Origin of the sequence: Mycobacterium sp. 663a-19 (genome assembly GCF_035616495.1) — a bacterium.
Classification (GTDB): Bacteria; Actinomycetota; Actinomycetes; order Mycobacteriales; family Mycobacteriaceae; genus Mycobacterium.
Window position 1 is genome coordinate 114,461 of the sequence record NZ_JAPJAV010000005.1, and the last position, 57,671, is coordinate 172,131.

Genomic DNA, 57,671 nt, shown 5'->3' on the forward strand with positions numbered 1-57,671 from the left:
TGACCGACGCGGCCGACGCGCGAGCGGTCGTATCCGGCCAGCACGTCGGGGGAATCTTCGTCGCCAGCTGGACCAACATGTCGATGCTGAGCGACGGGTCACTCGCCGAGATCGCTTCCTCGGCAGGTCCGTTGCACCTCGGGGTCAGCGTCGACGAGGAGGGCGGGCGGGTCGAGCGGTTGTCCGCACCGGCGCTGCTCGGGACGGCCCCGTCGGCTCGCTTCCTGGCGCAGAACGAGTCGCCAGAGCAGGTCTACCGGCTGGCGCTGGATCGCGGACGCAAGATGCGCCGGCTCGGCATCACCATCGACTTCGCGCCCGTCGTCGACGTCACCGACGCACCCGACGACACCGTGATCGGTGACCGGTCTTTCAGCGACAAGCCCGCGGTGGTGACGCAGTACGCCGGCGCCTACGCGCGCGGCCTGCGCGACGCCGGAATCCTGCCGGTGCTCAAGCACTTTCCCGGGCACGGCCACGCCTCCGGCGACTCGCACGCCACCGGTGTGGTCACCCCGCCGCTGGCCGAGATGCAAGGCGTCGACCTGGTCCCCTACCGGACGCTGGTGGACCAGGCGCCGGTGGGGGTGATGATCGGCCACATGCAGGTTCCCGACCTGACCGGTGACGATCCCGCAAGCCTCAGCAAGGCCGCGGTCACGTTGTTGCGCAACGGAAAAGACTACGGCGCACCGCGATTCGAGGGCCCGGTGTTCACCGACGACCTGTCGAGCATGCGAGCGATCACCGATCGCTACGGAATTTCCGACGCGGTGCTCAAGGCCCTGCAGGCCGGCGCCGACACCGCGCTGTGGGTGAGCACCACCGCCGTTCCGGCGGTGCTCGACCGGTTGGTGTCGGCGCTGGCCTCCGGCGAGCTGAGCATGCCCGCCGTAGAAGCCTCGGTGCGGCGGATGGCGGCGGCCAAGGCCTTCGATTCGCCCTGCGGGCGTTGACATGTCACGCCTGGCAACGAAACAGCCCGGTTCTCAATGGATTTGAAGGCCGCGCTTGCGCACCCACAGCACGGCGGCCACGCTGCCGGCCAGCCAGACGCCCAGCGCGATGGCCAGGTGCACCAGGCTCTTCGTGTCGCGCCCGAACACCGGCCAGATCAATCTGGGTACCTGGTTCCACAACACGCGGTGCTCCACGCCGCCCATCGGGTCGGCGACGTAGTACAGCGCGTACGGCAGCGCCAGGCCCACCAGCCAGTTGCCGGTGCGGCGACGATCACCGCGCTGCCGCCACCGGCGGAGCAGGGGCTCGACGCCCACCGGGTGCAACACCGACATGGCGTTTCCCACGCCCAGCCAGGACACGATGGGAACCGCGACGGTCGGCACCGTGATCGCCAGCCGCCCAGGCGTTTCCAGCCACAGCGTCAACAACATCGCCGCCGCCAGGGTGGGCAACCCGACGATCATCAGCAGCGCCAGGTTCTTGATCAGCAGGATCCGCCCGACCGGCACGCCGCAGCCCAACGCCGCACGAACGCGATAGTGGTCGGCGCCCAGCATGTTGGTGGTGGTGACATCCGCGAGGACCCACGAGGAGAAGTAGGTTCCGACCAGGATGACCCAGTCGCGGTGGTGATGGTGGTGGCCGACGGTCAGCGGCTGCACGAGCAACCACGCCGCGGCCAGGAACATGTTGGCCACCACGCCCATGAGCCAGGTTCGCGGCGGGGTGAACGCCCAGCGGACCTCCGCACCGACCGCGGGCCACAGAGCCTTTTCGAAGTCCCTCGCGGCCCGCTGCGCGGCGGCGGGCCGGGGAGCCGACGCGCGCGCCGCGGCGCGCAGGACGGCACGCACCCGTGCGGGCATCGTCGTGTGAACCTCCAACACGTCCTCCACCGCAGCCGTCGTGAAGCCATCGTGACCGGCTGGCTAATGCTACTGATCCGGGCGTGTTACGGTTTGCCCACCGTGGCCGGGCATCCGGGCAACCGGCATCGCGCATAAGGAGGGCCGCATCGGCTCCGCCGTCGCATGCGTATCCAGACGCCGGAAAGTCCAGCAGTGCAAGCGAACTGGGCACGATGTGGCGCGCGGGGTGAGGGCGTGACCCGCAAGCGCGTCGTCGTGGCGGGACTGGGAGACGTGGGCCTGCTGACGGCGATCCGCCTCGCCGGCCACGCCGACGTCGTCGGAATCTCGGTCAAACCCGCGCTGGTGAGCGGCCAGGAGCTCGGTGTGCGCCTCGCCCGCCCACACGACTGGGCCCGCGACTACTGGATCCCGTTCGACCGATTCCGCCGCCTGGACCGGGTGCGGACCGTGCACGCGACGCTGACGGGCCTGGACCTGGCGGCCCGGGTGGTGCACGGGCGGCGCGACGACGGCACGGCGGTCACCGAGGGGTACGACGCGCTGGTCATCTCGACCGGGGTGGCCAACGGCTTCTGGCGGCAGCCGACGCTGCAGTCGGCCGCCGAGATCGGCGCGGGCCTGCGCGCCGCACACGACCGATTGGCGGCCGCCGGCTCAGTGATCATCGTGGGCGGCGGCGCCGCCGCGGTGAGCAGCGCCGCCAACATGGCAACGACGTGGCCGGACAAGCGGATCGACCTCTACTTTCCCGGCGAGCGCGCGCTGGGCGCGTACCACCCCGCCATCTGGGCGCGCATCCGCGACAGGCTGACCGGCCTCGGCGTCGGCCTTCACCCGGGGCACCGCGCCGTGCTGTCGAACGGCTTTGCGGGCGACGAGATCACCGACGTACCGGTCAGCTGGAGCACCGGACAGCCCCCGGCTCGCGCCGACGCGGTGCTGTGGGCGATAGGCCGGGTCCAACCCAACACGGACTGGCTGCCGCCGGAACTGCTGGACGAAAACGGGTTCATGCGAGTGACGCCCGAGCTGCGGGTGCCGGGCCATCCGGGCGTCTTCGCGGTCGGCGACGTCGCGGCCACCGACCCCCTCCGCAGCTCCGCCCGCAATCGTGGGGATGCGCTGGTGGCCCACAACATTCGCGCCGAGTTCGCCGGCCGAAAGTTGCGCACCTTCCGCACGCCCGGGCGGCGGTGGGGCTCGCTGCTGGGCATCCAGCCCAACGGCCTGGAGGTGTTCTTCCCCACCGGCCACGCGTTCCGCTTCCCGTCCTGGTCTGTCGAGCGGGTGGTGATGCCGTGGATCGTGCGCTGGGGCATGTATCGCGGAGTGCGCGAAAACAACCCCCTGCGCTGAGTGCGACACTGGGCCCGTGGCCGAGCCCGGGGTGGACGCATTCGAGAAGCTGGTCGCGCTGTTGAACTACCCGATGTTCGTCGTCACCACGCGCGCCGACGGCGTCGCGGCCGGGTGCCTGGTGGGGTTCGCCTGCCAGGCCAGCATCCACCCGCCCCGCTTCCTGGTCGGCCTGTCCGAGCAGAACCACACGTTCCGGGTGGCCACCGGCGCCACCCACCTGGCGGTGCACGTGTTCGACCGCCAGCACCTCGACGTCGTGGAACTGTTCGGCACCCAGACCGGCGACACCGTCGACAAGTTCGAGCGCTGCTCCTGGCATCACGGCCCGGCGCGGATGCCGATCCTTGACGACGCGGCGGCCTGGTTCGTCGGGAAGATCCTCGACCGTTTCTCCCTGGGCGACCACGTCGGGCACCTGCTGGAACCGGTGGGCGGCAGCCCGCCGCACGGGCTCGAGCGTTGGGTGTCCTTCGGCGACGTCCATCACCTGCGGCCCGGCCACGAGGCCTGAGCGCCGGCTTATCGCCCGCCGGCTTATCGCCCGCCGGCTTATGGCCGTGGATAACCGCGGCGCACGGTGCGGTCCAGGATGCCCAGGGTCGCCCGCAGCGCGCCCTCGGAAAGCACCGGGAAGATCCCGGCCTCGCGCCACTTCGGATCGATGTTGGACCAGTCGTAGAACGAGGTGACCGCGGTGCCCGTCGCATCGTCGGCCGGCCGGAGCCGGTAACCGTAGACATGGCCGATGGGCGGCTTGATCTGGCCCAGCACCGTCCACGCGATCAGCCGGTCCCGCTCGAACTCGGTGATGCTGACCGTGACGTCGTACTTGCCCAGCTGCGGAAAGTCGTTCAGCGCCGCGCGGTCCATGTGGACCACGAAACCGTCGCCGGCGGCTCGCACCGGATCGCCTTCGGCGTCCTGAAGCATCCCCGACGAGTCGATCGCGACGTGGCCCTGCGGGTCGCACAGCACGGCGAAGATATCGGCCGCCGGCGCCGGGATGGTGCGTTCGACCTCGAAGCGTTCCGTCATGATTCCTCGCAACCGCCGAAGGTGAGATCGTCAATCTACTCGCCGATGCTCGGATCGCCCGACGGTGTTACCAAAAACCGCAGGTCACAAGGATCGCGGCGGGGTTCGGCGACACACCCGGGCCGCGGCGATTCGCGACTGGTTCGCAGGCAGTTCGGTATACCCTCTAGCCATCCGTCCCACGTGCCGCCGGCACGGGATTTGCTCGGCGGCGGTTGCCGCATACGAAGTCACATTAACTGGCGATTAACGTAGCGAGAACGGAGCAAACCACGGCGGCGCACGGGCCGTGACCGTCACTATGGCCAGTACCGGTTCGTTTGGGGCCACCCCGCTCATGGGGGCCGCTTCGAACCCGACCTGCGGGAGGGTGTGCAGCGATGGATTTCGCGGCGTTACCGCCGGAAATCAACTCCGGCCGGATGTATGCCGGCGCCGGGTCGGGACCCATGCTGGCCGCCGCGGCGGCCTGGGACACGTTGGCCGCCGAACTGCATGCCGCGGCAAGTTCGTATCAGTCGGTGCTGTCGGGGCTGATCGCCGGCCCGTGGCTGGGCCCCTCGTCGGCGTCGATGGCGGCCGCCGCCGCCACCACCGCGGCGTGGATGAACGCGACCGCCGCGCAGGCCGAGCAGACGGGCGCCCAGGCCAAGATGGCCGCCGCCGCCTATGAGAGCGCGTTCGCGGACACGGTGCCCCCGCCGGTGATCGCGGCCAACCGCGCCCAGCTCGCAACGCTGGTGGCCACCAACCTCTTAGGACAGAACACTCCGGCCATCGCCGCCACCGAGGCCGAGTACGCCGAGATGTGGGCGCGGGACGCCGCGGCGATGTACGGCTACGCGCTTTCGTCGGCGGCCGCGACCACGTTGTCGCCGTTCACCGAACCGCCGCGGACCACCAGCCCGGCGGCCGGGGCCGACCAAGCCACCGCCGTCGGCCAAAGCACCGGCACCGCAGCGGGAAACGCGCAAAGCATCGTCTCGTCGGTCACCGCGGTACCCAACGCGCTCATCGGCCTCGGCGCGCCGGCCGCGGCCGACCCGCCGTCGGCGCTGACTCTGATCAACCTGCTGGGCAGCCTGAGCGGAATCTTTGTCGACCCGGAAATCGGGGCGGCCGGGCTCACCGTCGGCAGCGTGGCGCTGCCCTTCGACGTCGCCAGTGCCCTGACCGGTCTGCACACCGATGAGATCGTCAGCGGTTGGGCCGGCATCCAGGCCTGGCCGGGCTCGGCGCCGGTACCGCCGACACCGTTTCCGGTGATCACCAACCTCGCCGGGGGAACGACGCTTTCGGCTGGCCTGGGCGGGGCGAACAAGGTGGGCGCGCTGTCGGTGCCGGCGGGCTGGACCGCGCAGGCCCCGGCGATACGTCCGGCCGCGCTCGGGTTGCCGGCCGCCAGCACCGCCGCCGCGCCCGAGGCGGCGCTGACCATCGGCACCGGAAGCCCGCTCGGCGACATGGCGGTCGGGGCGACGGCCAGCCGGGCCCTCAGCGGCGCCCTCGGCGGCGGCGGGCGCCGGGAGCGCGCCAAGGCGACAACCGGTGACACCGAGTCGCTCGAACGGGGCGGCGTCGTGAAGGGAATCGCGGCCGAGCTACGGGAGCTCGCCGAACTCCGCGACTCCGGAGTGCTGACCAACGAGGAATTCCTCGAGCTGAAGCGGCGCCTGCTCGGCCGCTGAACTTCCTTCGACTTCTCGACAGGCGGCGAACCGCCGGCCTTCCTATGATGATGGGTGTCCGCGGTGACGTATTCATCGAATCGCCTGCGCGACACCACCTTCAATCCATGTCGTCGAAAATTGTCGCGGCACCCTTCAGGAGGATCATCGGGCAGGTGAGCAGCGCGAACGACGATCGCGATTACCGCAACCTGGCGGTGAATCGACTGCGGCCCAGCGAACTTCGCTGGGCGCTCAACCACGACTCCGTGCACGGGATCGCGTACGCGTTCCGACACCCGGTCGCGGTCGCGGAAGCCACCGACGACCCGAACGACGACCGGAAGACCTACCTCGTCCGCGTCAGGCGCGACGACCTGGCCAGGGCGCTGGGAAGGATCAACGACTGGATCGTCCAAAATCCCGGCCCGGCCGGGATGCACGCGTACGGCTTCGTCAGGGCGTTGTCCCGGGAGGGCCTCAGCGAACGCAGGAACGGCGGCGAAGAGCGGCCCTGACCGCTTGCTGGCATTCTCCGCGTTCACCGTGCCCGGTGGTTGCCCGAACCATTAGCCTTATGCCTGGCATGCCACCGCGTACGGCGGGTGAGGAGTCGGCGATGAGTGACACGACCGCGGATTCGCGTGAGGGTTCGGAGTTCGGGCCGTACCGGCTGCGGCGGCTGGTCGGTCGCGGCGGCATGGGCGACGTCTACGAGGCCGAGGACACGGTGCGGGAACGGGTCGTAGCGCTGAAGCTGATGTCGCCGGCGCTTTCCAACGACCCGGTGTTCCGCTCCCGGATGCAGCGCGAGGCCCGCACCGCGGGGCGGCTGCAGGAGCCGCACGTCGTGCCGATCCACGACTTCGGCGAGATCGACGGGCAACTCTATGTGGACATGCGGCTGATCGACGGCGTGGACGTGGCGACCATGCTGAGCCGCTACGGGCCGCTGGCGCCGCCGCGGGCGGTGGCGATCGTGCGGCAGATCGGCTCGGCGCTCGACGCCGCGCACGCCGCGGGGGTGCTGCACCGCGACGTGAAGCCGGAGAACATTCTGGTCAGTTCGGACGACTTCGCCTACCTCGTCGACTTCGGGATCGCCAGCGCCAGCTCCGACGAAAAGCTGACGCAGTTCGGCACCACGGTGGGCACCTTCAAATACATGGCCCCCGAGCGGTTCTCCGACGCCGAGGTGACCTATCGGGCCGACATCTACGCCCTGGCGTGTGTGCTGTACGAGTGCTTGACCGGCTCGCCGCCGTTTCAGGGGGACCAGATCAGCGTGATGAGCGCGCACCTGAACCAGGCGATCCCGCGGCCCAGCGCGGCGCGCCCGGGCATTCCGGTCGCCTTCGACCGCGTGATCGCCCGCGGCATGGCGAAAAAGCCCGAGGACCGCTACGCCACCTGCGGTGACCTGTCGGCGGCCGCCTACGCGGCGCTGGCCACACCCGATCAGGATCGCGCCACCGACATCCTGCAGCGCAGCCAGCTCGCGGGGCTGCCGGCCGCGTTCGCCGGCCCGCCGCCCGGCGGTTTCGCGCCGCCGCCGCGCGCGGCGGTAACCCACGGGCCACCGCCGGGACCGGGCTGGGCTTCGCCCACCGGGATGCCGACCGGGATGTCCACCGGTGTGCCGACCGGGGTGCCGACCGGGATGCCGACCGGGATGCCGCCGTGGGGCCAGCCACCGCGGCGCCGCGGTAAACCCTGGCTTTGGGCCGGCGTCGCCGCCACCGCCGCGGTGGTCGTCGTGGCCGTGGTCCTGGTGGTCGCCCGCCCGTGGCAGTCGCCGTCCCCGGCCCCGCCGACTCCCCCACCGCCGCCGGCCGACGCGGTCGCGCTGCGGGTCCTCGACGACGGCGTGTTCGTCGGCAGCCCGGCGGCAGCGACCACGATCGACATCTTCAACGAACCCATCTGCCCACCGTGCGGCAGCTTCATCCGGTCGAATGCCGGCGATATCGACACCGCGGTGAACAACAAGAAGCTCGCGGTGCGCTATCACCTGCTCAACTTCCTCGACGACAAGTCGCGCAGCAAGGACTACTCGACCCGCGCGGTTGCTGCGACGTATTGTGTTGCGGCGCAAAATGATCCGAAGCTCTACAGCGGCTTCTACACCGGCCTGTTCGCCAGCAACTTCCAGCCCGCGGAGGACGCCCTGGAAGACCGCACCGACGGCGAACTGGCCCAGCTGGCCAAGACCGTCGGCGTGGACGCGAGCGTGATCAACTGCATCAAGGCGGGCGACGACGTCGCCACCGCGAAGGCGAAGGCGGCGGCCGGCGACGCGACGCTGTCCGGGTTCAATGCCTCCGGGACGCCGTTCGTGTGGGACGGCACCAAGGCCGTGAACTATCAGGATGCGACCTGGCTCACCAAGCTCATCGGGTGATCCGCTCAGTCCCCGACACTTAAATGACGCACACGACACGCCGACGGGTGTCGCAGCGATTTAAGTCTCGGAGACAAGCGGGCCGCGCGGCCGGCAAGGGGGTGCCCAATCCGTCGTAATCGGACAAAGTTTCCGCGCGTCGGTGCAAGATCTTGACCAGGTTCGGATCGATGATCCGGGTAGGGCGACCCGTGAGCCTTTTCTCCATACTCCCGACGCGCCGCCGCGGGGCGGCCCGAGAAGAGGACACGCATGACTAAGATCCCGAGGACCACGGTCGCGGCGGCGGCGCGAATCGCCGGGCTGGTGCTCCTCGCGTGCGCGGCGGCATCGGGGGGCGGTTCCGCGGCGGCCCACGCCGAAACGGGCACGTCCGTCCCCGACGCCAACTACGAGCTGGGCATGCACGGCGACCCCGCGGCCGCCGCGCGCTTTTGGCAGCGGCAGCACTCCTCGGACTGCGGGGAGCTGGCGGTGGCCGACGTGGTCGGCCAGATCACCGGCCGCGAGCCCAGCGAGCAGCAGATCACCGCGGTCGCCGAAGCCACCCCGGGCGCGGTGGGCCGCGGCCCGATCTGGAAACCCGCCGGCAACACCGACATCAGAAATCTACCGGTGCTGTTGTGGCACTACTGGATCCGGTCGGAAAACATTCAGACCACGACCAAAGCGCTGGAGCAGGATCTGACCGCAGGGCGCAAGGTCGTCGTGATCCTCAACGCCGAAACCATCTGGAACCGGCCGGGCAGGCGAGACTCCGCGAACCATTTCGTGGTCGTCACCGGCATCGACACCAAGGCCGGCGTCGTGCACCTCAACGACAGCGGCATCGACACCGGGCGCGACGAGCGGGTCCCCGTCGCGACCTTCGAACGCGCGTGGGCGCCCAACCGCAACTCGGCCGTCGTGACACTAGGCTGAACGCGTGTCGGTTGCCCAACGCGAACGTGCCGCCCTCGTCGAAACCATGCGCAGCGTCGGACCCGAGGCGCCCACCCTGTGCGAAGGCTGGAAAACCCGGGACCTGGCAGCCCACCTGGTGATCCGCGAGTACCGCCCCGACGCCGCGCCCGGCATCGTGATCCCGTTCTTCGCCGGCCACACCGACAGGGTGCAAAAGGAGGCGGCCGAGCGCGACTGGGATGAGCTGCTGGACAAGATCGCGTCCGGCCCGCCGGCCTACTCGCCGCTCAAACTGCTCGACCCGGTGGCCAACGTCGGTGAGATGTTCATCCACCACGAGGACGTGCGACGTGCGCGGCCGGGCTGGGAGCCCCGGGCACTCGAGCCGGCGCTGGCCTCCAGGCTGCGCCGGACCCTGCCGCTGATGGGCCGGCTGACGCTGGCGAAGGTTCCGGGCCGGGTCGCGTTGCGCACCCCGGAGGGCACGACGCTGCTGACCGCCGGGCGGGGCCCGGCCGTCACCGTGACCGGCGCGCCCGAGGAGCTGCTGCTGTTCTCCGTCGGGCGGGCGGCCTGCGTCGAATTCGCGGGCGACGAGGCGGCCGTCCAAGCGGTGCGCGACGCACCGAAGGGGTTATAGCCCGTCATGCGCAGAGACCCGGAGCTTGCCCGACGCCTGTACGACCGGTTCACGCCGGTGCATTCGGTGACGTACTTCGCTCCCGAGGCGCGCGCGGCGCTGGATGGGCTGGGTTACCGCGGCTTCTGGATGGGCTACTTCGCCGCCCGGTCGGCGCCGCTGGGCAGGGTGCCGACGGAGGTGGTGACGGCCATCTTCTACAACTTCGCCCCCGAGCGCGTCGCCAAGGCCCTGCCCGCGGCATGGCAGATCGCCGGCCCGGAGGCCGCGTTGCACGCCCGGCTCGAATCCGCGGTCGCGGCGCTGCGTCGCTACGGCATCGCCGCGGATGAAAACGTCTGCGCCGCAGCGGATTTGGCGACGAAAGCGGCGAGGCAGGCGCCCTTGGACGGGCGTCCGCTGTTCGCCGCGAACCTGGCGCTGCCGTGGCCGGACGAACCGCTGGCCGCGCTGTGGCACGCGACGACGCTGCTGCGCGAGCAGCGCGGCGATACCCACGTCGCGGTGCTGGCCGCCGCGGGTATCACGGGCCGGGAATGCAACGTGCTGCACGCCGCCGCGGGTGAGGTCCCGCGCGATTACATGGCGCGCGCTCGCGACTACGACGACGCCGAGTGGCGCCACCACGAGCAACGGCTGGCCGAGCGCGGCCTGCTCGACGGCGACGGGTCGCTGACCGCGGCCGGCCGGCGGCTCAAGGACGACATCGAATCGCGCACCGACGCGCTGTCGCTGTCGGCGCTCGACGCGCTGAGCGACGACGAGGTGGAGTCCCTGCTCCGGGCGCTCACCCCGGTCACGCGGGCGGTGATCGCCGGCGGCGACATCCCCGCCGTCACCCCGATGAGCCTGCGACGCGACTTCTAGCTCGTTCGGCGGACGCGGTACGTTTCGACGATGCAGGTCGACGCGATGACCGTTCCTCAGCCGTTAGGGCAGATCGCCGACATCGCCCGGCGCACGCAGGCCGCGGGCTTCGCCGGCCTCCTGTTCACCGAAACCGGGCGCACCGCGTACCTCGACGCCGCCGTGGCGTCGCAGGCCGCGCCCGGTCTCGAACTGTCCACCGGCGTGGCGGTGGCCTTTCCGCGCAGCCCGTTCGTCACGGCGGCGGCCGCGTGGGAACTCCAGGAGGCCACCGGCGGGAGGTTCCGGCTCGGTCTGGGCACCCAGGTCCGCACGCACGTGGTGCGGCGCTATGGCATGCCGTTCGATCGCCCCGGCCCGCGGCTGCGCGACTACGTGCTCGCGGTGAAGGCGTGCTTCGCCGCGTTCCGGTCGGGGAAGCTCGACCACCACGGCGAGTTCTACGACCTCGACTTCATCACCCCGCAGTGGAGCCCGGGGCCCATCGACGCACCCGATCCCAAGGTCGACGTCGCCGCGGTGAATCCGTGGATGCTGCGCATGGCGGGCGAGGTGGCCGACGGTGTTCACATCCACCCGCTCGGTGAGCCCGGATACCTGGCGCGCCACGCGATGCCGAATCTTGTTAAGGGAGCGGCTAATTCGAACCGCGCACCTTCGGACCTCGCGGTCGTCGTGCCGGTCATGACGATCGTCGGCGACACCGAGGAAGAGCGCCGCGCCGAGCGCGAACTCGTGCGGGGCAGCCTCAGCTTCTACGCGAGCACACCCAACTACGCCTTCATCCTGGACGAGGCCGGATTCGAGGGGACGACCGCGCGCATCCGGGAGAGGCAGAAGGCCGGCGACTTCCAGGGCATGGCGGCCCAGATCACCGACGACCACATCGCGACCTTCGCCACCGAGTCGACGTGGGACGGCCTGGCCGACGCCCTCGTCGACAAGTACGACGGCATCGCGACCCGCATCGTGTTGTACAACGCGCTGGCCGATCCCGAGCGCTTCGAGCGCTACGGCGAGGTCGCGCGGCGCATTTCGGCGCGGTCCTGACCGGCCTACACCGAGGTTTTGGTTCGTAGCCGCCGGCTCAGGCTCGTCACGGTGGGCGAATCGAACACGCTGCGCACCGTGAGGCCGGCGTCCGTGCTGTTGTTGATGGCCGCGATGAGGCGCATGGCCGAAATGCTGTCGCCGCCAAGGTCGAAGAACGATTCGTCGGCCCCGACCCGCTCGACGCCGAGCACGTGCGCGTAGATGTCGGCCAGCAGCTGCTCGGTGGCGTTGGCCGGGGCGCGGTATTCGCCGCCGCTGTATTCGGGTGCCGGGAGGGCGCGCGTGTCGAGCTTGCCGTTCGGTGTCAGCGGCAGCGCGTCGAGTTCCACCACGGCCGCCGGAACCATGTAGTCCGGCAGACGCTGCGCCAGCGCGGTGCGCGCCTCGGCCGGGTCGGCGGTCCCGGTCACATAGCCGACGAGGCGTTTGTCGCCGGGGCGATCCTCGCGCGCGATCACCACCGCCTGCTCCACGTCGTCCAGCCTCGCCAGTGCGGCCCGGACCTCACCGAGCTCGATGCGGTAGCCGCGGATCTTGACCTGCTCGTCGGCGCGACCCACGTAGCTCAGCTGCCCGTCGTCGCCCCAGCAGACCAGGTCCCCGGTGCGATACATCCGTGTTCCGGGCGCACCGGAGAACGGGCAGGCCACGAACCGCGACGCGGTCAGCCCGGCCCGCCCGACGTACCCGGCCGCCACGCCGGAGCCGGCCACGTACAGCTCGCCGACCACGCCGGGCGGCACCGGACGCAACCAGCCGTCGAGCACGAACAGCGCGGCCCCGGGCACCGGGGAGCCGATGGGGGGCGTCCCCGATATCAGCGGCGCGCTGATCGACACGCACATCGTCGTCTCCGTCGGGCCGTAGGCGTTGACCATCGTCCGCCCGGGCGCCCACCGGTCCACCACCTCGGCCGGACAGGCCTCGCCGGCCATCACCAACGCCACCGACTCCAGCCCCTCCGGCGACAACATCGCCACCGCCGACGGGGTCTGCGTGAGCACGCTGACCTCCTCGCCGATCAGCAAGGCGCGCAGGCCTTCCGGCGAGCGCGCCACCGACTCGGGCACCACGACCAGCCGGCCGCCGCGCAGCAGCGCGCCGAAGATCTCCCACACCGACACGTCGAAGGCGTACGAATGACTTTGCGTCCATACCCCCGGGCGCGGCAGGCCGGCATCCAGTGATGCCAGCAGCCGGGTCACGCTGCCGTGGGTGACGGCAACACCCTTGGGGGTGCCGGTGGTGCCCGACGTGTAGATCAGGTAGGCGATGTCGTCCGCGCCGTCCGCCGCGGGTGCCGGCAACGGCGTGGGCGGGCGGGTGGTGATCTCGGGGTCCTCGATGTCGATGACGCTCAGGTCTCGTGCGTCCAGCCGGGACCGCAAACCCGCGGTGGTGACCGCGGCGACCGGCGCGGCATCGGAGAGCATGAACCTGATCCGGGTCGCCGGCGCAGCCGGATCGATCGGCAGGTAGGCCGCCCCCGTCTTGAGCACCGCCAGGATCGCGGTGATGGCCTCCGCGGACCGCGAAAACAGCAGCGCCACAGACTCTCCCGGGCCCGCGCCGTGGCCGGCCAGCAGGTGCGCCAACCGGTTGGCGGCCTCGTCGAGCTCGCTGTAGCTCATGGACAGGTCTCCCCAGCTGATGGCCACCGCGTCCGGCCGGCGCGCCACCTGTTCGGCGAACAACGCCGGGATCGACGGCGGCGCGGGCATCGGTCGGGTCAGCGCCGCGCGGTTGCCGATCTCGTCGAGGTGGGCGTGCTCCCGCGCGTCGAGCAGATCCACCGATGACAGCGGCCGGCTCTGGTCGGCGGTCATCGCGATCAGGACCCGCCGCATCCGCTCGCTCAGCGCGTCGATGGTCTGCGCGTCGAAGACGTCGGTGTCGTACTCGACGCGGAAGCCCAGCTCGTCGCCCGACGGGGCGGCCTGCATCGTCAGCGGGTAGTGGTTGTATTCGCGGACGCTGGCGTCGGTCAGGGCGAGCTCGTCGCCCCCCGACAATGCGCCGGTGTCGATCGGGTAGTTCTCGTAGGCGAACAGCGTGTCGAACAGCTTGTCCTGACCGGTGATTCGGTGCATCTCGCTCAGCGCGAGGTGCTGGTGCTCCAGCGTGTGGTTGTGGGCGCCCTGCAGCTGGTCGATCAGGTCCGCGGCGGTGGTCGCCGCCGCGATGTTCGCCCGCACCGGGATCGTGTTGATCAGCAGGCCTACCATCGATTCGGCGCCGGCCAGCTCGGCCGGCCTGCCCGACACCGTCGTGCCGAACGCGACATCGTGGTGGCCGGTCACCCAGCGCAACAGTTGCGCCCAGGCCGCCTGCAGCACGCTGCTGACGGTCGCGTGGCGCGAGCGCGCCAACTCGGTGAGCGCGCGCGTCGTCTCGGCGGACACCCCGAACGACCTGACGCCGCGGGCGCCCAGGCCCGGCCGCTCCGGCGGCCCGACCAGCGTTGGGACGTCGAAACCGGCCAGCACGTCGCTCCAGGCCGCGCGGGCGGCGTCGAGGTCGCGATCGGCCAGCCAGGTGATGAAGCTGCGGTAGGGCGCGGCGGCCGGCAGTCGCCGGCCGAAGTAGCTGCCGAAGATCTCCCCCAGCATGATCGGCAGGGACCAGCCGTCGAGCACGATGTGGTGGATGGTCAGCACCAGCCGGTGCCGGTCCGGCGCGGTGCGGATCAGGGCCACGCGGAGGGGCGGCTGGTCGGCCAGCTCGTAGACCGCGCAGCGCTCGTCGGCGCACAGCCGTCGCATGTCCGCGTCGTCGATGTTCTGGCCGCCGCTGAGATCCAGGTGGCGCCAAGCGATTTCGGGATCGGCCGGGATGATCTGCACCGGTTCGTCGAACTGTTGACTGAAGCGCGCCACCAGGTTCGGATGCCGGGTGACCAGCGTGCGCATCGCGTCGCGCAGGCGCCGGGCGTCAAGCGAACCCGTCACCGTGAAATCGAGCTGCACCGCATACGGATGGTCGTCGTTGCCGTGCGCGATGCCGGCGTGGAACAGCAGCCCCTGCTGCAGCGGACTCAGCGGCAGCACGTCGGCGATCCGGTACTGGCGCTGCAGCTCGTCGAGCTGCGCTTGGGTCAGGGGCGCCGGCGCGACGTCCGACGGGGTCAACCCGCCGCCACCGGAGCGGACATGGGCGCAGATGCCGGCCAGGGCGTCGAACCACAGCCGGCTCAGCCGGGTGACCTGCTCCCGATCGAGCGCGGATGGCGCCCAGGTCCAGTCGGCGTGCAGGCGCGGCCCCGCGTCGGTGTCGACGGTGACGGCGTTGACGGCCACCGTGTGCATCAGCGGCATCGGAATCGCCGATGCCACGGAGCTGACCGACGAGCCGTCCGGGCTGATGCGCCAACCATCGCCGGCCTGCGCCGCTACTGCGGTGGCCATCCGCCCGAAGTAGTTGAACCCGATCGGCGGGTCGGAGCCGTCGAGGGCGGTGTCGTCGTTGAGGTAGCGCAGCAGCCCGTAGGTCAGGGCGTCGGGCGTTGCCCTGAGCTGCTCCTTGGCGTCCTTGATCACCGGGCCCAGCGCCGCGCCGCCGACGACCACCTGAGCCAACGACGGTCCGCCGACCGCCAGCGCCACCGGGTATTTGGTGGTGAACCAGCCGACGGTGCGGGACAGGTCGATGTCGCGGCCCAGCTCCTCGTGCCGCCCGTGGCCCTCGACGTCGATGCCGACGGGTTTCTTGTCGGTGCCCAGGAACTCGGCTAGGGCCAGGGCGTAGGCGATCAACAGGATGTCGTGGATTCCGGCGTGGAACGCCGCGGGCACCTCGCCGAGCAGCATCCGGGTGGTCTCGGCGTCCAGCTCCGCGCTCAGGTGCCCGGCGCTGGCGTAGGTATCGATGTCGGGTCGCACCGGGGGCAGCGCGGCAGGGGTGGCCGCCACCCGGCGCCAGGCCTCGGCCTGGGCGACCACTTTCGGGTGGTGGGCGTGCTCGGCCAGCAGCTGGGCCCACCGCGCGAACGACGTCCCGCCGGCCGGCAGGGCCACGGGTTGCCCGCCGCGATGCTGGGCCCAGGCGATGTTCAAGTCCTCCAACAGGATTCGCCAGGACACCCCGTCGACGGCCAGGTGGTGAACGATGACCACCAGTTGGCGGGTGGGGGCGGCCCACAGCGCGCTGAGCATGATCCCGGCGGCCGGGTTCAACCGCATCCGCGCGCCCGCCACCGCCGCCTCGGACAACTCGTCGACCGAGCGCACCAGCTCGCGGGCGTCCACCGACCCCGGCTCGGGAACCGTCAACGACCAACCCCCGGCCTCGTCGTCGTCCACGCGAAGCCGCAGCGCCCCATGCCGATCCAGCAGCGCCCACAGCAACGTCACGACGTCGGCCTCGGTGACCCCGTCGGGGGCCTGCACCAGCATCGCCTGGTTGAACTGCCCCACCGGGCCGTCCACGTCCTGCAGCCACCGCATGATCGGGGTCGCCGGCAGCCGTCCGACGCCCTCGTCGACGTCGCCGCCGCCATCGCCGGCCTCCGCGACCACCATGGCCAGCCGAGCCACGGTCTGCTCGACGAAAACGTCGCGCGGCCGACACGTCAGGCCAGCGGCGCGGGCCCGCGCCACCACCTGCATCGACAGGATGCTGTCGCCGCCCAGCTCGAAGAAGGAGTCGTCGACGCCGACGCGGTCCACGCCCAGGACCTCGGCGTAGATGCCGGCCAGGATTTCCTCGATCGCGTTGTCCGGGGCGCGATATCGATCGGCGTCGCGATACTCCGGCGCGGGCAGCGCCCGCTTGTCGAGTTTGCCGTTGGGCGTCAGCGGCAGCTTCTCCACCACGACGACGGCGGCCGGCACCATGTACGCCGGGAGGCGTTGCGTCAGCGCGTTGCGCGCCCCGGCCGGATCGGCGGTGCCGACGATGTAGCCGATGAGGCGCAAGGCAGCGGGGCGGTCCTCGCGGGCGACGACGACAGCCTGCTCCACCCCGTCGAGCCCGGCCAAAGCCGTTTGGATTTCGCCCAATTCGATGCGATAGCCGCGGACCTTGACCTGCTCGTCGGCGCGGCCCAGGTACTGCAGCTGCCCGTCGGCGCCCCAGCGCACCAGGTCGCCGGTGCGATACATGCGTTGTCCCGCCGTTCCGAAGGGGCAGGCCACGAACCGCGCAGCGGTCAACCCGCCGCGACGCATGTATCCGACGCCCACGCCGCGACCGGCGACGTACAGCTCGCCGACCACGCCGATGGGAACCGGGTGCAACCACTCGTCGAGAGCGAACAGCGCCGCCCCCGGCACCGGCGAACCGATCGGCACCACGCCGGTGCCGGTCTTCAGCGGCGCGCTGACCGCCGCATAGATCGTGGCTTCCGTCGGGCCGTAGGCATTCAGCATCACCCGTCCGGGTGCCCACCGGTCGACCAGCTCGGCCGGGCAGGCCTCGCCGGCCACCATCAAGGTCGCGTCGCCCAACCCGTCGGGTGACAACATGCCCGCGGCGGAGGGGGTTTGGGTGATCATGCCGACCCGCTCGGCGGCCAGCAGGGCGCGAAGGTCTTCCGGTGAGTGCGCCACGTCTTCGGGGACCACGACCAGGCGCCCACCGTGCAGCAGCGGGGCGAAGATCTCCCAGGCCGAGACGTCGAAGACCAGCGAATGGGTTTGCGACCACACCCCGCTCGACGGCAGGCCCGCGCCCAGTGTTTTCAGTAGCTCGGTCGCGTTCTGGTGGGTGATGGCCACCCCCTTGGGCGTCCCCGTGGTGCCCGAGGTGTAGATCAGGTAGGCGAGATCATCCGGGGCCGGTACCGGTAGCGCCGTGTCGGGTTGGGTGTCGAGGCCGGGATCACCGACGTCGACGACCGCAACGCCGCACCCGTCGAGCTTTTCGGTCAGCGAGGCGGTGGTGACCGCGGCGGCCGGTTCGGCGTCGGCCAGCATGAACTCGATTCGCACCGCCGGCAGCGCGGGATCGATCGGCAGGTAGGCCGCCCCGGTCTTCAGGACGGCAAAAATCGCGGCGATGGCCTCGGCTGAGCGCGAAAACAGCAGCGCCACAACCTGTCCCGGGCCCGCGCCGCGGCCGGCCAATTCGTGCGCCAACCGGTTCGACGCCTCGTCCAGCTCCCGGTACGTCAGCGACCGGCCGTCGCACACCAGCGCAACCGCATCCGGGGTGCGGGCGACCTGCTCGGCGAATAGCGCCGGGATGGACGCCTGCGCGCCCGCCGGCCGGGTCAGCACGGCCCGGTTGCCGAACTCGTCCAGCCGCGCGCGCTCGGGCTCGTCGAGCAGGTCCACCGCCGACACCGACTGCGCGGGATCGGCCGTCATCGCCGTCAGCACCCGCCGCAATCGCTCCGCCAACGTTTCGATGCTGCTTGCTTCGAACACATCGGTGCGGAACTCCACCCTGCCGCCGATCCCGGCCGGCTCGCCGGCATCGTTCCAGCGCTCGGCCAGGGAGAACGTCAAATCCATGCGGGCGGACTGCGTTTCGAGCGGCAGCGGCACGGCCCGCAGATCGCCCAGGCCCAGGCCGGCGGCGGGGCCGCTGGTGTGCCCCGGCAGGTTCTGCCAGGCCAGCATGACCTGCACCAGCGGGTGATGGGTCAGGCTGCGGGCGGGGTTGAGCCGCTCCACCAGCACCTCGAAGGGCACGTCCTGGTGCTCGTAGGCGGCCAGGCTGCGCTGGCGCACCTGGCCCAGCAGGTCGGTGAAGCTGGGATCGCCGCCCACGTCGACGCGCAGCACCAGGGTGTTGACGAAGAATCCCACCAGCTCGTCCAGCGCGGGGTCGCGGCGACCGGCGATCGGAAAGCCAACGGCGACATCGGAGTTGGCGCCGATCTTCGACAGCAGCACCGCCAGCGCGGCCTGCACCACCATAAAGCTGGTGGCGTTGTGCTCGCGGGCCACCCGGGCCACCTGCCGCTGCAACTGCGCCGGCCAGTCCACCGCGATGGTGGCGCCGCGCTGGTCGGCGACCAGCGGGTAGGGCCGATCGGTGGGCAGCTGCACCCGCTCGGGCATCCCGGCCAGCGCGTCCTCCCAGTAGGCCAGCTGCGCGGCCAGGGGGCTCTCGCTGTCGTCGAGGTCGCCGAATTGGGCGCGCTGCCAAAGGGTGTAGTCGACGTACTGCACCGGCAGGTCGGGCCACTGCGGGGCTTGCCCGGCGCAGCGGCTGGCATAGGCCACGCCGAGGTCGCGCACCAGCGGGGTGATCGACCAACCGTCGGCGGCGATGTGATGCACCACCGCCGCCAGCACATGCTCGTCGTCGCGGATGCGGAAAAGCCGTGCCCGCAACGGGATTTCGGTGGCCAGATCGAAGGTGTGGGCGGCCGCCGCGGCGATGGCTTCGTGCAGCCGGCTTTGCGGCCACCCGGTGGCGTCGACGACGTCCCACCCGAAGTCGGCCCGCTCGACGGGAAGCACGACCTGTTGCGGTATCCCGTCGGGCGCCTCGAACAGCGTGCGCAGGGTTTCGTGACGGCCCACCACGTCCGCCAGCGCCGCTCCCAGCGCGTCGGGATCGAGTCGCCCGTCCAGCCGCAACGCGACCGCAATGTTGTAAACGGGTGAGGGCCCCTGCAATTGGTCGATGAACCAGAGCCGGTTTTGGGCGAACGACAGCGGAATCACCGCCGGCCGCTCGCCGGCCACCAGCGGCGCGAGCCCGCCCGCGCCCTCGCCGAGGCGGGGCGCCAGCTGTGCGACCGTGGGCGCCTCGAAGACGGTGCGCACCGCGAGGTCGGCGTCCATGCCGTTGTTGATGGCTCCGATCAGGCGCATGGCCGAAATGCTGTCGCCGCCAAGGTCGAAGAACGAATCGTCGACGCCGACCCTTTCGACGCCGAGCACCTCGGCGAAGATGCCGGCCAGAATCTCCTCGACGGCGTTGGTCGGGGCGCGGTATCCCGCCGCGGTGTATTCGGGCGACGGGAGCGCGCGGGTGTCGAGCTTCCCGTTGACCGTCAGCGGCAGCGCGTCGAGTCCCACCACGGCCGCCGGAACCATGTACGGGGGCAGCCGGTCGGCCAACGCGCTACGCGCCCCGGCCGGGTCGGCGCTGCCGGTGATGTAGCCGACGAGGCGTTTGTCGCCGGGCCGGTCCTCGCGGGCGATCACGACCGCCTGCTCGACGCCCTGCAGCGCGGCCAAAGCCGCTTGGATTTCGCCCAATTCGATGCGGTACCCGCGGATCTTGACCTGCTCGTCGGCGCGACCGACGTAGCGCAGCTGCCCGTCGGCGCCCCAGCGCACCAGGTCGCCGGTGCGATACATGCGCTCGCCCGGCTCTCCGAACGGGCATGCCACGAACCGCGACGCGGTCAGCCCGGCCCGGCGCACATAGCCGGACCCGACCCCGCGGCCGGCCACGTACAGTTCGCCGACCAAACCGGCCGGCACCGGGCGCAGCCACCCGTCGAGCACGAACAGCGCGGCCCCGGGCACGGGCGAGCCGATCGGCGGCGACCCGGATCCCGGCGCCAGGGGCGCGCTGATCGACGCGAAGATCGTGGTTTCGGTCGGGCCGTAGACGTTGATCATCGTCCGGCCCGGCGCCCACCGGTCCACCAGCTCGGCCGGGCAGGGCTCCGCGCCGATCGCCAGCGCCGTCGAATCGAGGCCCTGCGGCGACAACATCCGCGCCGCCGACGGCGTCTGGCTCAGGACGGTGACCCGTTCGTCGACCAGCAGCGCGTGGAAGTCCTTCGGGGAGCTGGCCACCGACTCGGGCACCACGACCAGCCGCCCGCCGTGCAGCAGCGCGCCCCAGATCTCCCACACCGAGAAGTCGAAGGCGTAGGAGTGGAACTGCGTCCACACCTGCCCCGGCGCCAACGTCAGGCCGACGTCCAGCGAGTCGAACAACCGGGTCACGTTGTGGTGGGTGACCACCACACCCTTCGGGGTGCCGGTGGTGCCCGACGTGTAGATGATGTGGGCGATGTCATCGGGCGCCGGCGCGGGAAGTTCGATGCCGGGGTCGACCTCCGGGGCGTCACCGGCATCGATGACCGGAACACCGTAACCGTCGAGCTTGTCGGCCAGATCGGCGGTGGTGATCGCGACGATCGGGTCGGCGTCGCCGAGCATGAACTCGATCCGGGCCGCCGGGTGCGCCGGGTCGATCGGCAGGTAGGCCGCCCCCGTCCTCAGCACCGCCAGGATCGCGGTGATGGCCTCGGCCGAGCGCGAAAACAGCAGTGCCACCGAGCTTCCCGGGCCCGCGCCGCGGGCGGCCAGCAGGTGCGCCAACCGGTTGGCGGCCTCGTCAAGTTCGCGGTAGGTCATCGACGTGCCGGCGCAGCCGATGGACACCGCGTCCGGCGTGCGTGCCGCCTGTTGGGCGAACAGCGCCGGAATCGATGCCGGCTTCACCGGCCGGGTCAGCGCCGCGCGGCCGGCCCACTCGTCCAGGCGGGCGCGCTCGGGTTCGTCGAGCATGTCCATCGACGACAGCCGCCGGGCCGGGTCGGCGGTCATGAATGCCAGTACCCGCCGCAACCGCTCGATCAGGGCGCCGATGGTTTCCGCGTCGAAGATGTCGCCGTCGTATTCGACGCGAAGGCGCAGCTCGTGGCCGGGCTGGGCCTGCACGGTCAGCGGGTAGTGGGTGGATTCCCGGGTGGTGATATCGGTGACGGCCAGGTCGTGGTCGCCCGACAGCGCGCCGGCGTCGATCGGATAGTTCTCGTAGGCGAACAGGGTGTCGAAAAGCCTGTCCTGACCGGTGATTCGGTGAATCTCGCTGAGGGCCAGGTGCTGGTGCTCCAGCGTGTGGTTGTGGGCGCCCTGCAGCTGGTCGAGCAGATCGGCGGTGCTGGTCGCGGCCGCGATGGTCGCCCGCACCGGCACCGTGTTGATCATCAGGCCCACCATCGTTTCCGCGCCGGCGACCTCGGCGGGCCGACCCGAGACCGTGGTGCCGAACACGACGTCGCGCTGCCCGGTCAACCCGCACAGCAGCTGCGCGAAGGCGGCCTGCAGCACGGTGTTGACGGTGGTGTGACACGAGCGCGCCAGGTCGCCGACGGCCCGGGTGAGCTCGGCCGGCAGCGCGGACGTCTCGACGCGTTGCCGCCCCGGCTCCAGCCGGTCCCGGGGGCCGACGAGCGTGGGGGCGTCGAACCCGGCGAGCACCTCGTCCCAGGCGGCGCGGGCGGCGTCGAGGTCGCGGTCGGCCAGCCAGGTTATGAAGCTGCGGTAGGGCGCCGCCGCCGGTAACCGCTGCCCGTAGTAGGCGGCGAACATCTCACCCAGCAGGATCGGCATCGACCAGCCGTCGAGCACGATGTGGTGGTTGGTCAGCACCAGCCGGTGCCGGTCGGCCGCGGTGCGGATCAGCGCCACCCGAAAGCCCGGCTGGTCGGTGAGGTCGCAGACCGCGGCGCGCTCGTCGGCGCAGAGGCGGTTCATGCGGTTGTCGGCGTCGTCGCTGATATCCAGGCAGTGCCAAGGGATCTCGGGATCGGCGGGAATGACCTGCACGGGCTCGTCGAACTGCCGGCAGAATCGGGCCACCAGGTTCGGATGCCGGGTGACCACCGCGTGCACGGCGTCGCGCAGGCGGTCGGCGTCGAGCGGGCCGGTCACGCTGATGTCCAGCTGCCCGGCGTACAGGTCGTCGCTGTCGTGCGCGGTGTTTGCGTGGAAGAGCAGCCCCTGCTGCACCGAGGTCAGGGGCAGCACGTCGGCGACGCGGCATTGCCGCTGCAGCTCGTCGAGTTGCGGCTGGGTCAGGCGCGCGGGTGCGACGTCGGACGGCGTCAGCCCGCCGCCGCCGGATCGCACGTGGGCGCAGATGCCGGCCAGGGCGTCGAACCACAACCGGCTCAGCCGGGTTACCCGCTCCTCGTCCAGCGCCGAGGGCGCCCACGTCCAACTGGCGTGCAGCTGGGGGCCGTTGTCGGTGTCGGCGGTGACGGCGTTGAGCTCCACGGTGTGCATCAGCGGCATGGGGATTGCCGCGGCCGCGGCGGTGACCGACCCGCCGCCCCGGCCGATCCGCCACAGGTCGGCGGAGAGCTCGGTCGCGCCGCCGGGACGGCCCAGGTAGTTGAACCCGATCGGCGGGTCGGTCCCGTCCAGGTCGACGTCGGGGTTCAGGTAGCGCAGCAGCCCATAGGTCAGGGCACCCGGCAGGGCGCGAAGCTGCTCCTTGGCGTCCTTGACGACGGCGCCCAGTGCGGCCTCGCCGGCCACCACCCGCGACCAGTCCAGCCCGGCCACCGCCAGCGACACGGGGAATTTGGTGGTGAACCATCCGACGGTGCGGGACAGGTCGACGTCGCGACCCAGTTCCTCGTGCCGCCCGTGTCCCTCGACGTCGATGCCGACGGGTTTCTTGTCGGTGCCCAGGAACTCCGCTAGGGCCAGGGCGTAGGCGATCAGCAGGATGTCGTGGACGCCTGCATGGAACGCCGCGGGCACCTCCCCGAGCAGCATCCGGGTCGTGTCGGCGTCCAGCTGCGCCGACAGATGCCCGGCGGTGGCGTAGGTGTCGGTTTGCGGCCGCACCGCTGGCAGCGCTGCGGGCGTGGCCGCGACCTGCCGCCACGCGTCGGCCTGCTCGACCACCACGCGGTCGTGCGCGTGCTCGCCCAGCAGCTGGGCCCACCGCGCAAACGACGTTCCGCCGGCCGGCAGCGCCACCGGTTGCCCGCCGCGATGCTGGGCCCAGGCAATATTCAAGTCCTCCAACAGGATTCGCCACGACACCCCGTCCACAGCCAGGTGGTGAATGATCACCAACAGTTGCCTTGTGGCGCCGACCCACAACGCGCTCACCATGATCCCCGCGGCCGGGTCCAACCGCATCGGCGCGCCCGCCACCGCCGCCTCGGACAGCTCGTCGACCGGGCGCACGAGATCGCGGGCGTCCACCGAGCCCGGCTCGGGCACCGTCAACAACCACCCCCCGGCGCCGTCGTCGTGCACGCGAAGCCGCAGTGCCCCATGCCGATCCAGCAAGGCCTGCAGCACCGTCATGACGTCGGCGTCGGTGACGCCCTCGGGGGCCTGCACCAGCATCGCCTGGTTGAACTGCTCAACCGGGCCGTCCACGTCCTGCAGCCACCGCATGATCGGGGTCGCCGGCAGCCGGCCGACGCCCTCGTCGATCACGTCGGATTCGCCGTCGGCCACGCCGGCCACCCGGGCCAGCCGGGCCACGGTCTGCTCGACGAAGATGTCGCGCGTCCTGCAGGTCAGGCCGGCGGCACGCGCGCGCGTGACCACCTGCATGGACGAAATGCTGTCGCCACCGAGGTCGAAGAAGGAGTCGTCGACGCCGACGCGCTCGAGCCCGAGCACCTGGGCGTAGATGCCGGCCAGGATTTCCTCGATCGCGTTGTCCGGGGCGCGATATCGATCGCCATCGCGGTACTCCGGCGCGGGCAGCGCCCGCTTGTCGAGTTTGCCGTTGGGCGTCAGCGGCAGCTCCTGCAACACCACCACCGCGGCCGGCACCATGTACGCCGGCAGCCGCTCGGCCAGCGCGGCGCGCACGCTCGCCGGGTCGGCGGTGCCGACGATGTAGCCGACGAGGCGCTTGTCCCCGGGCCGGTCCTCGCGGGCGACGACCGCCGACTGCTCCACCCCGTCGAGCCCGGCCAAAGCCGTTTGGATTTCGCCCAATTCGATGCGATAGCCGCGGATCTTGACCTGTTCGTCGGCGCGGCCCAGGTACTGCAGCTGCCCGTCGGCACCCCAGCGCACCAGGTCGCCGGTGCGATACATCCGTGTCCCGGAACCGCCGAACGGGCATGCCACGAACCGCGATGCGGTCAGGCCCGCACGCCGCCAATACCCGGCGCTCACCCCGGCGCCGGCCACGTACAGCTCGCCGACCACGCCGGTGGGCACCGGCCGCAACCAGCCGTCGAGCACGAACAGCGCCGCCCCCGGCACCGGCGAACCGATCGGCACGTCAACCGAATCGGTTGTCAGCGGCGCGCTCATCGCGGCGTACACGGTGGCCTCGGTGGGGCCGTAGGCGTTGATCATCACCCGCCCGGTCGCCCACCGGTCCACCAGCTCGGCCGGGCAGGCCTCGCCGGCCACCACCAACGCCGTCGACTCCAAACCCTCCGGCGGCAACATCCCCGCGGCGGAAGGGGTTTGGCTCAACACGCCGACGTCCTCGACGGCGAGCAGGGCGTGGAGGTCTTCCGGTGAGCGGGCCACGTGTTCGGGCACCACGACCAGCCGGCCGCCGTGCAGCAGCGCGCCGAAGATCTCCCACACCGAGACGTCGAAGGCCAACGAATGCCATTGCGACCACACCCCCGTTGACGGGAGGCCCGGATCCATCGACGCCAGCAGCTGGGTCACGTTGCGATGCGTGACTGCCACACCCTTCGGCGTGCCGGTGGTGCCCGACGTGTAGATCAGATAGGCGAGATCGTCCGGGCTCGGCGGGGGCAGCGCAGTGGCGGGCTGGGTGTACACCGCGGGGTCGTCGACGTCGATGACCGTGACGCCGTGCCCGTCGAGCTCGTCGGACAGATCCGCGGTGGTGACCGCCGCGATCGGCGCGGCGTCGGCGAGCACGAATCCGATTCGCGCCGCCGGCAGCGCCGGGTCGATCGGCAGATAGGCCGCGCCGCTCTTCAGTACCGCCAGGATCGACACGATCGCCTCTGCCGAACGCGAAAACAGCAGCGCCACAACCTGTCCCGGACCCGCGCCGCGGCCGGCCAATTCGTGCGCCAACCGGGTCGATGCCGCATCCAGCTCGCGGTACGTCAGGGACCGGCCGTCGCACACCAGCGCCACCGCATCCGGGGTGCGGGCGACCTGCTCGGCGAACAGCGCCGGGATCGACGCCTGCGCGCCCGCCGGCCGGGTCAGCACGGCCCGGTTGCCGAACTCGTCGAGGCGGGCGTGTTCGGTGTCGTCGAGCAGGTCCACCGACGACACCGGGTATGCGGGATCGGTTGTCAGGGCCGTCAGCACCCGGCGCAACCGCGCGATCAGCGCCTCGATGGTGCCCGCGTCGAACACGTCGGTGCGGTATTCCACCGTCCCGCCGATCCCGGCCGGATCGCCGGCGTCGCTGAAGCGTTCGGCCAACGAGAACGTCAGGTCCATCCGCGCGGTCTGGGTGTCCACCGGCATCGCGGTGATCCAAACGTCGCCCAGCGTCAGCCCGGCGGCGGGGTCGCTGGTGTGCCCGGGCAGGTTCTGCCAGGCAAGCATGACCTGCACCAGCGGGTGATGGGTCAGGCTCCGGGCGGGGTTGAGCCGCTCCACCAGCACCTCGAAGGGCACGTCCTGGTGCTCGTAGGCGGCCAGGCTGCGCTGGCGCACCTGGCCCAGCAGGTCGGTGAAGCTGGGGTCACCGGCCACGTCCACGCGCAGCACCAGGGTGTTGACGAAGAATCCCACCAGCTCGTCCAGCGCGGGGTCGCGGCGACCGGCGATCGGGAAGCCAACGGCGACATCGGAGTTGGCGCTGATCTTGGACAGCAGCACCGCCAGCGCGGCCTGGATCACCATGAAGCTGGTGGCGTTGTGCTCGCGGGCCACCCGGGCGACCCGTTGCTGCAACTCGGCGGGCCAGTCCACCGCGATGGTGGCGCCGCGCTGGTCGGCGACCAGCGGGTAGGGCCGATCGGTGGGCAGCTGCACCCGCTCGGGCATACCGGCCAGCGCGTCCTCCCAGTAGGCCAGCTGGGCGGCGATCGGGCTCTGGCCGTCGTCGAGGTCGCCGAATTGCGCGCGTTGCCACAGCGTGTAGTCGACGTACTGCACCGGCAGGTCGGCCCAGTCGGGGGCTTGCCCGGCGCAGCGGCTGGCGTAGGCCACGCCGAGGTCGCGCACCAGCGGGGTGATCGACGAGCCGTCGGCGGCGATGTGGTGCACGGCGGCCACCAGCACGTGCCGGTACTCGGCGACGCGGAAAATATGTGCCCGCAACGGGATTTCGGTCGCCAGGTCGAATGTGTGCCGTGCCGTGGTGTCGATGGCCTCGTCCAGCCGCGCCGCCGGCCAGGCCGTGGCGTCGACGACCTGCCAGTCCGCCCGGGCGCCGTCGGCGGGCACCACCAGCTGCCGGGGTATGCCGTCGGGGGCGACGAACAGTGTGCGCAGGCTTTCGTGGCGGGACACGACGTCGCCCAGCGCCGCCCCCAGCGCGTCGGCGTCGAGCCGCCCGTCCAGCCGCAGCGCCGTCGCCATGTTGTAAACCGCTGAGGGCCCCTGCAATTGGTCGAGGAACCACAGCCGGCTCTGCGCGAACGACAGCGGCACCACCGCCGGCCGCTCGCCGGCCACCAGCGGCGCGAACCCGCCCGCGCCCTCGCCGATGCGGGGCGCCAGCTGAGCGACCGTGGGCGCCTCGAACACGGTGCGCACGGCGACGTCAGAACCCATTGCGTTGTTGACGGCCGCGACCAGCCGCATCGCCGAAATGCTGTCACCGCCAAGGTCGAAGAACGAATCGTCGACGCCGACCCGGTCAACGCCGAGCACCTCGGCGAAGATGCCGGCCAGGATCTCCTCGACGGCGTCGCCCGGGGCGCGGTGGTCGCCGGTCGTGTATTCCGGCGACGGCAGGGCCCGGGTGTCGAGCTTGCCGTTGGGTGTCAGCGGCAGCGCGTCGAGCGCCACCACCGCCGCCGGGACCATGTGCGCCGGGAGCCGGTCGGCCAGCGCGGTTCGCGCCGCGGCCGCGTCGGCGGTGCCGGTGACGTAGCCGACGAGGCGTTTGTCGCCCGGGCGGTCCTCGCGGGCGATCACCACGGCCCGCTCCACGCCCGGCAGCGCGGCCAAAGCCGTTTGGATTTCACCCAATTCGATGCGGTACCCGCGGATCTTGACCTGCTCGTCGGCGCGGCCCAGATAGCGCAGCTGCCCATCGGCGCCCCAGCACACCAGGTCGCCGGTGCGGTACATGCGCTCGCCCGGCTCCCCGAAGGGGCAGGCCACGAACCGCGACGCGGTCAGCCCGGCGCGCCCGACGTAGCCGGCCGCCACGCCGGAGCCGGCGACATACAGCTCCCCGATCACACCGGGCGGCACCGGACGCAACCAGCCGTCGAGCACGAACAACGCCGCCCCCGGCACCGGGGAGCCGATCGGCGCCACGCCCGACCCCGCCGTCAGCGGCGCGCTGATCGACACGCACATCGTCGTCTCGGTCGGTCCGTAGGCATTGACCATCACCCGCCCGGGCGCCCACCGATCCACCAGCTCGGGCGGGCAGGCCTCCCCGGCCGTCACCAGCGACACCGAGTCCAGCCCCCCGGGTGAGAGCACGCCGAGCGCCGACGGGGTCTGGGTCAACACGCTGACCCGTTCGCCGGCCAGCACCTCGCGGAGCCGTTGCGGCGCGCGCGCCACCGACTCCGGCACCACCACCAGCCGGCCACCGCGCAGCAGCGCGCCGAAGATCTCCCACACCGAGACGTCGAAGGCCAGGGAATGACTGTGCGCCCACACCCCCGCCGCCGGCAGGCCGGCGTCCAGCGACGCCAGCAGCTGGGTCACGTTGCGATGGGTGACCGCCACGCCCTTCGGGGTGCCGGTGGTGCCCGACGTGTAGATCAGGTAGGCGATGTCGGCCGGGTTCGGCGCCGGCAACGCGGTGGCGGGCTGGGTGTGCACCGCGGGATCGTCCACGTCGATGACCGCGATGTCGTGCCCGTCGAACCGGTCGGCCAGCTCGGCGGTGGTGACCGCGGCCGCCGGCGCGGCGTCGGCGAGCATGAACGCGATCCGCGCCGCCGGCACCGCCGGGTCCATCGGCAGGTACGCCGCCCCCGTCTTCAGCACCGCCAGGATCGCCGCGACCGCCTCGACCGAGCGCGAAAACAGCAGCGCCACAAACTGTCCCGGACCCGCGCCGTGACCGGCAAGCAGGTGCGCCAGCCGGGTCGACGCCTCGTCCAGCTCCCGGTACGTCAGGGACAGGCCCTCGCACACCAACGCCACCGCTTCCGGTGCCCGGGCCACCTGTTCGGCGAACAACGCCGGAACCGACACCGGCGTGGCCGCCGGCCGGGTCAGCGCCGGCCGATTGCTGATCTCGTCAAGGAGCGCGCGCTCGCGTTCCTCGAGCAGATCCACCGACGACTGCGCCCGGGCGGGGTCATCGGTCATCGCCACCAACATCCGCTGCAGCCGCGCGATCAGCGCCTCGATGCTGCCCGCGTCGAACACGTCGGTGCGAAATTCCACCCGGCCGCCGATGCCGGCGGGCTCGCCGCCCGGGGTCCAGCGTTCCGCCAGGGAAAACACCAGATCCATGTGGGAGACCTGGGTTTCCACCGGTATGGACGTGGCCTGCAGGCCCTCCAGCGCCAGGCCCGCGGCCGGGTCGTCGAGCCCGGCGAAGTTCTGCCAGGCCAGCATCACCTGCACCAGCGGATGATGGGTCAGGCTGCGGGCGGGGTTGAGCCGCTCGACCAACAGCTCGAAGGGCACGTCCTGGTGCTCGTAGGCGGCCAGGCTGCGCTGGCGCACCTGGCCCAGCAGGTCGGTGAGGGTGGGATCGCCGGCGACGTCGACGCGCAGCACCAGGGTGTTGACGAAGAATCCCACCAGCTCGTCCAGCGCGGGGTCGCGCCGTCCGGCGATCGGGAAGCCAACCGCCACATCGGAATTGGCGCCGATCCTGGACAGCAGCGCCAGCAGGGCGGCCTGCACCACCATGAAGCTGGTCGCGTTGTGCTCACGGGCCAGCCGGGCAATCCGCTGCTGCAACTCGGCGGGCCAGTCGACCGGCACGGTGGCGCCGCGTTGGTCGGCAACCCGCGGGTAGGGCCGATCGGTGGGCAGCTGCACCCGCTCGGGCATCCCGGCCAGCGCATTCTCCCAGTAGGCCAGCTGCGCGGCGATGCGGCTGTCGCTGTCGTCGAGGTCGCCGAATTGCGCGCGCTGCCACAGCGTGTAGTCGGCGTACTGCACCGGCAGATCGGGCCAGCCGGGCGCGCGACCCGCACAGCGGCTCGCATAGGCGACGCCCAGATCACGCACCAGCGGCGTCAACGACCAGCCGTCGGCGGCGATGTGGTGCACGATGGTCACCAGCACGTGCTCGTCCGAGGAGATGCGGAAAAGCCTTGCCCGCAACGGGATCTCGGCGGCCAGATCGAACGGGTGCCGCACGGCGGTGTCGATGGCCTCGTCCAGCCGGCCTTCCGGCCAGCCGCCGGCGTCGACGACGTCCCACCCGAAATCGGCTCGCTCGCTGGGCAATACGACCTGCCGGGGTGTTCCCTCCGGTGCGACGAACACCGTGCGCAGGCTCTCGTGGCGGCCCACCACATCGGCCAGCGCCTGCCGCAGTGCGTCGGCGTCGAGAGCGCCGCTCAACCGCAGGGCCGCCGCCATGTTGTGGACCGGGGAAGGCCCCTGCAGTTGGTCGATGAACCAGAGCCGGTTCTGCGCGAACGACAGGGGAACCACCGCCGGGCGTTCACCGGCCACCAGCGGCTCGAGCCGGCCCGCGCCCTCACCGACGCGCGGCGCCAGCTGGGCGACCGTGGGCGCCTCGAACACGACGCGCACCGGAAGATCGGTATCCAGCGCCGCGTTGACGGCCGTGATCAGGCGCATCGTGGACAGCGAATCGCCGCCCAGGTCGAAGAACGAGTCGTCGACCCCGATCCGCTCCACGCCCAGCACCTGCGCGTAGATCTCGGTCAGGGTCTTTTCGGTGGCGCTGGCCGGGGCGCGGTAATGGCCGACGTCGCGGTAGTCGGGCGCCGGCAGCGCGCGGGTGTCGAGCTTGCCGTTGACCGTCACCGGCAGCGCGTCGAGCGCCACCACCGCGGCGGGGATCATGTAGCCGGGCAGCCGCTCGGCCAGCTGGTTGCGGGCCTGGGCGGGGTTGGCGGTTCCGGTGATGTAGCCGACGAGGCGCTTGTCTCCGGGGGTGTCCTCGCGGGCGACGACGGCCGCGCGCTCCACCCCGTCGAGCGCGGTCAGGGCGGCCTGGATCTCGCCGAGTTCGATCCGGTAGCCGCGGATTTTGACCTGCTCGTCGGCGCGCCCCAGATAGCGCAGCTGCCCGTCGGGGCCCCAGGACACCAGATCGCCGGTGCGGTACATCCGTTGTCCGGGCCGCCCGAACGGGCACGCCACGAAGCGCGACCCCGTCAACCCCGGCCGGCGCCAATAGCCGACCCCGACGCCCTCGCCGGCCAGATACAGTTCGCCGACCACCCCGGCCGGCACCGGCCGCAACCACCCGTCGAGCACGAAGAACGCGGCCCGCGCCGTCGGCGAGCCGATCGGCGGGAACCCGGAGCCGGCGGCCAGGGGCGCGCTCTTGCACGCCCACATCGTGGTCTCGGTGGGGCCGTAGACGTTGACCATCACCCGGCCCGGCGCCCAGCGATCCACCAGCTCGGGCGGGCACGGCTCGGCGCCGATGACCAGCGCCGTCGAGTCCAGCCCCTCGGGTGAGAGCAGCCCCGCCGCCGACGGGGTCTGGGTCAGCACCGTGACGCGCTCGCGGATCAGCAACGCGTGGAACTCTTCCGGCGAACGCGCGACCCCGTCGGGCACGACCACCAGCCGCCCGCCGTGCAGCAGCGCGCCCCAGATCTCCCACACCGAGAAGTCGAACGCGTGGGAATGGAACTGCGTCCACACCTGTTCGGGCGTCAGCTCGACGCCGATGTCCAGCCCGTCGAACAGCTGGACGACGTTGTGGTGGGTGACCGCAACGCCTTTGGGCACCCCGGTGGTGCCGGAGGTGTAGATGATGTGGGCCAGGTCGTCGGGAGCCGGCGCCGGCGGCGGGGTGGCGGGTTGGGCGTCCACCGCGGGGTCGTGCACGTCGATGACCGCCAGGTCGAACCCGTCGAACCGATCGGCGAACTCTGCGGTGGTGACCGCGGCGATCGGCGCGGCGTCGGCGAGCATGAACCCGACGCGGGCCACCGGCAGCGCGGGATCGATCGGCAGGTAGGCCGCCCCGGACTTGAGCACCGCCAGGATCGCCACGATCGCCTCGGTCGAACGCGAAAACAGCAGCGCCACAGACGTATCCGGGCCGGCGGCGTGAGCGGCCAGCAGCCCGGCCAGGCGGTTGGCGGCCTCGTCGAGCTCCCGATAGGTCAACGACCGGTCTCCGCACACCAGCGCCACCGCGTCGGGTGTCCGGGCCACCTGCGCGGCGAACAACACCGGAACCGACACCGGTGTCACCGCCCGGGTCAACGCCGCCCGATTACCCCAGCGTTCCAGCCGGGCCGACTCGTCGGCGTTCAGCAGGTCGACCGACGACAACCGCCGCCCCGGGTCGGCGGTCAGCGCCGCCGACACCTGCCCCAGTTGCTCGATCAGCTTCTCGATGGTCGCCGCGTCGAACACGTCGGTGCGATATTCGACCGTTACGGAAATGCCGTCGGGCCGGCCGTCCTCGGTCCAGCGTTCGGCCAGCGAGAACGCCAAATCCATTCGGGCCGTGTGGGTGTCCAGCGGCATCGGCGTGACCTGCAGGTCGCCCAGGGCCAGCCCGGTGCCGGGCGCGCCGCCGTAGCCGGGGAAGTTCTCCCACCCCAACAGCACCTGCACCAGCGGGTGATGGGTCAGGCTGCGGGCCGGGTTGAGCCGCTCCACCAGTAGCTCGAACGGCACGTCCTGGTGCTCGAAAGCGGCCAGGCTACGCCGGCGCACCTGCTCCAGCAGCTCCGCGAAGCTGGGATTGCCGGCCAGATCCACCCGCAGCACCAGGGTGTTGACGAAGAAGCCGACCAGCTCATCCAGCGCGGGGTCGCGCCGCCCGGCGATCGGAAACCCAACGGCCACATCGCGACTGCCGCTGATCTTGCACAGCAGCGCGGCCAACGCCGCCTGGATCACCATGAAGCTGGTCGCGTTGTGGTCGCGGGCCATGCGGCGAACCTGGTGCTGCAACTCCGCCGGCCAGTCCACGGCCACCCGGGCGCCGTGGTGATCGGCCACCCGCGGGTAGGGCCGATCGGTGGGCAGCTGCAGCTGTTCGGGCACCCCGGCCAGGGCCTCTTCCCAGTAGGCCAGCTGCGCGCCGATGCGGCTGTCGCGGTCATCGAGATCGCCGAACTGGTCGCGCTGCCACAGCGTGTAGTCGGCGTACTGCACCGCCAGCGGCACCCAGCCGGGCGGCTGTCCCGCGCACCGGCTGGTGTACGCCGCCCCCAGATCGTGCGCCAGCGGGGTGATCGACCAGCCGTCGGCGGCGATGTGATGCACCACGACCACCAACACATGCTCATCCTCGGCGAGAGTGAAAAGCCTTGCCCGCAACGGGATCTCGTTGGCCAGATCAAAGGCGTAACGCGCGCAGGCGTCGATCGCCCCACCCAGCCGGCCCTGCGACCAATCCGCGGCATCGACGACGTCCCACCCGAAGTCGGCTTGCTCCGCGGGCACCAGCACCTGCCGCGGCACGCCGTCGGGCGCGGCGAACAGCGTGCGCAGGCTTTCGTGGCGGCCCACCACGTCGCCCAGCGCGGCGCCCAGCGCGTCGGCGTCGACGAGTCCGCGCAGCCGCAATGCCACCGCGATGTTGTAAATCGGCGACGGCCCCTGCAACTGATCGAAGAACCACAACCGGGTTTGCGCGAACGACAGCGGCACTACCTCCGGCCGCTCCCCGGCGACCAGCGGCTCCAGCTGGCCCGCATCGCCACCGACACGCGGCGCCAGCTCGGCGATCGTCGGCGCCTCGAACACCGTGCGCACCCCGACGTCGGCATCCAGAGTCGAGTTGATCGCCGCGATCAGGCGCATCGCCGACAGCGAATCCCCACCCAGATCGAAAAACGAGTCATCCACCCCTACTCGTTCCAGCCCGAGGACGCGGGCGTATATGCCGGCCAGGATCTCCTCGACCGCGCCGGCCGGGGCGCGGTAGCGATCGGCGTCCTGGTAGTCCGGTGCCGGCAGGGCCTTGCGGTCGAGCTTGCCCGACGAGGTCAGCGGGAATTCCTCGAGCACCACGATGTGGGTCGGCACCATGTACTCGGGCAGCCACCCGGTCAACCGCTGGCGCACCGCGCTGATCTTGGTGTTGGTGTGCGGGTCGTTGGCGTGGACGGACCGCTGGCGGTCCCCGGCGGGGGGCAGATAGAGGTCGGTCAGCGCCGGCTCGGTGACGTTCTCGGTGACGTTGAAGAAGACCGCGTCGACGGTGCCGGGTTGGGCGCCCCAGGTGACCGCGACGTGATAGCCGGTGGTCTCGCCGAGGCGGTGCAACTCTTCGGGGTCGGCGGTGTCGTAGGTCGCGGTGGCCTTCGCGAGGGCGTCGGCCACCGGCAGCCCGGCGGCGAGGGCGGCTTCGGCCTGGACGTCGCCGATCAGGCCGGGGCGAGGGATGCCGGTAATGCGGATGGCGTCGGGGCGTTGCGACGTCAACCGTTCCCGCAGCCCGCGCAGGCCCGCGCACTCGGCCCACGCCCAGGTGGGTGCGGCGGCGACCGAGCGCACCAGTGTTGGGGTCTTGTGCACGACGATCTCGTAGCGGTATCGGTTGAGTTCGTTGTCGGCCGATCCGCGTTTGACTTGGATGTCGAGCCCGGCGACCGCCGGGTTGCCGGCGGCCCAGGTAGTGAAAAACTCTGGCGCCAAGAGTAATTCGTTCTCACCGAGCATGGCGCGGTGGACCCGCTTGCGCACCTCGACGGCGTCGGCGGCGGGGTCGGCGTGGGCCAGCGCGACCCCGGTTTGCAACGCACCCTGCAGGGCGTGGTTGCGCACGTCGCCCATGAACAGCGCGCCGCCGGGGGCAAGCAGCCCCATCGCGTCGTCGATCAGGTCGGCCAGATAGCCCGCGTTGGGGAAGTATTGGACGACCGAGTTGAGGACGATGGTGTCGAAGTGGCCGCGCGGCAGCCCCTCGGTGACATGCGCGGGCCGGGCCAGCAGCTCGACCCGGTCGCGCCACGGGATGCGCTGAAGCGAGCGGGCCAGGTAGTCGATGGCGACCGGCGACATGTCGGTGGCGACATAGTGCTCGCAGTGCGGGGCGACCTGCGACACGATCAGGCCCGAGCCCGCGCCGATCTCCAGCACGCGCCGCGGCCGCAGGGCCATGATCCGATCCACCGTGGCCGAACGCCATTCCAGCATCTCGTCGAGCGGGATCGGGCCGTCGGTGTAGCTGCTGTTCCAGCCGCGGAAGTCCGCGCCGAACGCCGACGCCTCGGCGTCGGCGCCGTACAGCTCGTCGTACAGCCGTTGCCACTCCTCGACGCTCTCGGCATCCGAAACGCCCCCATCGGTGGTGGCGGCGTGTTCGAGGGTGACGTAGGCGGCGAGGTGCGATCCGGTGGCGCCGTCATGCACGGTGACGGCGGCCTGAGTGACCTCCGGGCACGCCATCAAAGTGTTTTCGATTTCGCCCAATTCGATGCGTTGCCCGCGCAACTTGATCTGGGTGTCGGCGCGGCCCAGGTAGTCCAGGGTCCCGTCGGGTGTCCAGCGCACCAGGTCGCCGGTGCGATACATCCGCGTCCCGGGCCCGCCGATCTCGCCAAAGGGGTTGGCCACGAACCGTTCCGCGGTCAGCCCCGTCCGGCCCACGTAGCCGTGCGCCAGCGCCGGCCCGGCCAGATACAGCTCGCCCATCACCCCGATGGGGGCCGGCTTCAGCCAGGCGTCGAGCACCACCGCGCGCACGCCCGGCAGCGGTGCCCCGATGCGGATCGGCTGCCCGGCCAGCAGCGGCGTGCAGGTTACCCAGATGGTCGTCTCGCTGGGCCCGTAGCCGTTGAACATCCGCCGGCCCGGCGCCCAGGCGTCCACCAATTCCGGCAGGCAGGCCTCGCCGACGGCGATGAGCGTGCGCAGCCCCTCGTCGAGCCGGGCCCGGTCCAGCGTCGAGAGCACCGTGGGGGTCAGGATCGCCGCGTCGACCCGCTGCTCCTCCAGCAGCTCGGTCAGCGGCTCCCCGGCGTACACCTGCGGCGGTGCCACCACCAACGCCGCGCCGGAGCCCGCCGCCCACAACAGCTCGCCGATCGACGCATCGAAGGTCGGCGAGGCCACCATCAGCACGCGTGCGTTCGCGCCCAACCCGAACGTCTCGCGTTGTGACTCGGCCCAGCCCAGCAGGCCGGCGTGGCTGACCGCGACGCCCTTGGGGGCGCCCGTCGATCCCGACGTGAAGATCAGGTACGCGGTGTTGTCGACGTCGAGCGCGGCCGGCCGGTCGGCGTCGGTGATCGCCTCGGCTGAGCGCGTGGACAGGTCCAGGCCGTCGATCCGCATCACGGGGCGCGCGCCGGCAGCGGCGACTTCGTCTGTGCCGCAAGTCAATACGCACACCGCGTCGACGGCGTCCAGCACCGATGCGACGCGCTCGACGGGATGGTCCAGATCCACCGGCGCGTACACGCCGCCGGCCTTGACGACGGCCCACCACGCCACGACGAGCTCGACACACCGATCCATGGCCACGCCCACCGCGCGCTCCGGGCCCACGCCCGCGTCGATCAGCGCCCGCGCCAACCGCGTCGACCACTCGTCGAGCTCGCGGTACGACAGCTCCCGGGTGCCGTCGACCACCGCCACCGAGTCCGGGTCGGCCGCCACCGCCGCGGCCAGCAACCGCGGCGCCACCCCCGTCGGCGCCGCCACGCCGGCGCCCGACAGCTCCGATAGCACCCGACCGCGCTCACCGGCGTCGAGCAGGTTCACCGACGACAGCGGCCGCTCGGGGTCGGCGGTCATCGCCAACAGCGCCCGCTGGAACCGTTCGATGAGCGCCGCGATGCGCGCCGCGTCGAACAGGTCGGTGTCGTATTCGACGTGCAGGCCGAGTTCGCGGCCCGGCAGCGCCTCCACGGTCAGCGGGTAGTGGTTGTATTCGCGGTTGGCGAACTCCGCGATGGCCAACCCGTCTTCGCCGCCCGACGGGCCCAACGGCGCGTCGGTGTCGATCGGATAGTTCTCGTACACGAACAGCGTGTCGAACAGGATGTCGTGCCCGGTGGCTCGGTGGATCTCGGCCAGCGCCAGGTGCTGGTGCTCGAGCAGGTCGTTATGGCTGTTTTGCAGCTGCTCCAGCAGGTCTGCGGTGGTGGTTGCCGCCGTGACGTAGGCCCGCACCGGCACGGTGTTGATCAGCAGCCCGACCATCGATTTCGCGTCGGCGACCTCCATCTGTCCGACGCGGGACCGGGGGGTGCCGAAGACGACGTTGTGCCGACCGGTCAGGGAGGTCAGCAGTAGCGCCCAGGCGCCCTGCAGCACGGTGCTCAGCGTGGTGTGGCAGGAGCGCGCCAGCGCGCGCAGCGACCGCGTGGTCTGCTCGGGCACCCGAAACTTTTCGGCGCCTCGCCGCCCTTGCCCCAACCGGCCCTCCGGCCCGACGAGGGTGGGCGTTTCGAGGCCGGCCAGCGCCTCACGCCAGGCCGCGCGGGCCGCATCGAGGTCGCGGGCGGCCAGCCAGGTGAGAAACGCGCGGTATGAGCCCGCGGCGGGCAGCCGCTGCCCGTAGTAGCCGGCGAAAATTTCCCGCAGCAGGATCGGCATCGACCAGCCGTCGAGCACGATGTGGTGATTGGTCAGCACGAACCGGTGCCGGCGCTCCCCCGTCCGGATCAGCGCGGCGCGAAAGGCGGCTTCGTCGGCAAGGTCGCAGACCGCGGCGCGTTCGTCGGCGCAGAGCCGTTCGATGACCTCGTCCGGGTCGCCGGTGTCGTCGGTTCCGAGATCCAGGTAACGCCAGGAGATTTCGGGATCGGCGGGGATGATCTGCACCGGCTCGTCGAACTGGTCGCAGAATCGGGCGGCCAGGTGGGGATGGCGGTTGACCACGGTGTGCACCGCCTCGCGCAGGCGGTCGGGGTCCAGGGCGCCGGTCAGGGTGAAGTCCAGCTGCACCGCGTACATGTCGTCGCTGTCCTGCGCGGTGCTGGAGTGGAAGAGCAGGCCCTGCTGCAACGCGGTCAGCGGCAGTATGTCGGCTATCCGGTGTTGCTCGGCCAGCCCGTCGATCTGCTGTTGGGTGAGACGGGCGGGCGCGATGTCCGACGGGGTCAGCCCGCCGCCGCCGGCCCGGACGTGCGCGCAGATGCCGGCCAGGGCCTCGAACCACAGCCGGCTCAGCCGGGTGATGTGCGCCTCGTCGAGCACCGTTGGCGCCCAGGTCCATTCGGCATGCAGGTGCGCGGCGGTGCCGATGTCGATGATCCCGGCGTTGAGCGCGACGGTGTGCATCAGCGGCATGTCCACCGCGGCGGCGGCGCCGAGGAACGACAAGCCCTCTTGGCAGATTCGCCAGCCATCGACGGAGAGGTCGGTCGCCGCGCCAAGGTGCCCCAGGTAGTTGAACGCGATCGACGGGTCTGGCCCGGCCAGGTCGACTTCGGTGTTGAGATAACGCAGCAGACCGTAGGTCACGGGTTCCGGCAGCGCCCGAAGCTGCTCCTTGAGGCGTTTGATCGCCGCGCCCAGCGCCGGGCCGCCGTCCACCACCTGGGCCCAACGCAGGCCGGTAACCTCCAGCGCCACAGGGTATTTGGTGGTGAACCAGCCCACGGTGCGGGACAGGTCGACGTCGGCGGCCAGCTCCTCGTGGCGGCCGTGGCCCTCGACGTCGATGCCGATCGGCGCGGTGTTGTTGCCCAGGAACTCCGCCCACGCCAAACCGAACGCGATCAACAGGATGTCGTGGATGCCGGCATGAAACGCCGCCGGCGCCTTGCCGAGCAGGGCCCCGGTGGTCTCGGTGTCGAGCTCGACCGACAGGTGCCCGGCGTTGGCATACGTATCAACCCCGGGGCGCGGCGCGGGCAGCGCGGCCGGGGTGGACGCCACCCGCCGCCAGGTGTCGGCCTCCTCCACCACCGCGGGGTGACGCGCGTGCTCGGCCAGCAGCGCGGCCCAGCGGGCGAACGACGTGCCGGTCGCCGGCAATGTCACCGGCCCACCGCGGCGATGCTGTGCCCACGCAATGTTCAAGTCCTCCAACAGAACCCACCACGACACCGCATCGACTGCGAGGTGGTGAATGATCACCACCAGCCGGCCCGCGGGGCCGACCCACAGCGCGCTCAGCATCACCCCGGCCGCCGGGTTCAGCCGCGACCGCGCGGCCACCAGCGCCTCATCGGACAACTCGTCCACCGATTGCAGGCAAGCGCGGGCGTCCACCGATCCCGGCTCGCGAGCCGTCAAGGCCCAGCCCCCGGCGCCGTCGTCGTCGACGCGGAGCCGCAACATGGCATGCCGATCCACCAACGCCTGCAGCACGATTGCCACGTCGGCCTCGGTCGCCCCGGCCGGGGCCTGGACCATCATCGTCTGGTTGAACTGCTGCACCGGGCCGTCGACGGCTCGCAGCCACCGCATGATCGGGGTGGCCACCACCGGCCCGACGCCCTCGTCGATCACCTCGGCCTCGCCGTCGATCACGCCGGCCACCCGGGCGAGCCGGGCCACGGTTTGCTCGACGAACACGTCGCGCGGCCGACACTTCAGCCCGGCGGCGCGGGCGCGCGCCGCCACCTGCAGCGACAAGATGCTGTCGCCACCCAGCTCGAAGAAGGAGTCGTCGGCCCCGACGCGCTCGACACCGAGCACCTCGGCGAAGATGCCGGCCAGGATCTCTTCGCCCGCGTTGCCCGGCTCCCGGTACTCACCGGTCGTGTATTCGGGCGACGGGAGGGCGCGGGTGTCGAGCTTGCCGTTCGACGTCAGGGGCAGCGCGTCGATCACCACCACCGCGGCCGGCACCATGTACGGCGGGAGCCGCTCGGCCAGCGCGGCGCGCGCCTCGACCGGATCGGCGGTGCCGGTGATGTACCCGACGAGGCGTTTGTCGCCGGGACGGTCCTCCCGGGCGATGACCGCCGCCTGCTCCACCCCGTTCAGGTCGGCCAGGGCCGCCCGGACCTCGCCGGGCTCGACGCGGTGCCCGCGGATCTTGACCTGCTCGTCGGCGCGCCCGAAGTACCGGAGTTGCCCGTCATCACCCCAACAGGCCAGGTCGCCGGTGCGATACATGCGGGCCCCGGACCCGCCGAACGGGCAGGCCACGAACCGCGACGCCGTCAGCCCGGCCCGGCCGACGTAGCCGGTTGCCACGCCGGTGCCGGCCACATACAGCTCCCCGACCACCCCGGTGGGCAGCGGGCGCATCCACCCGTCGAGCACGAACAACGCCGCGCCCGACACCGGCACCCCGATCGGCGGGATGCCCGATCCGGGTGTCAATGGCTCGCTGATCGCCACGGCCATGGTGGTCTCGCTCGGGCCGTAGGCGTTGATCATGACCCGCCCGTGCGCCCACCGGTCCACCACCTCGGCCGGGCAAGCCTCGCCGGCGATCACCAACGAGACCGACTCCAAACCCTCGACCGCCAACATCGCTACCGCCGAAGGGGTTTGGGTCAACACCGTGACCTGTTCGGCGATCAGCAGATCGTGCAGGTCCTCTGGAGAGCGCGCCACGTCGTCGGGCACCACCACCAGCTGGCCACCGCGCAACAGCGCGCCGAACATCTCCCACACCGAGACGTCGAACGCGTGCGAATGGCACTGCGACCACACCCCCGCGCTCGGCAGCCCCGCATCCAACGATGTCATCAGCTGGGTGACGCTGCGATGGGTGACCGCGACGCCCTTCGGGGCGCCGGTGGTGCCCGAGGTGTAGATGAAGTACGCGATGTCGTCGGGGGCGGGCGCCGGCAATGCGGTGCCGGGCGCGTTGTGTGCGGCGGCGGCGTCGATGTCACCGACGTCGATGACCGCGACGTCATGCCCGTCCAGCCTTTCGGCGAGATCGGCCGTGGTGATGACCGCCATCGGCGCGGCGTCGCCGAGCATGAACCCGATGCGGGCGGCGGGGGCCGACGAGTCGATCGGCAAATACGCCGCCCCCGTCTTGAGCACCGCCAGGGTCGCCACGATCGCCTCGGTGGACCGGTTGAACAGCAGGCCCACGCACTGTCCCGGGCCCGCACCCCGGCCAATCAGCAGGTGGGCCAGGCGATTAGACGCGTCGTCGAGCTCGCGGTAGGTCAGGGAGCGGCCCCGGCAGGTCAGCGCGGTCGCGTCCGGTATGCGGGCCACGTGCGCGGCGAAGACGTCCGGAACCGACACCGGCGCGGTCACCGGCCGGTTCAGCACCGCCCGGTTTCCCCACTCGTCCAGCCCCGCGCGTTCGCGCGCGTCGAGCAGATCCAGCTCCGACAACGGTCGCGTCGGGTCGGCTGCCATCGCCGCCAGCACCCGCTGCAACCGCGCCGCCAGATCCGAGGCGTCGAAATTCGAAAAAGGTTGTCCCGCACCCACGGTGCTCAGGGACTGCTGATCGCCCGATCCGAGGAAGAACAGCCCGAAATGACCTACCGGGCCGAAAGTGGTGTATGTCGCGGTTGCCGGCACGCCCGCGAGATCCAGGGTGATTGTGGCCGGGATGAAATTGACGACCATCCGATTCGACGCCTGGCTTGGGCCGCGAAAGTCGCCTTCGCCGTCGAGCATGTGCACCGGAAACCGCTGATGCTGCAGCACTTCTCGTATCCGGCCGTGAACGTGTAAGCAAAAGTCGGAGACCGTGGATGCCGGCGGCGTGTTCAGGACCAGCGGTACGACCCCGGCAAGCATGCCGGGGTGCAGCTTTGCCCACGGGTGCGTTCGCCTGCTGACCGGGAAGTCGAGCACGACGTCGTCCGGACCGTCGGCGCACCATCCGCGCACCAAGAGCGCGCAAGCCGCCGTGAGGATCGATGTTCGCCGGATGCCCAGCGCCTTCGACAGCTCGTCGACCTGGGCTACCACGCTCTTGTCGAATTGGACTGGCGCAGACGGTAAATGCTGGTCGTTGGCGGATGCCGATGACTGATAACCCGATTCGCCTTCCGCAGGAAGCCGCCGGGTCCAATACTCTTGGTCTTCGAGATAATCCGGGGAAGCTTCGTACTCCATCTCGCCGCTGACCAGGTCTCGCAACGACCCGAAGAAGGCCGGTGGAATCGGCTCACCCGAAACGAGTGCGGAGTAGACGGCTGCGATCCGGTGGCCCACCAGCGCAAGGCCCAGACCGTCGGTCATTATGTGGTGGCAACAGCTGAACCAGTAATATTCGTCGGGCCGCGTTCGAAATAAAGCGAATTCGAACAAGGGGCCGGTAAACGGCATCGGCTTTCGTTGTATAGCCGACGCCATCTCGTGGGCTTTCGCCACGGGATCGGGCGCGTCGCTCAGGTCATGCAAAGGCAGCTTGACGTCGGGGTAATCGACGACCTTCTGGAAAACCTCGCCGTCCACGTCGAAAATGGACGTCCTGAACGTTTCGGTCTCGCCCACCACCTGACGGATCGCCCGCTCGAGCAAACCGGCGTCCACGGCGCCCTCTATTCGGATGAGGATGCCCAGCTGCCACGCGGCCTCGGAATGGCCTGTTTGCTGCGCGAGCCACATATCCAGCTGACCTCGCGTCAGCGGGAGTACATGATCAGCAACAACCATTAAGGCGCTCTCCCAACGGCAACTAAGGGTTGGGGTACTCACCCCTGGGAGGGGGTACCGTCGGCCCGGCGTCTCAAACGCCAAGCCTTGCTTTGACTCTCACGTTACGTACTACCAGCGGGACCGCACGCGATGCCAACTCGTCGCGAATGCCGCGCGTCGTTGGGATGCGCCTCCTGGGATGCCGCGCCCTCAAGACCGGGCGCTGTCCTGGCTTGTCGATACCTACGTGCCTGGGCATACACACCGTGAGCCGCGCGGCCGCGACACGGTTGGAAGTGCCGAGCGTTATCTGCGTCACGCCCTCAGTCCGTTACCGAATCGTGACCGTACCGTCGGACGGACCAGGCGGCCCAAATCAGCGGCAGCTATGGTCATTTCGCCTTGGTCTTACGTTCATCACAGGTTCATGCACTAGGCTCGCGCCGCGCCGGCGCGGCGTCGACCCCTCGACCAACTGGCTTCGCAAACTTGTCAACCGCGTTGGTCGCGCCTCCTAGACCCCGTCACCGCAGGTCGCTTAGCCTTCGAGCCTCTCGCAGACGTGGCCGGACTGAAGGTTGCGAGCCAGGCCCAGTCGAGGACTCAAATCAAACACGAAGTACACCCGGTGTCCGGGGGGTTCACCCGCGGCGGCACTTGGGACGCCCGATCGACGAGCTAAGTTCGAGATCGGTCGTGCACACCCAGCGGACTTAACGGTTTCGTAACGTCTTGCCGCAGTGCGATATTCGAGGTTCGGACCATTGCCGCGCCGACGAAGTTCGTCGTCACCGGTTGACCCGGTTGGCCTTAGCCAGACCACGTGAACGCGGCCGGGAGACTCGGGCCAGCGCGTGCGGTGCGAGTGTCGAACGCAGCTAACGCATCGAACCAACGGTTGCGTCGTTTCCGCCGCGGACTCTGCGTTGCGGAAACTTAGGAGTTCCGCCGACACGTATTGCGCCCGCATATTGGGGACAGAAATGGTCCGGCTCAATCCAAAGAGCGTCTTGTTAACCATCGCTGACGAGGTCCGCGAGAAAAGTGGGCAACCGGCCGGCGCCAAAGTCGTAGAACCGCGCCCATTGCGGTTCGATGGAGATGCGCACCATCTGCTTGTACGTCGACCGCACGTTGCGTTCGAACTCGGCAAGTTGGGCTTCGTCCATTGATCCTTTGGCTGCCGCGAGATACTCGTCGGTGACGCCGTCGACGGTTTCCAGTGTGGCGAGGCCACGCACCAGTAGGGCCTTCGCTTCTTCTGGCGTGGAACCGGTGTCGATCGTCAATGCGACTTTCGGGCGGGACGAAAGCGCGCGTGCTTTGGGCGACGTCGGTGCTGTGGAGACAACGATGCGTTCGCCGGTCCAGTAGAACCCGACGGGGATTACCCGCGGGAAGCCATCGTGTCCGTTGTAGGCGAGCCGGGCCATGGAGCCGGAGAGCAGCCTCTGTGCGCCGGGCTGGCCAAGCTCCCGAGCCAATTCCGCCGTGGTCATCGTGTTTGTACTCCTATCCGTCCGGCCTGAACACCGGGCGTAAATCGTGTCTCGGGACACCTGTCAACTATGTCCCGGGACATGGCAGCATTCCGTGAGGTCCCCAGGGTGGTCCCCAGCCCTGGCCGTCGCCACTAGCTGTGTACGTAGGTTGACCGCAAAATGAAGTGGCCGACCGTTGCGAGCCGAGATTACCGAAGCAAAGAAGGAGGCGTCGCTGTGGCAGCTAAGACGAAGCGCATCGAGCTTCGCGCGGAGGAAGCGACGTTTGACCGCATCCAGCGCGCCGCCAACGTTGTCCATGAGCAGACGTCGGAATTTGTGCGGAAAGCCGCGATGCAGCGAGCCGAAGACATCCTGCGTCAGGAGTTCGTAACGGCAATGGAACCCGAACAATTCGACAAACTGATGTCCTCGCTCGATGCCGCTGACGACGCGCCGCGTCTCGGAGCAGCCGCACGCAAACCAGCGGTCTTTACAAGACGCTGATTGATGTTCCTTTCGCGCGGCTGTCGGACAACCACGGCGCTGGAGAAGTTCGACGGCGCCGTTGATGACAATGTCTTCGACGACCTCCGACCGATCAGGGTGCAGCAGCGGCCAGGAATCAACGGACCTACACCTTGACCGCCCTTACCGGCCGTTTCGGCTGCACCCAATACACCCTAGGCGTACCGAGGCGGTTTACCGCGGCTTAGACGCCACTGGTCGGCCATTAGGTGCCGGTAGCGGCGCAACCCATCGTCTGCCGGCACAATCCAGGCCGAGAGGTGTTGCCGCGGTTCGGGATGGACGATCACCGGTGACGTGTATGGCACACATCCGACAACACGGCGCGGGCTGCCGTGGAGAGTTGCTGCACCGCTTGCTGCACACACTCCTATAGGTAAGGAATCCGAGGAGTCGCGGACCGCCGGTAAGCGATCTACCTGCGGAAACTTTGGTCGGGCTGACAGGATTTGAACCTGCGACCCCTACACCCCCAGTGTAGTGCGCTACCAAACTGCGCCACAGCCCGTTGTCCGCCGCCTAGAGCATCGGCAGCAGGTCGAAAGCCTACCGCAGACGAGGCTCGACCCAGTCATGGCGTCACGGGACGGTCGAGCGTGAAGACTGGGCTTTCAGTGTGAGCCGATGGCGTTCAGTGTGAGCCCATGGTGCGATCAGATCGAACTGCCCGCCGTGAATGCACGCTCGAATCCCTGGGCTCACAGTCGAATGCGTGAGCGCACACTCAAGTGCTCGAACGCTCAGCGACGCTTGCCGCGCCGCTTTTCGCGCACCCGCACATTGATCCGGACCGGGCTGCCGTCGAACCCGAATGTCTCCCGCAGCCGTCGTTCCAGGAAACGTCGATATCCGGCCTCGAGAAAGCCGGTAGTGAACAGCACGAACGTCGGCGGGCGCGCGGTGGCCTGGGTGGCGAACAGGATGCGCGGCTGCTTCCCGCCCCGCACCGGCGGCGGCGTGGCCGCCACCACTTCCTTGATCCACGTGTTCAGCGGGCCGGTGGCGATCCTGGTGTCCCACGACGCCAGCGCGGCCTCCATCGCCGGCACCAGCTTCTGCACCGCGCGCCCCGTCTTGGCGGAGATGTTGACCCGCTGCGCCCACCGCAGCTGCACCAGTTCGCGGTCGATCTCGCGCTCCAGCAGCTCGCGCCGGTCCTCGTCGACCAGATCCCACTTGTTGAACGCCAGCACCAGCGCCCGCCCGGCCTCGATGACCATGGACAGCACCCGCTGGTCCTGCTCGGTCAGCGGCTCCGACGCGTCGATCAGCACGATGACCACCTCGGCGGCATCGATGGCCGAGTGCGTGCGCACCGAAGCGTAGAACTCGTGCCCGCGGGCCTGGCCCACCTTGCGCCGCAAGCCCGCGGTGTCGACGAACCGCCAGACCTTGCCGCCCAATTCGATGAGCGAGTCCACCGGGTCCACCGTCGTCCCGGCCACCTCGTGCACCACCGAGCGTTGGTCGCCCGCCAGCTTGTTCAGCAGCGAGCTCTTGCCGACGTTGGGCTTGCCGACCAGCGCGACCCGCCGGGGACCGCCAGCCGCCGGCGCCGCCTCGGACACCTCGGGCAGCGCGGCCAGCACCGCGTCGAGCAGATCGGCAACCCCGCGGCCGTGCATCGCGCTGATCGCGTGCGGCTCCCCCAGCCCCAGCGACCACAGGGCCGCCACGTCGGCCTCGGCCTTCTCGCTGTCAACCTTGTTGGCGGCCAAGAACACTGGCTTGCCCGAGCGCAGCAGGATGCGGGCGGCGGCTTCGTCGGCGGCGGTGGCGCCGACGACGGAGTCGACCACCAGGATCACCGCGTCGGCGGTGCGCATCGCCACCGACGCCTGCTCGGCCACCAGCTGCTGCAGGCCCTTGGCGTCGGGCTCCCAACCGCCGGTGTCCTGCACGACAAACCGTCGCCCGGTCCACAGCGCGTCATAGGACACCCGGTCACGGGTCACGCCGGGAACGTCCTGCACCACCGCCTCGCGCCGGCCCAGGATCCGGTTCACCAGCGTCGACTTACCGACGTTCGGCCGGCCCACCACTGCGACCACCGGCGCGGGACCGGCTTCCTCGGTGACGGAATCGACGAATTCCCAATCGCTTTCGTCGGTCCAGGTGCCGTCCTGGGTCACCGCACCGCCCCGTTTCGCTGCTTGACCAGCTCCAGCAGATGGGCGATCACCTGCGCCTCGGTCATGTCGCTGGTGTCGACGATCACCGCATCCGCGGCCGCGCGCAGCGGCGACACCGGCCGGGTGGAATCCAGGTGGTCGCGGCGGCGCACATCGGCCAGCACACCCGCGTAGTCGTCGGTCAGGCCCGCGGCGACGTTCTGGTCGTTGCGCCTACGGGCGCGGGTCTCCGCCGAAGCGGTCAGGAAGATCTTCACCGGCGCGTCGGGCAACACCACGGTCCCGATGTCGCGGCCCTCGACGACGACGTTGCCCGGGCCCGCGGCCATGGCCCGCTGCAACTCGACGAGCCGGGTGCGCACGGCGGGAACCGACGACACCGCCGAGACCGCGGCGGTCACCTCGTCACCGCGGATCTCCGCCGAAACATCCTCTCCGCCAAGGTAACAGGTGAGAGCATCGGGGTCGTAGCTCACCGACATCTGCACGTCGGACGCGATCTCGCCGACGGCCGCGGCGTCCGAGGGATCGACCCCGGCGCGCAGCACCGCCAGCGTCACGATCCGGTACATCGCCCCGGTATCAAGGTAGCGCGCGCCCAGCGCATGCGCCAATCCCCTTGATACCGAGGACTTTCCGGTTCCGGCGGGACCGTCGATGGCGACGACAACATCTGAGCTCACAGGCCCACCGCTTTGTACAGCTGCCCGATCTCGTCGAGCCGCAACGCCCGGATGCTGCCCGGGCGCTGCTTGCCCAGCGACACCGCGCCGATGTCGGTGCGCACCAGCGACTCCACCGGGAAGCCCGCGGCCGCCAGCAGGCGGCGCACGATGCGGTTGCGCCCCTCGTGTAACGTCAACCGCACCAACGTCTTTCCCGGGATCGCGTCCACCACGGCGAAATCGTCGACCCGCGCCATCCCGTCGTCCAGCTCGATACCGGCCCGCAGCCTCTTGCCCAGCCCCCGCGGCACCGTACCGGTCACCGTCGCCAGATACGTCTTGGGCACCTCATGGGAGGGATGCATCAATCGGTGGGCCAGCTCGCCGTCGTTGGTGAGCAGGATCAGCCCCTCGGTGTCGGCGTCGAGCCGCCCGACGTGAAACAGCTTCTTGTTGCCGCGCACCCGGCGCTCGATCAGGTCGCCGATGCAGGGCCGGCCGCGCTCGTCGGACATGGTCGAGTGCATGCCGCGGGGCTTGTTCAGCGCCAGGTAGACCATCGAGTCGTCGACGACCACCCTGGCGCCGTCGACGCGGATCACCGAGGCGTCCGGGTCGACCCGGGTGCCCAGCTCGGTCACCACCCGCCCGTCGACCTCGACGCGGCCGTCGATGATCAGCTTCTCCGCGGCCCGCCGCGACGCGACCCCGGCCTGGGACAACACCTTTTGTAGACGCGTTCCCCGGCGCTCCTCCGGTGCGACCATCAATCCTGGTCCACGTCGAACGACAGCGCCTGCTCGGGTGCCTGACGGCCCGCAAGCTTGATGAAACGTGGCTCGCTGTCCAGTGATTCGCTGAGGTCCTCGATCGTGTCGACGTCAGGCAGCAGCGGCGCGATGTCGGGGAGGTCGGCCAGCGACGTCAACCCGAGGCGTTCCAGGAACAGCTCGGTGGTGGCGAACGTCGTCGCGCCGGTGTCCTCGTCGACGCCCGCCTCGGTGATCAGGCCGCGCGCCAGCAGGGTGCGCATGACGGCGTCGACGTTCACGCCGCGGACCGCGCTCACCCGCGCCCGAGTGACGGGCTGGCGGTAGGCCACCACGGCCAGCGTCTCCAGCGCGGCCCGGGTGAGCTTGGAGCGCGCGCCGTCCAGCAGCAGCTTCTCCACGTAGGGCGCGAACTTCGCCCGGGTGTACATGCGCCAGCCCTCGCTGTTCTGCCGCAGGTCGATGCCGCTGTCGCGCTCGGTGAGGTCGTCGGCCATCTGCTGCAGCTTGGCGGCGATGCGGTAGACGGGCTGCTGGGTGGCCGCGGCCAGCGCCTCGACGCTGACCGGGGTGTCGACGACCAGCAGCAGCGCCTCCAGCACCGAGCCAAGCTCGTCGGCGTCCATCGGCGCCGCCTCGGCGATGTCCGGGATGCCGGCATCGAGGTCGACGTCGGGCAGCTCTTCGGGCAACTCACTACTCAAGCGCCGCTCCTCCTCATCGCTGCGCTCTGCATCGTCGCTGGCGCGGGTCATTCGTCCCGCACTTCTACCAGGGCTTCGCTGGCCGGACGTTCGCCGGTCCATGAAATCTGGAGCACGCCCAGCGGCTCCGACTGGTCGAATGCTACCGCCCGGGACCGATACAGTTCGAGCAGCGCCAGGAAGCGGCCCACGACCTCCATCGGCCCCTGGCAGTCGGCGACCAGCTCGGAAAACGTCGCCCAGTGGCCGGTCCCCCGCGCTTGCAGCATCGTCAGCAACTTCTGCGCCTGCTCGGGCACCGAGACCTGCAGCTCGTGCAGGTGCTCGGTGGCCACCGTCGGCACCGGCCGCGGAGTGAACGCGACCGCGGCGATCTCGGCGAACCGTTGCGCGTCGACGCCGAGCATCACCTCGGGCAGCAGTTCGGTGTAGCGGTCCTCCAGCGACACCGCCCGCGGGTAGCTGCGCAGCGCTGCGGCCTCCAGCTCAGCGAACATCTCCGCGACGTGCTTGAACGCGCGGTATTGCAGCAGCCGGGCGAACAGCAGGTCGCGGACTTCCAGCAGCGCCAGGTCCTCCTCGTCGTCGATCTGCCCGGCCGGCAGCAGCCGGGCCGCCTTGAGATCGAGCAGCGTGGCGGCCACCACCAGGAACGCCGTGGTCTCTTCCAGCTCCAGCTGGGACCCGATCGCTTTCGTGTAGGCGATGAACTCGTCGGTGACCTGGTGCAGCGCCACCTCGGTGACGTCGAGCCGGTGGGCGAAGATCAGCTGCAGCAGCAGATCGAACGGCCCCTCGAAGTTGGTCAGGCGGACCCGGAAACCATCCGAGTAGTCAGCGGGGTGGCCGTTCTGCGTCGGCGCCTCGCCATTGGCGGTGCCGTTCACGCGCCAAATCGGTCGATGAACTCGCGGGCCAGGGCGCGGTAGGCGACGGCGCCCGTGGACTTGGGCGCCCAGGTGGTGATGGGCTCGCCCGCCACGCTGGTTTCCGGGAAGCGCACGGTGCGGGTGATCACGGTGTCGAACACCAGGTCGCCGAAGCGCTCCACGACGCGGGCCATCACCTCGCGCGCGTTGACCGTGCGCGGGTCGTAACGAGTCAGCAGGATGCCGCTGATCTCCAGCTTCGGGTTGAGCCGGTCGCGCACCTTGTCGACGGTGTCGGTGAGCAACGCCAGGCCGCGCAGCGAGAAGAACTCGCACTCGGTGGGGATGACGACGCCGTCCGAGCAGGCCAGCCCGTTGACGGTGAGCAGGCCCAGCGACGGCTGGCAGTCGATCAGCACGTAGTCATAGCGGTCCAGCACCGGATGCAGCGCCCGGCCCAGTGTCTGCTCGCGGCCCACCTCGTTGACAAGCTGGATCTCGGCCGCCGAGAGGTCGATGTTGCTGGGCACCAGGTCCATGTGCTTGATCCGGGTGGACAGCAGCACGTCGTCGATCGACACCCGCGGCTCCACCAGCACGTTGTGAATGGTCTTTTCCAGCTCGTAGTGCGGCACGCCGAGGCCCGCCGACAGCGCGCCCTGCGGGTCCATGTCGACGAGCAGCACCCGCCGGCCGTACTCGGCGAGCGCTGCGCCCAGGTTGATCGTCGACGTGGTTTTCCCGACCCCGCCCTTCTGGTTGCACATCGCGACGACCTTGGCCGGACCGTGCGAGGTGCGCGGCTGCGGCTCCGGGATCGACCGGGGCGGACGCCCGGTCAGACCGATGACGACATCGCTGTCGGTCGGATCGGTCATCGCCGGTCGGGTGGTCGGGAGGTGAACATCGCAGCAGAGTCTATCGGCTTGGCGCGCAGAAGCCGGGCGACCCGCGGGCGAGTTAACCAGCGAATACGGCCGAATGCCGCTGGTGAAGCACACAATAGCGCGCAGCGTTAACACCAGTCACACCAGCACCATTGGCGGGCCCACGCGGCGGCGGCCCCGCCCCGCCCGGCGGTGGCACTATCGTGGGTTTGCATGGACCTCAAGCGACGGATGCCGCTGCTGCGGTGGTCGGTGTGGCGGATGGCCACCGGCACCCGCAACATCGTCACGACCGGCCAGATCGGCGACGGGCGCGAGGCCGCCGCGGTCGAGTACGTCCTGACCAACGCACGGGCCGGCGACCTCGACGACGTGCTGGCCACCCTCGACAGGTTCGCCTACGAGAAGTCGATGCTGATCAACGTCGGCGACGAGAAGGGGCTGCTGCTCGACGCCGCCGTGCGCCGCGCCGATCCCGCGCTGGCGCTGGAGCTGGGCACCTACTGCGGCTACGGGGCGCTGCGGATCGCCAGGGCCGCCCCCAACGCGAGGGTGTATTCCGTCGAACTCGCCGAGGCCAACGCCGTCAACGCCCGCCAGATCTGGCAACACGCCGGCGTCGCCGACCGGGTGACCTGTGTGGTCGGAACCATCGGCGACGGCGGGCCAACCCTGGACGCGCTGGCGAACCAGCACGGGTTTGCTTCCGGCGCACTCGATTTCGTGTTCCTCGACCACGACAAGGACGCCTACCTGGACGACCTGCAGAGCATCCTCGACCGGGGCTGGCTGCATCCCGGGTCGATCGTGGTCGCCGACAACGTCAGGATCCCCGGCGCCCCGAAGTACCGCGAGTACATGCGCCGGCAGCAGGGCAAGCGGTGGAACACCGTCGAGCACAAGACCCACGTCGAGTACCAGACGCTGGTCTCCGACCTGGTGCTGGAATCCGACTACCTGGGCTAGCGAGTCATTGCGCGCGCGGGTGGGCCCCGGCCCACACCTCGCGCAGCGCGTGCACGGTCACCAGCGTGTAGATCTGCGTCGTCGTCACCGACGCATGACCGAGGAGCTCCTGGACCACCCGGACGTCGGCGCCGCCCTCCAGCAGGTGGGTCGCGAACGAATGCCGCAGCATGTGCGGCGACACGCCCGAGGTGATGCCGGCGCGCTCGGCGGCGTCCTGCAAAACCTGCCACGCGCTCTGCCGCGACAGCCGCCCGCCGCGCACGTTGAGGAAGATGGCCGCGGTGCCCCGGCCGCGGCGGGCCAGCTCCGGGCGCCCGCGCACCAGGTAGGCGTCCAGCGCCTGCACGGCGGGGCGGCCCACCGGCACCAGCCGCTGCTTGCCGCCCTTGCCGCGCAGCAACACCGAGCGGGCCTGGGTGTCGATGTCGTCGACGTCGAGGCCGACGGCCTCGGAGATCCGTGATCCGGTGGAGTACAACAGCTCCAGCAGCGCGCGGTTGCGCAGCGTGAGCGGGCCGTCGGCCGGGCTGTCGCCGCCCGCGGCTTCCAGCAGCGCCAGAACCTGGTCGATGGTCAGGCTTTTCGGCAGCCGCCGGCCCGGGGTGGGCGGCCGCACGGCCCGGGCCACGTCGAGCTCGGCCAGGCCTTCGGCGGCGGCGAAGCGATGCAGGCCGCGCACCGCGATCAGCGCCCGCGCCGCCGACACCGCGGACAGCGCCGCGGTTCCGGTATCGGGATCGCCGCGCCGCAGGGCCACCAGGAACTCGCTGACGTCGTCCTCGCCGACCTTGGCCAGGTCGTGAATTCCGCGGTCCGACAGGTGTTTCGAGTAGCGACGCAAATCGCGACGATAGGAGCTCAGCGTGTTGGCCGCCACGCCCCGCTCGATCGTCAGGTGGTCGAGGTAGTCCTGCATCTGGGTTTCCAGCGCCGGCGCGCTCATCGCCGGTCCCTGCGCGCGATGAACGCCGTCGGCTTGTCCTTCCACGGGCTGTCCACCGGACGCGGGTCGGCGACACCGCCGGCCACCGCGTGGGCGGCCAAAATCCCGGCCACCGCAATGGCATTGACGATCTCACCGCCGAGCACCTTGCGCGCGGCGTCCGCGAGGGGAAACCACTGCAGCGTCATGTCGGCCTCTTCGTCGTGCGCCTCGGGCCGGTCTACCTCGGTAAGTCCCGTGGCCAGATAGACGCGCACCGACTCGTCGCTGAATCCGGGCGTGGAATCGAGGTCGACCAGCACCCGCCAGGTGTCGGCCCGCAGGCCCGCCTCCTCCCGCAGTTCCCTGGCCGCCGTCAGATGCGCGGCCTCGCCGCCGACGTCGAGCAGCCCGGCGGGCAGCTCCCACAGCCGCCGGCCGAACGCGTGGCGGTACTGGTACACCAACGGGATGTTGCCGTCGTCGTCCATCGCCACCACGCCGACCGCGCCGAAGTGTTCGACCACATCCCTGATGACCACCTTGCCGCCGGGCATCCTCACCCGATCCCGGCGCAACGCGAAAATCTTTCCGGTATACAGCGTTTCGGATGACGCCGTCTCGAAGACGTGCTCAGCCACGGGTCGCCGGCTCGGGTAACGGCCGCCGCGCGCTGTCGAGATACTGATCGCCGTTGGACGTGTGCTCGGGGATTTCCACCGGCAGCTGCTCGCCCTTCTGGTAATCGATGGCCGCCCCGACGAACGCGACGAACAACGGGTGCGGCCGGGTGGGCCGGCTCTTCAGTTCGGGGTGGGCCTGGGTGCCGACGACGAACGGATGGACGTCCGGCGGGTATTCCACGAACTCCACCAGGTGGCCGTCGGGCGAGGTCCCGGAGAAGCGCAGGCCGCTCTCGGCGATCCGGTCGCGGTAGGCGTTGTTGACCTCGTAGCGGTGCCGGTGCCGCTCGGACACCTCGGTCACCCCATACGCTTGGGCCACAATGGAATCCGGCTGCAACACGGCGGGATAGGCGCCCAGCCGCATGGTGCCGCCGAGGTCGGCCTCGCCGGCGACGGCCTGCTCCTGATCGGCCATCGTCGAGATGACGGGATCCGGTGTGGCCGGCTCGAATTCGGCCGAGTTGGCCTCGGTCAGCCCGACCGCGCGGGCGGCCTCGATCACGATGCATTGCAGCCCGAGGCACAGCCCCAGCACCGGCAGCCCGCGCGACCGGGCGTACCGGATGGCGCCGATCTTGCCCTCGATGCCACGGATGCCGAACCCGCCGGGGATCAGCACGCCGTGCACGTCGCCCAGGGCCGCCGTCGCCCCGGCGGCGCTCTCGCAGTCGTCGGACGCCACCCACACCATCTCGACCTTGGCGTGGTGGGAGAACCCGCCGGCGCGGAGCGCCTCGGTCACCGACAGGTAGGCATCGGAAAGCTCGACGTACTTGCCCACCAACGCAATTCGCACCGTCTCGTGCGGTTCGTGAACCCTGCGCAGCAGGTCGTCCCATTCGGTCCAGTCGACGTCGCGGAACGGCAGGTTGAGGCGGCGCACCACATAGGCGTCGAGTTCCTCGCGGTGCAGCACCTTCGGAATGTCGTAGATCGACTTCGCGTCCGGTGTGGAGATGACGCCGTCGATGTCGACGTCGCACATCAGCCCGATCTTGTTCTTCAGCGCCTCGGGGACATCGCGATCGCAGCGCAGGATCAGCGCATCCGGGGTGATACCGATGCTGCGCAGTGCCGCCACCGAGTGCTGCGTCGGCTTGGTCTTCAGCTCGCCCGACGGGGCGAGGTAGGGCACCAGCGACACGTGCAGGAAGAAGACGTTTTCCCGGCCCAGGTCGTGACGGACCTGGCGGGCCGCCTCCAGGAACGGCTGCGACTCGATATCGCCCACGGTGCCACCGATTTCGGTGATCACGACGTCGGGACGGTTTCCCTCGGCGTCGGGCTGGGCCATCGCCACGATCCGTCGTTTGATCTCGTCGGTGATGTGCGGGATCACCTGCACGGTGTCGCCGAGATACTCGCCTCGCCGCTCCTTGGCGATAACGGTCGAATACACTTGTCCGGTAGTGACATTCGCGGAGCCGGACAGGTCGCGGTCCAGGAATCGCTCGTAATGGCCGACGTCGAGGTCGGTCTCGGCGCCGTCCTCGGTGACGAAGACCTCGCCATGCTGGAACGGGTTCATCGTGCCCGGGTCGACGTTGAGGTACGGGTCGAGCTTTTGCATCGTCACGTACAACCCGCGGGCGGTCAGCAGCTGACCGAGGCTGCTGGCGGTCAAGCCCTTGCCGAGGGAGGAAGCGACCCCACCGCTGACGAAGAGGTGCTTGGTGGCGGATTGCGGGTGCTTACGCACTGGCGACCTCCGTGAAGACGGGCAGGGCTTTGATTTTTCTGGTCTTCGACCAGTTGGGCCTGCCGACCCACGGAAACCCACCCTAACATCCGGCGAGCCCGCGTCGCGGCGAACACGCCCGCCATGCACAACGCCGTTGCGGGGCTTGCTACTGGGGCACGGTGATCGATGTCGCCCCGCGACCGGTGCCGTACTGCCCGACGTGACCGCCGTTGATCAGGTCATGCAGGCCCAGGATCGCGGTGATTCGCCCGGGTGCGGTGTCGACGTCGTCGACGGTGCTGACCGTCGAGGCCATGCCGGCGTCGGCGCGGGTGACGGCGACCGCGGCGCCCCCGGTGGCCGATCCGTCCCGCCCGGCCAGCAGCGTGCCCCCGCCGTGCGGCGCCAGCGCGGCCGAGAACCGGGCGACGCTGACCCCCTGATTGCCGGCGTCCTGGGGCAGCGCGCCGCCGGTGACGACGAGCGCGGCGTTCGCCGCGCCCAGGTGATCGCTGGGCTGATAGGCGATGAAACCGGTGTCGCGCAGCGACGCGAGCACGGTGTCCCGCTGCGCGTCGTCGACCGGTGGAACGGTGGGGTTGGGGTTGACCAGCAGGGCGATGCCCAACAGATCGCCGGCCTGCGAACCCTGGTCGACCAGCTTGGTGCTCAACTGCTGGCCGGCGGGCAGGATCGACGAGTTGACCACCGTGCGGAGCTTCTCCGCGGAGTTGGCGTCGACGAACTCCTGCGTCAGCGACACGGTGCCGGTCACCGTCCCGCCGGCCTGGCCGATGATTTTCGACACCGCAGCGACGTCGTCATCCCTTGCGTCGGGGGTACGGAAGACGACCACCGACCTGCCGCCGAGCGCGTCGTGCACGATCCGGCCGCCCAGTTGGGTGTCGAAATTGTTTGCGGCACTGAGCTTCTCGTTGAGCACGTTCTTCTGGTCGTTGAGCCCGCCGATCTGGTTGTACAGGTCGCGCTTCTCGTCGCGCAGGCTGGACAGCAGGCTGTCCGACAGGAAGCCGGAACCCAGCACGACCCCCACGGCCAACGCCAGGAAGACCGCGGCCAGCGAGAACGCGTGTTGGCGCAACGAGATCATGGGCCCACCGTCCTTGGGAAAACTAGGTCACCCACCTCTGCACGGTCAGCGAGGCGTGGTTCCAGTAGTCGTTGATCCAATGCAGCACCACGCCGTCGGTGCGCGACACCCACAGCGCCACGATCACCGCGATCAACATCGTCAGCGCCAGCAGCGCGATGGCGCCCGCCGAGATGTGACTGCGGTACAGCGTGGCGACGGCCTTGGCATCCACCACCTTCTCCCCCACCCGAAGCCGGGTCAGGAACGTCGACGGGTTGGTGTGCGCGCGCGTGCGATCGAAGAACGTCTCGATGTTGGCGGTGTGGCCCGCCGTCACCAGCAGCGAGGCGCCGTGGTGGTCGGCCAGCAGCAGCGCCAGGTCGACCGCCGAGCCCGCGGCCGGAAAGGTCATCGCCCCGACGCCGAGGTCCTGAATTCGTTCCAGCCCGGGCGCATGTCCGTCGGCGTCGGCGGGCAACACCACCTGGGCGCCGCACTTGAGGGCCTCGGTGCTGATCTGCTCGGGGTCGCCGACGATGATCTGCGGCCGATATCCCGCCTTGCGCAACACATCCGCGCCGGTGCCGACGCCGATGAGCACCGGCTGGTACTCCTTGATGAATGGCTTGAGGGAGCGCAGGTCGTCCTCGGCGCTGGGCTCGTCGCCGACGATCACCACGTGCCGGCGACGCAGGTCGACGTCGATGTCGGGGATCCCGATGCCGTCGATCAACAGCGGGCTTTCGCTCTTGATGAACTCGATTGTGTTGCCCGCGAACGCCTCCAGGTGCGCGGCCAGTCCGCTCTTGGCTTCCCGCATCAGGTCGGCGATGTCGTGGTCGGTGCGCTCGGTGCCGCGGACCAGGCGGCGGTCGCCGACGTACACGCCGCCCTCGTGCAGGCGAATCTTGGCCCCGTCCTTGACCTTCTTGAAGATGTCGGGCCCGGTCTCGTCGATCAGGGTGACCCCGTTGTTGACCAGCACCTCCGGCCCCATGTTGGGATAGCGCCCGGAGACCGACGGCGACGCGTTGACGACGGCCGCGATGTCGGCCTCCACGAGGGCGTCGGCGGTGATGCGATCCAGATCCAGGACGTCGAGCACCACGATGTCGCCGGGGCAGACCCTGCGCAGCAGTCGGTCGATGTTGCGGTCAACCCGCGCGGTGCCGGTAAGGCCCGGTCGGGAGGCGTTACGAGATAGCAGTCCTGACATTCTCATGGGGGCGATTCTGTCGGGGAACCCGGGTGGAGGCGTGGAGGCGCGCCGTAACACCAGCCCCAGAAGTTATCTAGAGTCACATCTGTCACAAGCTGGTCACGGCTTGATCGCCGCGAGGGTGCGCAAATGTACGGAGTTTGCGGCGTGTCGGTGTACCGACACGCACGCTCGCGCATAGAGGGGGGTCAGATGGCGTCTTTTTGTGCGGCCTCGAGCAGTTCGCGGGCGTGGGCGCGGCCGCTGTCGGACTCGCCCAGTCCGGCCAGCATGCGCGCCAGCTCGGCCACCCGATCGTCGCCGGTCACGCGCCGCACCCCGCTGGCGCCCTTCGCGCTGTGCACCACCAGGTGCACGTCGGCGTACGCGGCGACCTGGGGCAGATGCGTCACCACGATCACCTGGTGGGTGCGGGCCAGCCGCGCCAGCCGCCGCCCGATCTGCACCGCGGCCCAGCCGCCGACCCCGGCGTCGACCTCGTCGAACACCATCGTGGTGCCCGCCGCCTGTTTCCGGGAGGTCGCCAGCACCACCTCCAGCGCCAGCATGACGCGGGACAGCTCGCCGCCCGACGCGCTCTTCGCCAGCGGCAGCACCGTCATGCCGCGGTGGGCCGCGAAGCCGAACTCGATCTGGTCGATGCCGTCGCCGCCGGCCCGCACCCGCTCCCCGGAGGGCAGCGCGAGCGCGGCGGGGTCGTCGTCGGCCACGACGTCCGTGGTGACGCCGATGGTGAATTCGGCGTCGTCCATCGCCAGCGCGGACAGCTCCGCGGTCACCTCCTTGGCCAGTCGCTTGGCGGCCTTGCGGCGAAGGTTGCTGAGATCGACTGCGGCTTGGGCCAATTCGCGCACCAGCTCGTCGACCTGGCGTTCCAGCCCGGTGAGCGCCTCCTCGGACACGTCGAGTTGCGCCAGCCGCTGCCGCG

28 protein-coding genes and 1 tRNA gene (2 of these 29 running past the window's edge) are annotated in these 57,671 nt (G+C 70.2%); 12 read left to right on the top strand and 17 right to left on the bottom strand.

Translation table 11 applies throughout. The features are described from left to right. A protein-coding gene (locus tag OQ968_RS11045; RefSeq protein WP_324677619.1) for a glycoside hydrolase family 3 N-terminal domain-containing protein crosses the window boundary here: on the top strand, window positions 1–956 show its 3' portion. It extends 247 nt beyond the left edge of the window; only the last 956 of its 1,203 coding nucleotides appear in the window; the start codon falls outside the window, past its left edge; it ends in the stop codon at window positions 954–956. A 33-nt stretch (window positions 957–989) separates the two neighbouring features. On the opposite strand, the gene OQ968_RS11050 is transcribed toward OQ968_RS11045, so the two are convergent. Continuing rightward, the gene (locus OQ968_RS11050) at window positions 990–1,829 is read right to left on the bottom strand and encodes a hypothetical protein (protein ID WP_324677998.1); all 840 of its coding nucleotides are present in this window, start codon (window positions 1,827–1,829) and stop codon (window positions 990–992) included. Between the two features lie 237 nt (window positions 1,830–2,066). Here OQ968_RS11050 and OQ968_RS11055 point away from each other — a divergent pair, with 237 nt between their 5' ends. Further along, complete coding sequence (locus OQ968_RS11055; protein WP_324677621.1) at window positions 2,067–3,191, top strand: FAD-dependent oxidoreductase; 1,125 nt, start codon at window positions 2,067–2,069, stop codon at window positions 3,189–3,191. A 16-nt stretch (window positions 3,192–3,207) separates the two neighbouring features. Further along, on the top strand, window positions 3,208–3,705 hold the full coding sequence (locus OQ968_RS11060; protein WP_324677623.1) for a flavin reductase family protein: 498 nt from the start codon (window positions 3,208–3,210) through the stop codon (window positions 3,703–3,705). Between the two features lie 38 nt (window positions 3,706–3,743). Here OQ968_RS11060 and OQ968_RS11065 read toward each other — a convergent pair whose 3' ends face one another. Continuing rightward, the gene (locus OQ968_RS11065; protein WP_324677625.1) at window positions 3,744–4,229 is read right to left on the bottom strand and encodes an SRPBCC family protein; all 486 of its coding nucleotides are present in this window, start codon (window positions 4,227–4,229) and stop codon (window positions 3,744–3,746) included. Between the two features lie 380 nt (window positions 4,230–4,609). Between OQ968_RS11065 and OQ968_RS11070 the strand changes: the two genes are divergently transcribed. From OQ968_RS11070 to OQ968_RS11100, 7 genes are all read left to right on the top strand, one after another. Further along, a complete protein-coding gene (locus OQ968_RS11070; protein ID WP_324677627.1) occupies window positions 4,610–5,917 on the top strand; it encodes a PPE family protein, SVP subgroup in 1,308 nt (435 codons plus the stop codon). Between the two features lie 155 nt (window positions 5,918–6,072). Continuing rightward, complete coding sequence (locus OQ968_RS11075) at window positions 6,073–6,414, top strand: hypothetical protein (protein ID WP_324677629.1); 342 nt, start codon at window positions 6,073–6,075, stop codon at window positions 6,412–6,414. 101 nt (window positions 6,415–6,515) lie between these two features. After that, window positions 6,516–8,297: a serine/threonine protein kinase PknE gene (locus OQ968_RS11080; protein WP_324677631.1), complete on the top strand. Its 1,782-nt coding sequence runs from the start codon at window positions 6,516–6,518 to the stop codon at window positions 8,295–8,297. Between the two features lie 252 nt (window positions 8,298–8,549). Next, window positions 8,550–9,218 (top strand): C39 family peptidase, encoded by a 669-nt coding sequence (locus tag OQ968_RS11085; RefSeq protein ID WP_324677633.1) that lies wholly within the window; start codon window positions 8,550–8,552, stop codon window positions 9,216–9,218. A 4-nt stretch (window positions 9,219–9,222) separates the two neighbouring features. Continuing rightward, window positions 9,223–9,840: a TIGR03085 family metal-binding protein gene (locus OQ968_RS11090; RefSeq protein WP_324677635.1), complete on the top strand. Its 618-nt coding sequence runs from the start codon at window positions 9,223–9,225 to the stop codon at window positions 9,838–9,840. Between the two features lie 6 nt (window positions 9,841–9,846). After that, window positions 9,847–10,707: an SCO6745 family protein gene (locus tag OQ968_RS11095; protein ID WP_324677637.1), complete on the top strand. Its 861-nt coding sequence runs from the start codon at window positions 9,847–9,849 to the stop codon at window positions 10,705–10,707. Window positions 10,708–10,737: 30 nt separating this feature from the next. Continuing rightward, entirely contained in the window at window positions 10,738–11,757 is a 1,020-nt protein-coding gene (locus OQ968_RS11100) for a TIGR03617 family F420-dependent LLM class oxidoreductase (RefSeq protein WP_324677639.1), read from the top strand. Window positions 11,758–11,762: 5 nt separating this feature from the next. On the opposite strand, the gene OQ968_RS11105 is transcribed toward OQ968_RS11100, so the two are convergent. After that, a complete protein-coding gene (locus tag OQ968_RS11105; RefSeq protein WP_420715887.1) occupies window positions 11,763–42,107 on the bottom strand; it encodes a non-ribosomal peptide synthase/polyketide synthase in 30,345 nt (10,114 codons plus the stop codon). A gap of 1,043 nt (window positions 42,108–43,150) precedes the next feature. Next, window positions 43,151–43,636: a pyridoxamine 5'-phosphate oxidase family protein gene (locus OQ968_RS11110; protein ID WP_324677643.1), complete on the bottom strand. Its 486-nt coding sequence runs from the start codon at window positions 43,634–43,636 to the stop codon at window positions 43,151–43,153. Window positions 43,637–43,855: 219 nt separating this feature from the next. Here OQ968_RS11110 and OQ968_RS11115 point away from each other — a divergent pair, with 219 nt between their 5' ends. After that, entirely contained in the window at window positions 43,856–44,125 is a 270-nt protein-coding gene (locus tag OQ968_RS11115) for a DUF1778 domain-containing protein (RefSeq protein WP_324677645.1), read from the top strand. 452 nt (window positions 44,126–44,577) lie between these two features. Here the strand turns inward: OQ968_RS11115 and OQ968_RS11120 are convergent. The 7 genes from OQ968_RS11120 to OQ968_RS11150 form a co-directional block, all read right to left on the bottom strand. Continuing rightward, window positions 44,578–44,654, bottom strand: a tRNA-Pro gene (locus OQ968_RS11120). Between the two features lie 232 nt (window positions 44,655–44,886). Then, window positions 44,887–46,278: a ribosome biogenesis GTPase Der gene (gene der, locus OQ968_RS11125; protein ID WP_324677647.1), complete on the bottom strand. Its 1,392-nt coding sequence runs from the start codon at window positions 46,276–46,278 to the stop codon at window positions 44,887–44,889. Next, a complete protein-coding gene (gene cmk / locus OQ968_RS11130; protein WP_324677649.1) occupies window positions 46,275–46,961 on the bottom strand; it encodes a (d)CMP kinase in 687 nt (228 codons plus the stop codon). The genes der and cmk overlap by 4 nt, the downstream gene beginning before the upstream one ends. Further along, window positions 46,958–47,713, bottom strand: coding sequence for a pseudouridine synthase (locus tag OQ968_RS11135; protein WP_420715888.1), 756 nt, complete (start codon window positions 47,711–47,713; stop codon window positions 46,958–46,960). The genes cmk and OQ968_RS11135 overlap by 4 nt, the downstream gene beginning before the upstream one ends. After that, window positions 47,710–48,405 (bottom strand): SMC-Scp complex subunit ScpB, encoded by a 696-nt coding sequence (scpB, locus tag OQ968_RS11140; protein ID WP_324678000.1) that lies wholly within the window; start codon window positions 48,403–48,405, stop codon window positions 47,710–47,712. The genes OQ968_RS11135 and scpB overlap by 4 nt, the downstream gene beginning before the upstream one ends. 59 nt (window positions 48,406–48,464) lie before the next feature. Beyond that, on the bottom strand, window positions 48,465–49,304 hold the full coding sequence (locus tag OQ968_RS11145; RefSeq protein WP_324677653.1) for a segregation/condensation protein A: 840 nt from the start codon (window positions 49,302–49,304) through the stop codon (window positions 48,465–48,467). Then, window positions 49,301–50,164 (bottom strand): ParA family protein, encoded by an 864-nt coding sequence (locus OQ968_RS11150; protein ID WP_324677655.1) that lies wholly within the window; start codon window positions 50,162–50,164, stop codon window positions 49,301–49,303. The genes OQ968_RS11145 and OQ968_RS11150 overlap by 4 nt, the downstream gene beginning before the upstream one ends. 222 nt (window positions 50,165–50,386) lie before the next feature. Here OQ968_RS11150 and OQ968_RS11155 point away from each other — a divergent pair, with 222 nt between their 5' ends. Next, a complete protein-coding gene (locus tag OQ968_RS11155) occupies window positions 50,387–51,139 on the top strand; it encodes an O-methyltransferase (protein WP_324677657.1) in 753 nt (250 codons plus the stop codon). 4 nt (window positions 51,140–51,143) lie between these two features. Here OQ968_RS11155 and xerD read toward each other — a convergent pair whose 3' ends face one another. The 6 genes from xerD to recN form a co-directional block, all read right to left on the bottom strand. Next, complete coding sequence (xerD, locus tag OQ968_RS11160; RefSeq protein ID WP_324677659.1) at window positions 51,144–52,085, bottom strand: site-specific tyrosine recombinase XerD; 942 nt, start codon at window positions 52,083–52,085, stop codon at window positions 51,144–51,146. Next, a complete protein-coding gene (locus OQ968_RS11165; RefSeq protein ID WP_324677661.1) occupies window positions 52,082–52,705 on the bottom strand; it encodes an NUDIX hydrolase in 624 nt (207 codons plus the stop codon). The genes xerD and OQ968_RS11165 overlap by 4 nt, the downstream gene beginning before the upstream one ends. Next, window positions 52,698–54,449: a CTP synthase gene (locus tag OQ968_RS11170; protein ID WP_324677663.1), complete on the bottom strand. Its 1,752-nt coding sequence runs from the start codon at window positions 54,447–54,449 to the stop codon at window positions 52,698–52,700. The genes OQ968_RS11165 and OQ968_RS11170 overlap by 8 nt, the downstream gene beginning before the upstream one ends. A 148-nt stretch (window positions 54,450–54,597) precedes the next feature. After that, window positions 54,598–55,542: a copper transporter gene (locus tag OQ968_RS11175; RefSeq protein WP_324677665.1), complete on the bottom strand. Its 945-nt coding sequence runs from the start codon at window positions 55,540–55,542 to the stop codon at window positions 54,598–54,600. A 22-nt stretch (window positions 55,543–55,564) separates the two neighbouring features. After that, a complete protein-coding gene (gene steA, locus OQ968_RS11180; protein WP_324677667.1) occupies window positions 55,565–56,746 on the bottom strand; it encodes a putative cytokinetic ring protein SteA in 1,182 nt (393 codons plus the stop codon). A 185-nt stretch (window positions 56,747–56,931) separates the two neighbouring features. Next, window positions 56,932–57,671 carry the final stretch of a DNA repair protein RecN gene (gene recN / locus OQ968_RS11185; protein ID WP_324677669.1) on the bottom strand. 1,012 nt of this gene lie beyond the right edge of the window, so only the last 740 of its 1,752 coding nucleotides appear in the window; its start codon lies beyond the right edge, outside the window — the gene reads right to left on this strand; the stop codon is at window positions 56,932–56,934.

What these genes read in the sequence shown, in the direction of transcription:
- OQ968_RS11110 (WP_324677643.1), bottom strand. Translation starts at nt 43,636, where the DNA reads ATGACCACGGCGGAATTGGCTCGGGAGCTTGGCCAGCCCGGCGCACAG.
- OQ968_RS11095 (WP_324677637.1), top strand. Translation starts at nt 9,847, where the DNA reads ATGCGCAGAGACCCGGAGCTTGCCCGACGCCTGTACGACCGGTTCACG.
- OQ968_RS11105 (WP_420715887.1), bottom strand. Translation starts at nt 42,107, where the DNA reads ATGTGGCTCGCGCAGCAAACAGGCCATTCCGAGGCCGCGTGGCAGCTG.
- OQ968_RS11050 (WP_324677998.1), bottom strand. Translation starts at nt 1,829, where the DNA reads ATGCCCGCACGGGTGCGTGCCGTCCTGCGCGCCGCGGCGCGCGCGTCG.
- OQ968_RS11150 (WP_324677655.1), bottom strand. Translation starts at nt 50,164, where the DNA reads ATGACCGATCCGACCGACAGCGATGTCGTCATCGGTCTGACCGGGCGT.
- OQ968_RS11080 (WP_324677631.1), top strand. Translation starts at nt 6,516, where the DNA reads ATGAGTGACACGACCGCGGATTCGCGTGAGGGTTCGGAGTTCGGGCCG.
- OQ968_RS11070 (WP_324677627.1), top strand. Translation starts at nt 4,610, where the DNA reads ATGGATTTCGCGGCGTTACCGCCGGAAATCAACTCCGGCCGGATGTAT.
- OQ968_RS11085 (WP_324677633.1), top strand. Translation starts at nt 8,550, where the DNA reads ATGACTAAGATCCCGAGGACCACGGTCGCGGCGGCGGCGCGAATCGCC.
- OQ968_RS11175 (WP_324677665.1), bottom strand. Translation starts at nt 55,542, where the DNA reads ATGATCTCGTTGCGCCAACACGCGTTCTCGCTGGCCGCGGTCTTCCTG.
- steA (WP_324677667.1), bottom strand. Translation starts at nt 56,746, where the DNA reads ATGAGAATGTCAGGACTGCTATCTCGTAACGCCTCCCGACCGGGCCTT.
- OQ968_RS11155 (WP_324677657.1), top strand. Translation starts at nt 50,387, where the DNA reads ATGGACCTCAAGCGACGGATGCCGCTGCTGCGGTGGTCGGTGTGGCGG.
- xerD (WP_324677659.1), bottom strand. Translation starts at nt 52,085, where the DNA reads ATGAGCGCGCCGGCGCTGGAAACCCAGATGCAGGACTACCTCGACCAC.
- OQ968_RS11100 (WP_324677639.1), top strand. Translation starts at nt 10,738, where the DNA reads ATGCAGGTCGACGCGATGACCGTTCCTCAGCCGTTAGGGCAGATCGCC.
- OQ968_RS11065 (WP_324677625.1), bottom strand. Translation starts at nt 4,229, where the DNA reads ATGACGGAACGCTTCGAGGTCGAACGCACCATCCCGGCGCCGGCGGCC.